A 55,855-nucleotide genomic window follows, 5' to 3' on the forward strand; every position below is an offset into this window, starting at 1 on the left:
ACGCCCATGAGGTAGAGCAGCAGCACCCCGCCGAGGAAGATGGTGAGGATCAACCCCAGTTCGGGGACGATCACGAGTCGACCCCCGAACCGTCCGTCGACGTCGGCTCAGCCCGGAGCAGTCCGACGAGCGTGCGCGCCTCGTAGACGGCCAGCAGGACGAACGCGAGACAGATCCCGAGATACAGCATGCCCGACGTGATCACCTGGACGGAGCCGAACTGGTCGCCCCACGTCCCGCCGGCCATCGTCGCCGTCCCCCGGATGACGATCAGCGCGAACGCGAGAACGATCACCGAGACGACGACGTCCAGCAGGCGCTTGGCGCGCGGGGACCGTTCCGCCAGCCGGTTCGGGAAGTAGTCCATCCTGATGTGCTCGTCGTTGCGCGTGGCGACGGCCGCGCCGACGTACGTCGCGATGACGAGACAGTATCTCGCCAGCGGCTCCGTCCAGTGGAACGGGATTCCGGCCACCTGAACGTCCAGCAGGCGGACGACCACCTGCACCGTGGCGAGAAGGATCGTCAGCGTAAACAGGAGGGTCCCGAGCGCGATCACGCCCCTGTCGAACCACGACTCGACGTGCAGGTCGAGGTTTTGTGTCGTGCTCATGCGTACCTGTGGGCTCTGCCGGCACCCATATGAATCGTGCGGGTGAGTGGCGAGGGGTTCCTGGTCGGGTCCCGGCTCACATCTGCTGGACTTCTTCCCAGGTTCCGGCCCAGGTCGACTCGAACAGCCCGTTGATCGCCGGCGTCGCCGCCGACTTGAACGCCTCGACGTCGACGTCGCGGACGATCGTCATCCCGTTCGATTCGAGCTGGTTGATCGTCTCCTCCTCGGTCTCGATCCCGATCTCGGCGGCCTCCGCGGTCGCCTCGAACCCGAGTTCGATGACGAGCTCCTGGTAGGTCGGGTCGAGCCCCTGGTAGAACTCCTCGTTGATCCAGAGGTTCCGGTTGCCGACCATCTGTTTCGTGAGGTTGAGGTGGGACTGCACCTCGTTGAGCTTCGAGGACTCGACGAGGTTCGCGTCGACGGCCGCGCCGTCCGCGGTCCCCGTCTGCAGTCCGCTGTAGATCTCGTTGCCCGGGATCGAGGTGGGGTTGACGCCGATCTCCTGCCACACCTCGACCCAGGCGTCGATGCCGGGCAGCCGCAGCTTCATCCCCTGCACGTCCTCGGGCGTCCTGACCGCCGAGTTGGCGGTGACGTTCCGCCGGCCGACGTACACGGGCTGGCCCATGACCCGGAGGCCGTTCTCGGCGGCGATCTTGTCGTACACCTCCTCCTGGATCATGTCGCTCTCCATCACCCGCAGGAGGTGGTCGTAGTCTTCCATCACGTAGGGGCTCGACGTGTACCAGTGTTCGGTCGCGTACAGGAAGATCGGGATCGGGCCGACCCCCATCCCCTCCAGGCCGCCCTGGGCGGCCGTCTGGGTCATCTCGACCTCGCCGCCGTACGCGCCGCCGGGGACGTGGTTCACCGAGAACCGGCCGTCGGTCTCGGCTTCGATCTTCTCCTTGAACCGGGCGATGGCGATGTTGTCGATGCTGCCCGACTGGAACGAACTGGCGAACGTCGCCGTCACCTCCGGGAGCGACTCGTAGTCGTTCCCGGACTCGCTCGTGGTCGTGCCGTCCCCGCCGCCGCTTTCGGTGTCGCTCTCGGTCGGTTCCGCGGTGTCCGATCCGCCGCCTGTACATCCAGCCGAGCCGATTACCCCCGCGACGGCTGTCGAACCGAGGACCCGCCGCCGGGTGATTCCGTTGTGCTTTGTCATGGTTGTCTCCGTGCCTGCTCGCGGACCCCGCACACCGTTCGGCGCGTGCGACGTCGTGTGTCGAACGATCCTGGTCCGCGTTACCAACTGTCCTCTCCTGCTCACTGGTGATAAACGTAGTGGAAAATATCTCCGGGGCGACGTTGAATTTTTCGGAAAAGGTGATTAGCGGGCCGCGTGAGACGGGAGACATGGCGGATCACGAGTTCAGACACTGGTACGGCCCGACCGAACTGACGGCCGGTCCCGGGTGCGTCGAAGCCCTCGATCGCGCCGTGCGCGAGGCGGGCGGGTCGAGCGCGCTGGTCGTCGCGGGTCGGTCGGTCAGCCAACAGCCGGCGGTGATGGACCCGATCCTGGCGGGCCTCGGCGACGCGTACGCGGCGACGTTCACCGAGGTGACCGCGGACAAGACGTACGAGTCGGTTCGGGCGGCGGCCGCGCGGGTGCGCGAGGACGGCATCGACGCCGTCGTCGGCGTCGGCGGCGGCGGTTGCATGGACGCCGCGCGGGCCGTCAGTGTCGTCGCAGCCCATCCCGAGGCCGACCCGCAGTCGCTCTTTGCCGACGTCGACGAGCGCGGGGAACTCACGCTCTCCAGGCTCCCGAACGCGCCGCTCCCGGTGGTCGAAGTGCCGACGACGCTCTCGGGCGCGGAGGTGACGTGTGCGGCCGGGATGAACGTCGTGGACCCCGACGGGGGACACGTCGTCCGCACCGCGCCGATCATCCACCCCGACATCTGGCCGGCCGCGATCTTCTACGACCCGGAACTCGCCGTCGAGACCCCCGAGCGGGTGATCACCACCTCGGCCATGAACGGGCTCGACCACGGGATCGAGATGCTCTACTCGCGCAACGCGATCCCGATGACGGACGCGACCGCGGCCCACGGCGTCCGCGTGCTCTCGGATGCGCTCCCGCGGCTCGGCGCGAACCCCGACGACGTCGACGCGATGGGCGACGCGATGGTGGGCGTGGCGCTCTCGACCACCGGGCTCATCGACCCCACCAGCGGGCCCAAGTACTCGATCGTCCACGCGTTCGGTCACCAGCTCGCCCAGCAGTGCGGCGTCCAGCAGGGGCTCGCACACGGGGTGATGGCCCCCGACGTGCTCGCGTACGTGTTCGAGAACGTGGACGGCCGCCGGGACCTGCTGGCGGACGCGCTGGGCGTCGACGCGGGCGGGACGGCCGTGGAGACCGGGGACGCCGTCGTCGAGGCGGTCCGGGACGTCAGGGACGGGCTCGGGCTCCCGTCCCGACTGCGCGACCTGGACGCGGTGGATCGGGCGGAGTTCGACGCGCTCGGCGCGGCGATCGAGGGCGACATCGGCCTGACGTTCGCGCCCGAGGGGCTCGACCCCACCCCCGAGTCGCTGACTCGCGTGCTCGAACGCGCCTGGTGAGGCGGCGATACGTTCGACAGCATCGAACGATTTATCACGGTCGAAGACACATCGTTCCGGTATGACCGAGGGCGACTCACTCACGATCAAATCCGACCGGACGTTACTCTCGATTCTCACGGTGCTCGGCGACAGGGAGCGCGCGGGCGTGACCGAGATCGCCTCGGAGATCGGCCGCGCGAAAAGCACGGTTCACGGCCACCTGCAGTCGCTGCGCGAGGCGGGGCTCGTGGTCAGGGACGGCGACGAGTACCGGCTCAGCCTCGCGTTCCTGAACTTCGGGAAGGGCGTCCAGACCACGCATCCGATCTACGAGGTGGCGGAGCCGAAAGTCGACGAACTCGCGGAGATCTCGAAGGAGAAGGCGTGGTGTTTCGTCGAGCAGCGCGGCTACGCCGTCTACCTCCTGGGCAGCCAGGGCGAGAACGCGACGAAGACCCCGGCGCGCGTCGGCCACCACAGGCACATCCACCAGCTCGCCGGCGGGAAGGCGATCCTCGCGCACCTCCCCGAGGACCGGCTCGCGGAGATCATCGCCGACCACGGCCTGCCGTCGGCGACCTCACACACGATCACCGACGAGTCGGCGCTCCGCTCGGAGCTGGAGGCGATCCGGGAGCGCGGGTTCTCGCTCAACGTGGAGGAGGCCATGACCGGGCTCAACGCCATCTCGGTTCCGGTCCTCGACGTCGAGGGAGGCGTGTACGGCGCGCTCAGCATCGGCGGGCCAGCCCACCGCCTGACGCGCGAGCACATGGAAGAGGAACTCGCACCGATGCTGCTCGGGATCGCGAACGAGGTGGAGATCAACATCAGACACTGGTGAGCCGCAACCGTTCGACGACATCGAACGCCCGTTTGGGCCTTCTATTACAACGCTAATGCTGTAATTCTCTCGAACGATCACCGGGAATCCCGCGAGCGAACCGTCGGGACGCCGTTCGGGGGTCCCCGCGGCACGCGTTCGACAGCGTCGAACGCCCGCGCTCGTGGCCACGGCAGGGCGGGACGGAACCTGTCCGGCGAGCGACCCGTGGCTGAGCGAAGATTTATGGGTACCGGTGCGAGAGAGCGAGCGTGGTTGCTCACAAGAACTACGCGGCGCTGCCACGCCAGAAGCCGTTCAAGGTGAAGGCGACGGCGTCACCGACGGTAGCGGAGGCCGGCGAGACGGCGGACGGCGACCCGCACATGACGATCTACTCGACGGTGCTCACGAACGACTTCATCTCGACGTGGACGACGGGCGAGCCCGGCGCGACCATCCCGTGGCACTCGCACAGTCCGGAGATGTACCAGGTCCTGTTCAACGTCGAGGGGCGGTGCCGCTGGCACTACAAGGACAACGACGGCACCGAGCGGAGCATCGACGGGAACCCCGGCGAGGTCATCTACCTGCCCGCGGGCGCGGAGAACAGGGTCGAGGTGATCGGCGACGAGCAGCACACCCACATCGGGGCGCTGAAGCGACCGCGCGTTCCCCGGCTGGAGCACCTGATGGGTGAGACGGAGGGGCTGTACGACCACACCGAGTTCCCCGCCGCGCTCGTGTACGACGACATGAACGACCGGGTCGTGCGGCAGGTCGACTCCGCGCTCGTCGACTGAGTCTCCCGGGGCGGACGGCGACGAACTGAGGGCGGACGGCGACGGATTGCGACGGACGACGACGAACGAGCGGGGCGCGGCCGACCGGCGTGATCGGTTCCGCGAGTCGCCCGTATGGCGCTTCCGCGCGGACCGGGAACCGCGACGAGCGGTACCTTCTTACCGTCCCTCCCCGAGCATTTCCCATGATGCGGATCGAAGCGCTTCTGGATCGACGCGTGGAGAAGACGCCGGACGGGACCTTCCTCACGTTCCCGGAGTCGAGCGAGACGTACGAATCGGTCGCGAACAGATCCAAGCAGTACGCCAACGCGCTCGCGGAGCGAGGGATCGGGGCGGGCGACGCGGTCGGCCTCTTCCTGCCGAACCGCCCCGAGTTCGTCTACCTCATGTTCGCGACCGCCTACCTCGACGCGGTCACGGCCCCGGCCAACCCCGAGTACAGGGCGGGCGAACTCGAGCACTCGCTCACGCTCTCGGAGCCGGAGGTGCTCGTCACGACGGCCGAACTCGTCGACGTGGCCGTGGAGGCTGCCGCGGGGACCGGCGTCTACGAGATCCTGCTCGTCGACGAGCTGGACGGGTACGAGGAGTTGCCCGCACTCGCCGACGAGCAGCCGACGACGGTCGAGCCGAACGACGGCGACCCGACCGCGGTCGGGCTCCACATGTACACGTCGGGGACGACCGGCCCGCCGAAGGCCGTCGAGTGCCAGCACGAGAACTGGACGATCAGCGCGGTCGACTTCCAGAAGCGGATGGGCTTTACCCACGAGGACACGCTGTTCACGGCGCTCCCGCTGTTCCACGCGAACGCGCAGGTGTACTCGATGCTCGGGGCCGCTGCCGCGGGCGCGGAGGTCATCATCTACGAGCGGTTCTCCTCGTCCAACTGGTGGCAGTGGTGCCGCGAGCACGACGTGACGGAGTTCAACGCGATGGGGAGCATGCTGAAGATGCTCGACAACGTCCCGCCCTCGGCGGTCGACGAGACGAACCCGGTCGAGCAGGTGTTCTCTGCCGGCACGCCCCCCGAGCTGATCGAGCCGTTCGAGGAGCGCTTCGACCTCCGGGTCGTCGAGGGCTACTCGCTGACCGAGGACACGATGTTGATCCTGAATCCCACCTCGGACGAGAAGCGGAGGATCGGGAGCATCGGGCTCCCGCCGGCCGAGAAACGCGTCAAGATCGTCGACGACGAGGGCGAGGAGGTGCCCCGCGGGACGAAAGGCGAGATCCTCCAGCAGGGGCCGACGCTCATGGCCGGCTACCACGGCCAGCCCGAGAAGACGGCCGAGGTCGTCGACGAGGACGGCTGGTTCTCGACCGGCGACTACGGAAAGCTCGACGAGGACGGCTTCCTCTACTTCCTCGACCGGAAGAAGGACATCGTCCGGCGCGGCGGGGAGAACATCTCCTCCTACGAGGTCGAGGGCGTCATCAAGGCGATCGAGGCCGTCGAGGAGGTCGCGGTCATTCCGAGCCCGGACGAGTTCTACACCGAGGTCGTGAAGGCGACCGTGACCGTGAAGGAGGGCCACGACCTCGCGGAGGAAGAGATCGTCGAGCGGTGTCGCGCCGAACTCGCGCCGTTCAAGGTGCCCAGGTACGTCGAGTTCGTCTCGGAGTTCCCGTACACGCCGACGGGGAAGATCCAGAAACAGAAGCTCCGGAGCCGCGAGAAGGAGGAGGACGTCGACCACTGGGAACGGCCCGAGTAGCCGGTCGAACCGATCCATCTGCCCTCCTCGCCGCCCGAATCGCGCTTTTCGTCGTCTCGACCCCCCGACCGAAGGGGGTCCCCGACGGCATCTCAACTTCGAGACGGATCCATCCCGGATACGAACTTCGAAAGGGTCCCGCCCGTGAGATTCTCTCTACTTCGGATACTACGGCTGAAATCTAATATATCGTATACTTATTCGTCGGGCCATCCACGGTGTTTTCTCCGTTCGGGACGGTGAACCGAATCACACAATAATATATTGAACGATACTGACCCATACTCGGCACGTCCGTGTGAAAACCTATCGTATAGCGGGAGTTTCCACATCTGCAACCGTCAGCCGACCCGGATGGATTGTCTCCCACCGTTCTGGTCCACGAGTGCCGTAGAGTGGCTGACGGACGAGAAAATGAGGACACTGGAAGCGGTCGTGGGGAAACTGAATCCGCCGGTTCCGATCGTCCGTACCCGCCACGACTCACGAGGAAACAACGACCGCGTCGATACGATCGGTCCGCAAGAAAACATATAAGAATCGAATGATAGATGGAATAATGTTATAAGTTCTTCCGGGCGGCTCCTCACCCTTCTGGCGGAGTCTCGGAGCGATGTGATACGACTCGAAGAGCACAGCAATGCCGTCTCGCAACTGTTCGCGTGATCGGCCCGACGCGTCCGAACCGATCGGTGGGTCCGGACGACCGTGAGACCGGAAAAGGAACACTCGACCTCGAGAGGTCGCGCGCCGCTCAGACCGAACTGTCGTCGTACCCGCCGTCGACGGTGAGAACTTCGCCGGTCGTGAACGACGCCGCGTCGCTGGCGAGGTAGACGGCGGCACCGCTGATCTCGTCGGGCGTCGCGACGCGCCCCATCGGCGTCCTGTCGTCGACGTGCTCGCGGAACTCCGACCCGTCGTCCAGTTTCGGTCCGGCCATCTCGGTCTTGACGAACCCGGGAGCGATGGCGTTGACCCGGACGTCGGGCGCGAGGTCGGCCGCGGCCGCCCGCGTCAGGCCGTTCACGCCGCTCTTTGCGGCACAGTAACTCGGCCGGGCGGCGCGCGCCTGGTCGGCCGACATTGACGAGATGTTGATGATGCTGCCGTCGGTCATGGCGCCGCCGAAGGTCTTGCAGGCCCGGAACACGCCGGTGAGGTCGACGTCGATGTCGTTTGCCCACTCCGACTCGGTCATCCCATCGATCGGCGTCTGTGCGACGGCGCCGGCGGAGTTGACGAGGACGTCGATCCCTCCGAGCGCGTCCTCCGCGGCGGACCGGAGCCGCTCGATGGAGTCGGGGTCGGTGACGTCACAGGTGACCTCGGTCGTGGTCGCGCCGAGCTCGCGGAGTTCGGCGGCCGCCTCCTCAACGGCAGCTTCGGAGCGGCTCGTCGAGACGACGTCGGCACCGTCGCGTGCGAAGTCGTGGGCGATCGCTCTTCCGATACCTCTCGTGCCGCCGATGATCACGGCGGACTTTCCGTCGACGGTAACCGTCGGCGTGGGAGCAGTCGTCATGCGTGGGTGTGGGAGTTGCAGTCGGGTTCGTGAAGGTGTTTCGATGGATCGGGACCGGCTGGCTGATCTGTCGGGACCTTACGGTTTGGGTGATTCGCGTTCGGCCCGCTCGAACCCGTTGGCGAGCGCTTCTCCGGTCCTGCCGTCGAACACGTGCAGGTCCGCGACATCGAAACCGAGCGTGAACGTCTCGCCCCGTTCGGGCCTGTCGTGTGGCGGCGCGAGCGCCCGGAGATCCTGCTCGTCGGCCGCCGATTTCAGGTGGAGTATGATGTCGTCGCCCATCTGCTCGAAGATGTTGACCCTCGCCTCGATGCTGGGCTCCGTATCGTCGTCGACCGGCTTGAGGTCGCTCGGGCGGATCCCGAGGGTGACCTGGTCGCCGGTGGCCGCCGACGCGATCCGCTCGCGTTGCGCGGACGAGAGGTCGACGTCGGACGACAGCAACGGGGAGGAAACGCCGTCCGGCGTCATCGTCGCCTCGATGGTGTTTATCGTCGGCGATCCCATGAACCGGGCGACGAAGACGTTGTTCGGGTTGTGATAGACGTCGTAGGGGGAGGCCTTCTGCATGATCATCCCGTCGTTCATGATGACGACCTGGTCAGAGAGCGTCATCGCTTCCTCCTGGTCGTGAGTGACGTACAGGGTCGTCGTCTGGAACTCGCGGTGGAGCTCCTTCAGCTCGGCCCGCATCTCGATCTTCAGTTTCGCGTCGAGATCGCTCATCGGTTCGTCGAGCAGGAAAATCGCGGGACTGCGGATGAGCGAGCGGGAGAGCGCCACGCGCTGTTGTTGACCGCCTGAGAGCTGGTTCGGCTTCTTGTCGAGGAGCTCCTCGATGTCGGTGATCCGGGCCATCTCCTCGACCTGTTCGTCCCGCGTCTCCCCGTCGACGTCGGTGTATTTCAGCCCGTACTCGATGTTCTCCCGGACGGTCTTGAACGGGAACAGCGCGATGTCCTGAAACACCATCGAGATGTCCCGATTCTGCGGGCGGAGGTTCGTCACGTCGTCCTCGTCGAAGGTGATCCGGCCCTCAGTCGGCGTTTCGAGGCCGCTGATCATCCGCAGAAGCGTCGTCTTGCCACAGCCACTCGGACCGACGAGCGTGGTGAACTCACCGTCCTCGAGGGTCATGCTGATCGAGTCGACCGCGACCTCGTTCCCCGCCGGGGTCGGGAACACCTTCCGGAGATCCGTGCACGTAACTCTCGCCATGTCACCATAGAACACTCAGGGTATAATAAAAACACTGAATAATTACGGGTTGATTTCGACACAAAATTGGGTGGGTGTCGGGTCCACCGGACCGTCGGTGAGACGGCGAAACGGGGGGATTCAGTCGAACCCGCTGATGCTGAATCCCGCGAGGATGTATCGATTGAGGGTGAACACGAGGATCAGGGGCGGGAGCACGAGCAGCGTCGCTCCCGTCATGATCAGGTCCCAGTACACCTGTGCCCCCTGCGTGTAGATGTCGATGCCGACGGTCAACAGCGTCATGTTGGGATCGTCGACGAGGATCAGGGCGAAGGTGTAGTCCCCCCAGGAGATGCCGAAGGCGAAGATGGCGGACGCGATGATGCCGGGGAGTGCGCCCGGCGTGGCGATCTCGATCATGCTCTTGAAGCGCGAGGCACCGAACACCCACGCGCTCTCCTCCCAGGAGATCGGGACGGTCTGGAAGAACTGCCACATCAGCCAGGTGGTGAACGGGATCGTGACCGCCGCGTGAGCGATGACCAGTCCCAGGTAGGAGTTCAGTAGTCCCAGCCCGTCGAACACCACGTAGTACGGGATTCCCAGCATGAGCGGCGGGAACATGTAGGCGAAGATGAAGCTCATCGCGATGTACTTCTTGTACGGGATGGCGTACCGGGTCAGCCCGTACCCCGCGAGCGTCGAGATGACGACGCTCAGGACCACGTTTCCGATGCTGACGATGAGGCTGTTTCTGAGCCACAGCAGGTACTTCGTGTCCTCGAACAGGCGCTCGTAGTTGGCGAGCGTGACCGTGCTCGGGATGATCTGTGGCGGGTACTGGACGATGTCGGCGGACGGCTTGATGCCGGAGACGAACATCCAGTAGAAGGGGAAGCCGAACACGACGAGTAGCAGGACGACGCCGGCATACTTCGCCGCCCCGAGCCCGAGGTTTTTGACGTGTGCGTCCATCACGTTTCGACCTCCTCGTACGGTTTGAACTGCGTGAAGTACACGATACCCGTCGCGAGCAGCATCAGGAACATCACGACGGTCAGGCTCGCACCCAGTCCGCCGCGGAACTGCTGGAACGCGATCTGGTACGCGTAGACGACCATCGTGAGCGTCTCGTTGAACGGCCCTCCCGAGGTGAGCAGCCAGATCATGTCGAACTTGTTGAACTGCCAGATGCTCCGGAGCAGAACGACCAGAAACAGCACGCCCTTGATGTTGGGGTAGGTGACGTCCAGGAACCGCCTGAGCGGGTTTGCCCCGTTGATCTTGGCGAGCTCGTACATCTCCGGATCGATCGACTGGAGCCGGGCCAGCACGATCAGGACGACGAAGATCGAGAACTTCCAGTTCCCGATCCAGACGACGCTGTGGAGCGCATGGCCCACCGAGAAGAAGTTCACCGGGTCGGCCACCAGCCCCGACTCCAGCAACAGGTAGTTGACCAGTCCGAGCCGGTTGTGGAACAGCCACCTGAATATCATCGCGATGGCGACCGTCGGGATCAGATAGGGGAGCAGGACGATGGACCGAACGACGTTCGAGAACTTGAACGACTGGTTGAGAAACAGCGCGATGGCGACGCCGACGACGACCTGTGTCAGCACGGAGTACATCGCGTACAGCACCCCCCGCTCCATCGAGTTCCAGAACGTCTGGTCGGAGGCGAGCAACTGGTAGTTACTGCTGCCGACGAACTCGAGCCCCGAGATACCGTAGCCGGCGTGGAAGCTGAGGTAGATCCCGAACAGGATCGGAAACAGCGAGACGCCGAAGAACACCAGTATCGCGGGCGCGATGTAGAGGTATCCCTGCAGACGTTCCGGCCGGTGCCGGACCGCGGCCACGTGATCCTTGAGCCGTGAGTGGAGATTCATCGGTGGGTTCGCTTACTCCTGGAACTCCGGGAGCGTGTTTCGAAGCTCCGCTGCGGCGTCGTCGACCGCCTGACCCGGCTCCTTCCGTCCGGTGATCCCCTCGGCGATCATCGTCGGGATGATGTACGTGTACATGGTCAGATCGAAGTAGTACGGGAGCGGCGGATCGGTCCGTTCGATCGGCAACACGCCGTCGTCGGCGTACTCCTTGTAGTACTCGACGACGTCCGGACGCTGGGAGACGATGTCGTTGCTCTGGAACGACTCCTTGTCCATGACGCTCACGTCCGGCGGCACGTTGTGCAGCGGGACGGAGAGAAGGCTCTCCACGTACCAATCAGTCGTCATGTAGTGGCTGACGAAGTCCTTCGCCAGTTCGGTGTTCCCCGACTCGGCGGGACAGAAGAACCCGCCAACGGTCATGACAGTCTGGTAGTCCGCCTCACCCTCCTGGGTGAGCGGCGCCTGCGGATACGGCGCGGGACGCGTGTTCGCGCCGAGGCCGTCGGGCTCCTGTCGCATCGCCTGCGTCAGCGGTCGGCCGGTGTAGTAGGTGGTCGAGACCAGTTCGGACATGTACACTTCGACCATGTCGGTCCACTCGTAGCTGGTGGACTCGGGCGAGAACTGGTACATCCGGTTGAGGTAGTTCAGGACCTCGATCGCCCGCTCCCGATTGGGTTCCTGATCGAGGACGACGTCGACCTCCTCGGCGTCGTCCGAGGGGTCCAGGTAGCTGACCCCGTTCATCATCATCTGTGCGTCGTAGTTGTACTGGGTGACGCCGACGTTGGGGTTGGCGAACGTGAGGACGGGATCCATCTGTTCGCCCTCCAGGTGCGAGGAGAGCGTCTCCATGTTGGACAGCTGCTCGTCCCACGTCGTGGCGGGCTGGATGCCGGCGGCGTCGTACACGTCGCCGCGGTGCCACATCGTCATCACCCCGATGTCGTGCGGCCAGAAGACGCTGCCGTCACCGACCTCGACCTGGTACTGCTCCGGAATCGACTGGTCTTGGAGCCTGTCTGACATGTCTGCTAGACGGCCCTGTTCCCCGAACCGCCACGCCCACTCCGAGTTGAGGAACGCGACCTCCGGGATGTCTCCCGTCTCGAACGACCGCTGGAGCGTCTGGACGACCTCGTCGAAGCCCCGGAAGAGGAACTCCGCCTCGACGTCCTGGTCGACCGTGCTCGCCCAGTCGTCGAACGCGTTGCGCAGGGTCTCCTGGATCTCCGGCGAGGAGTGGTCCGTGATGACCTGGATCGTCTGGGTGCCACCCTCGTCCCCCGAGTTCCCGCCGTCCTGGGAGTCCCCGCCGAGGCCGGTGCAGCCGGCCAGGCCGGAGACGCCCGCCCCGGCGAGCGTCGTGCCAGTCAACTGTACGAACTTCCGCCGATTCGATTGCCGAGTCTCCTCCACTCGGCCGGGCTCACTCTTTGACCGCATACTCGTAGAGCACCCGTGCCATCTATAATAAACGTTTGGGCTCTACGGGCGTCGTCGGCCCCGGCGAACGTATCGGCAGAATTCCCCGCTACTGCAGAAGCTTACTAACTCTGTGCGCTCCGTACGGCCACATGTCCGTGAGTAGCAAGCCTTCTGCGCTTAGCCAGCGGCAATACCACGACTTGCCGATGCGCGTCGGCGTCGGCCAGTTCATGCATCCGACCGAGGAGCGACTCAGATACATCAAACAGCTCGGCGTCGACGATATCCAGTTGAACATGTACGAGACGCCGTTGCTGGCCGATTCGGAGAACCCACTGAGCGGTGCGGAAAAGTGGGAGTACGAGGAACTGCTCCACCTGCGGACGCGTATCAACGACGCGGGACTCCGGTTGAACGCCATCGAGAACGTTCCGCTCTCGTTTTACGACGACGTGATGCTCGGGCGCGAGGGGCGCGAGGAGCAGCTCGAGAACGTAAAGGAGACGATACGAAACGTCGGACGGGTGGGGATTCCGGTGCTCGGCTACCACTGGGCGCCCAACGGCGTCTGGCGCAGCGCGACCAACCGGAAGATCAGGGGCGGCGCGACGACGACCGCCTTCGAACGGTCGGAGATGGGCGACGTCCCGCTCTCGTTCGACCGGGAGTACACGGAGGCCGAACTCTGGGACAACTACGAGTACTTCATCGAGGAGGTCCTCCCGGTCGCGGAGGAGGCGGGCGTCTCCCTGGCGCTCCACCCGAACGATCCGCCGATCGAGAGCATCGGGGGCGTTCCGTTGCTCTTCCGGAACTTCGAGAGCTTCCAGCGCGCCATGGATCTGTACGAGACCGACAATCACGGGCTGAATCTCTGTCTCGGGACCTGGTCGGAGATGCACGAGGACCTCTTCGACGTCATCGAGTACTTCGGTTCCCGCGACGAGATCCTCTACGTTCACTACCGCGACGTCGAGGGCAAGGTCCCCGCGTTCACGGAGACGTTCGTCGACGAGGGCAACTACGACGAGTACGAGGTCCTCGAGGCCCTCCGGAACGTCGGATTCAGTGGCATGATGATCCCGGACCACGTTCCGAAACTCGAAGGCGACGAACCCTGGAAGCACCGGGGCAGAGCGTACACCGTCGGGTATCTCAAGGGGATGCTCAAGAGCCTGGACTGATTCCGGTCGTCCCGACGGAACTCTCCGGAGCGACGAACGTGACGCGTGCGTCAAATTCCACTCTCGGTGGATGGATGACCCGGTCGGGGGAGTGACGGTCGGCCCTCGGAGTTCGATCGACGGGCGGGCGGCCGACGACGACGGACGGGAGGGATCGTCGCGGAGAGAATCCACGCACAGTAGATTTTATCTACGGACGTACGCTACCTGGTAGCATGAACACGGACGCCGCGGACGAGGGGGGAAAGCGGGTCAACGCGGTACAGCGTTCGTTTGCCGTCCTGGACGTCGTTCGGCGGTCCGGCACCGTTCGGATCTCGGACGTCGCCGAGGAGCTCGGTATTCCCACCAGCACGGCACACGTCCACCTGAAGACGCTCGAATCCGTCGGATACGTCGTACAGGATACCGACGGGTACCGCCAGAGCCTCCGATTTCTCAGGGACGGCATCGTGGTTCGTGACCGGTTGAACGTCTACTCCATCTCGAAGCCCGAGTTGGACGAACTGGCGGCCAAGACGGGCGAAGTCGCCAACCTCGGGGTCGAGGAGGACGGCAAGCGGGTCATCCTGTACCAGTCCGAGGGAAGCGAGGCGGTGTACGACAACGCGCCGACTGGGGAGTACACGAACATGCACTGGACGGCGCTCGGGAAGGCCATCCTCGCCGCCCGGTCCGACGACTACGTCACCGAGTACGTCGAGGCGTACGGGCTCCCCGACAAAACGGAGAACACGATCACCGATCGTGACCAGTTCCGTGAGGAACTGGAAACCGCGCAGGAACGGGGGTACACGTTCGAGGACGAGGAGCGGCGCGAGGGGATCCGGTCGATCGCGGTTCCAATCACAGTGGAAGATTCGGCCGTCGGTGCGATCTCCCTCTCGGGACCCAGAGAACGATTCGACGACCGGCGGATTCGGGACGAACTCCTCCCTGAGCTCCGGGACACCTCCAACGTGATCGAAGTCAAGTACGCCTACGAGTGACTGATCGCCCGACGACCACCGGTTCGGTGTTCCGGTACGAACTCGAGTCGAACCTGAAGCGTACCTCCCGGAGACGCGTGGTGGGCAGTGACCGGGGCCGTCTCGGAGCTGTCACGGCTCCACTATCGGTGGAATGGTGTGTGGTATCGAAGGACGTGGGGTTACACACCTATGTTTGTAATCACCGTGAGGAAGGGGTTCGGCTGATGAGACCGATCCAGAGTAATAAAAGAACAGGTAACTACTGATTTCTGATATACATGTTAAACTGGAACGTCGGCATCGTTCGAAAGTGTCAGTTCTCCTGACATGGCCACTGGACGGCCCAGCGTGAACGTCCCTAGTTCCGCCCGTTCGAGACGAGCGCCGGAGATGTTCCACCGAGCGGACGCCGGAACCGAATTGACTGATCTCCTTCACCCGTCGTCCGACGAACCCCGAAACGAACGGGACGGCGTCACGCTTCAGTCTCCGGCGCTCTGAACGCCGATCGTTGTACGCAACGGGGACGGAAAATCTGGACGCCGAACGCGGACCCGGATCGGGATCCTGCTCTCCCGGGTCCGCTACAGTACGGTGGCGACGCCTCGACACGCACCCACCACATATCTGAATACAGGTATCATAAGATTCTATATTTATATCGGCAACAGAAATTATTCGGCATCTTTCTTTTTCGCCCCTCCTCAGCTTCGGAAGGGGTCCCCCGATACCGCGGGACCCGCTATCGAAGGAACCCGAGCAGTTCGTAGTCGTGGTCGGGGGTGTACTTCCGGAACAGCAGGCTGTTGGCCAGCACGGACACCGACGAGAACGCCATTGCGCCCGCAGCGAGCACTGGCTGGAGCAGTCCGAGACTCGCCAGCGGGATCATCGCCGTGTTGTAGCCGAGCGCCCAGAACAGGTTCTGCTTGATCTTCCGGAGCGTCCCGTCGCTGATGCGGATCGCCTTCACGACGTCGACCGGGTCCGAGCGCATGAGCGTTACGTCGGCGGCCTCGATGGCCACGTCCGTCCCGCTCCCGATGGCGGTGCCGACGTACGCCGTCGCGAGCGCCGGCGCGTCGTTGATGCCGTCGCCGACCATCATCGCCATCGTCCCGTCGGCCTGGATCGCCTCGACCGCGTCGGCCTTCTCGTCGGGAAGCACGCCCGCGCGGACGTTCGCCGGATCGATCCCGACGCGTTCCGCGACCGCGTTCGCCGTCCGTTCGTTGTCGCCGGTGATCATGTGGACCGAGACGCCGCGCTCGTGGAGCGCCGTGACGGCCTCCGTGGCCGACTCCTTCGTCTCGTCTGCGACCGCGAGCACGCCGACGAGTCGCCCGTCGAGGCCGACGAGCATCGCCGTCTTCCCCTCGGCCTGGAGCTCCTCGATGGTGTCCCCGGCGGGACCGACGACGACGTCGTCCGCCTCGAGCAGTTCGGGCTTGCCGACGACGACGTCGCCGTGGTCGGTCCGGGCGCGGACGCCCTTCCCGGCGACGCTCTCGAACGCCTCGGGCTGGGGGACGTCGATGCCCCGGTCACGCGCCCCCTCCACCACGGCGCGACCGATGGGGTGCTCGCTCCCGTTCTCCGCGGTCGCGGCCGCGGCGAGCAGGGCCTCCTCCGGGATCGGTTCGGGCGACTCCTCGCTCGGATCGGCTGTCGCCCCGTCGGCCATTCGCCCGATCGGACGGACGTCCGTGAGCGTCATCTCGCCCCTCGTGAGCGTCCCGGTCTTGTCGAAGATCACCGTCTCGACGTCGCGGACGCGCTCGAGGACGTCGCCGCCCTTGAACAGGACGCCGTGCTGGGCGCCGATGGTCGTCCCGACCATCGTCGCGGCCGGGGTTGCGAGACCCAGCGCGCACGGACACGCGATGAGCACCGCGGACGCGAACACGACGACCGCGAACTCGAACACCGAGACCGTCCCGCCGACGACGGCCGGTCCGCCGGCCACGAGCCCCCAGAGCGGGAGCGCCGAGACCACGCCGGCCAGCGCCTCCGGGAAGAAATACCAGACGGTCCCCCACAGCACGGCGTTCAGAATGACCGCGGGGACGAAGTACGCCGAGATCCTGTCGGCGAGGTTCTGGATGTCGGGCTGGCGTGCCTGGGCCTCCTTGACCGTCCGCACGATCTGCTGGATCGCGGTGTCGCCGCCGACCCTGGTCGCCTCAACGACGAGCACGCCGTTCTCGTTGATCGTCGACCCGACGACCTCGTCGCCTGGCTCCTTCGAGACGGGCACGGACTCGCCCGTGACCATCGACTCGTCCACGGCGGACTCGCCCTCGACGACGACGCCGTCGGTCGGGATCTGTTCGCCCGGCCGGACCTTCATGCGGTCGCCGACCGCGACCTCGTCGAGCGGAACCTCGCGTTCGGTCCCGTCCTCGTCGACGAGCGTCGCCTCGTCGGCCTCCATCTCGAGGAGCGAGCGCAACGCCTCGCCGGCCTGGCCCTTCGAGCGTGCCTCCAGGTAGTTCCCGAGCGTGATGAACACGAGGATGAGCGCGGCGGTGTCGAAGTACAGGCTCCCGGCGATCGCCCCGAGCAAGACGGCGACGGAGTAGACGTACGCCGTGGACGAGCCGAGCGCGATGAGGACGTCCATGTTGGCGCGCCCGTTCCGCACGAGCGCCTTGTACGAGTTCTCGTAGAACGGCTTCCCGAGCAGCAGCTGGACGGGCGTCGCGAGCAGGAACTCGACCCACCCGAGTTCGACGCCGAACACGGTCTCCGGGACGAGCGCGCCCCCGAGCAGGAACTTGTCCGCGAGGAAGACCAGCAGCGGTGCCGAGAGCGCCGCCCCGAACAGCGTCAGCCGGCGCTGGCGGGTGATTTCGGCCTCGCGCGCGGCGTCCCGGGCGTCCCGACTCGATTCCCGCGCGTCCCCGCTCGACTCCTCGCCCCCCATGCTCGCCTCACCCTCGCGGACGGGCGTGTAGCCGGCCGCCTCGATGGCGTCGTACAGCTCCCCCCGGGAGACGTCGGCCGGGTTGTACCGCACCTGCGCCTCGTCGGTCGCGTAGTTGACGTCCGCAACGATGACGCCGGGCGTCCCCTCGAGCGCGGACTCGTTCGTCTCGGCGCAGTTCGCACACGTCATGTCCGTGATGCCCACGGTCACGGACTCGGACACCGCGCCGTAGCCGGCGTCCTCGATGGCCTCGTAGAGCTCGCGGAGCGACACCTCCTCGGGATCGTACTCGACGGAGCCCTCGTCGGTGGCGACGTTGACGGTCGCCTCGGCGACGCCGTCGAGCGACTCCAGGGCGTCCTGGATCGTCCCGGCACAGTTGGCACAGGACATCCCCGTGACGTCGAGCCGTGTGGTTCGCGTACTCATCTGTGTCTACTAGTAGGGGCTCCCCACTTACGCGACTTTTCCTTTCGAACCATCGGCCGAGCGCCGGCGAAACTTCGCGTTCGAAACCGCTACGTCGCTCCCTCCTCGAACGTCTCGTACCGCTCCCTGAACCGCGAGTGACACGACGGACAGCAGAAGTGGTAGATGGTCCCGTCGATGCGTTCGGTCTCCCCCTCGTTCGTGACGGTGTTTCCACACTCGACGCAGGTGAGCGCGAACTCCGTGCCCCCGACCGACGGCGACCACTCCACCCGTTCGACGAGGCGCACGTCGTACCCCCGGAGCACGTCGGCGTCGGCGGTGGACTCGATCCACTCCCTGACCTTGCCCCGCTCCAGCCGCGCGTGAGCGAGGACCGTGCCGTCCGCGGTTTCGAACACGTGTTCGACGGCCTCGGCTCCCCTGAGTCGGTCGACCGTCTCGTCGAGTGCGCCCGGCTCGACGGTGAGTTCCACGAGGACGGGAACGCCGGCGCGGAGCTGTCCCCGGTCCACGTCGACGGTGAACTGTCGGATGATGCCGGCCTCCTGGAGCCGCTGCACGCGGTCCGAGACCGCCGGCCCAGACAGGTCGACCGCCTCCCCGATCCGTGCGAACGGTTCGCGGGCGTTCTCTGCGAGCCGTTCGAGGATCCTGACGTCGGTCTCGTCGAGCGAACTCATACGCCCAGTAGACGCTCGAGTAAGTTATACTGTGGCGGTGTTCGATTTGGAATCGAAAGTTAGCGCTCGCAGGACACGAGATATCGCAACCACAACCGGCATACTGAGGGGTCCCGTACGTCCGATCGGGATGAGTCGAACCATCACCGTCGAAGGGATGAGCTGTGGCGGCTGTGAACGGACCGTCGAGGACGCGCTCGCGGACGTCCCGGGCGTCGAAGCCGTGTCCGTCGATCGGACGACCGACAGTGCCGCCGTCGAGGGCGACGCGGACGCCGACTCCCTCGTGAACGCGGTGGAGGACGCCGGGTACGAGGCGCACGCCTGATCGAGTCGGCTTCCGGTTTTCCAGTCGTCGCCCGGTACGACGACGAGGCTGACGCGGCCGATGCCGAGGCCGAGTTGCGCGAGAACGACCTCGACCCGCAGCGCCCCGAGGTCGAGAACCCGTTCTTCGACCCGTCCGCGCGGCCACCGGAAACGCGGGGGTGCTGTGGGGCGGTCTCGTCGGCGGCGTCATCGGTGCAGCGGTCCTTCTGGCGATGGCTCTGGACGTGAATCTGGGTCCCGCGGCTGAGTCCGATCCTGTCGGCCGGCCGCCTCGCGCTCGTCACCTTCGGGTTCGGTATCGGTGCTGCCGTCGGCGGGTTCGTCGGGGGAATCTGGGGGACGCTCGAGGAGGTCCCCGACCCCGAGGAGCCGCGCGTCGCTGTCGAAGTGTCCGATGCTCGTGTGGATGAGGTGAAAGACCGTCTGCGCGAACACGATGCCAGGACAGTTGACGACGCGGTGGCGCGACACGGTGGCCGGTAAAGCAGAACCGACCCGGCTCGTGGGAACGTGAGATGGTCGGAACGTTGCCACGGCATCTCCTCCCGTGCTATCGGTGACGGCCCGCTTGTACGTCGAATGACGTGGTGATCAGCCGTCCGTTGGGCTTCACCAGAAGAAGAGTCGGTATCGACCGGCAGTAGGAAACCCTCCCCATTCGATCGCGACCTCGGACTTGCTCCCCCTTCAGGTCGCAGTGCCACCGACGAGAGGCGTTGAGATCGGCTCGTTTCGGCGCCTTCCCACCGTGAATCGGTAGCCAAAACTCCGTAATACCAGGAACCCCAACCGTGGACGTGGAGAGGACGGAATACACGATCCTCGGGGTCATCGCGCTCGCGACGGTCGCACTCGGCGTCCTCACGACATCGAAGCCCCTCCGGCCGTTCGTTGTCGAGAGCACACGTCAGTTCCTGACGACGACCGCCGCGATGGCGTGGATCACGTGGTGGGCACTCGTCGTCGGGTTCGCCATCGCCGGCGGCGTCGAGGCCTGGACTTCCGACGAGAAAGTCTCGGACCTCCTGGAGGGGCACGGCCCGCGCGAGATCGGCTACGGCTCACTGTTCGGGTTCGTCTCCTCGTCGTGTTCGTACTCGGCGATCGCCACGGCGAAGAACCTCTTCAAGAAGGGTGGATCCGCCGCGGCCACGCTCGGCGCGTTCATGTTCGCGTCGACGAACCTCGTGATCGAAATCGGCATCGTGATCTACATCCTGCTGGGCTGGCAGTTCCTCGTCGCCGACCTCCTCGGCGGGCTCATGCTCATCGGCCTGATGGCGTTCGGGTTCGTCCATCTGACTCCTGACGACGTCATCGAGCAGGCCCGAGAGAACATCCAGGACGAGACCGACTCGACGGTCCAGGACCCGGTCTGTGGGATGGAGGTCGATCCCGATGAGACGGACTACTCGACCGAACACGACGGACGGACCTACTACTTCTGCTCGCAGTCCTGCAAGGAGCGCTTCGACCCCGCGGAAGCGAACACGACCATTCGCGAGCAAGCGACGTCGCTGTCGGGGTGGAAGGCGCTCGCCGACAAGCAGTGGTCGGAGTGGGGGATGCTGTGGGACGAAATCGCCATCGGCTTCATCTTCGCCGGCCTGATCGCGGGGTTCATCCCCGAGAGCGTCTGGACGAGCGTCTTCTCCGGACCGACGTTCGGCCTCCCAGTGTACGTCTTCTGGACCGCAGTACTGGGCGCGGTCATCGGAGTCACGACGTTCGTCTGCTCGGTCGGGAACGTCCCGTTCGGTGCCGTCCTCTACGCGAACGGTCTGCCGTTCGGGTCGGTGCTCTCGTACATCTACGCCGATCTCATCGTGCCGCCGATCATGGACGCGTATCGCGAGTACTACGGCACCACGTTCGCGGCCGTTCTCTCGGGGATGATCTTCCTCTCGGCCGTCCTGACGGGCTTCGTCGTCCACTTCGTCTTCCTCGGTGCAGGCGTCATCCCCGACCCGTCGAGCGTCCGGATCGCGGAGGTTGGCATCGAGATGAACTACAAACTGGTGCTGAACGTGCTCGCGACGATCTTCTTCCTCTTTCTCTACTGGCTCCACCGCACGGAGTCGGTCGGCGATGAGGGCGGCCACGGCGAGCACGTCCAAACCGTGGACTAACCGCTCACCGCCGCTTCCCTGGGCATCGTGCCGGGTCGCCTGGTCGATTCGGCGACCGAGTAGATCGTGCTGGTTCGTCGGGTCGTCCGCCGATGGGAGCCCGTGTCGCCGTTCGTAAGGCACGGCGGGGGAAGGACGGGGCGGGACGCGGTTCCGCAGTCAATCCGCCGAGGGTGACCGATTGGTCGGGGGGGCTGCCGGGAGCGACGGGAGATCGAGGTCGACCCGGCGGAGGAACTGGGCGTTGACCGCGACGATCACCGTCGAGAGTGACATCAGGACCGCACCGATCGCCGGCGAGAGGAGTACCCCGATCGGAGCGAGTACCCCCGCCGCGAGGGGGATGGCGAACACGTTGTAGCCGGCCGCCCAGACGATGTTCTCCTGCATCTTTCGATAGCTCGCCTTGCTCAGTTTCACCAGACGTACGACGTCCATCGGGTTGTTCTGCACGAGGATGACGTCCGCCGACTGGACGGCCACGTCCGTCCCGCTGCCGATCGCGATGCCGACGTCGGCACGCGTGAGTGCCGGCGCGTCGTTCACCCCGTCGCCGACCATCGCGACCAGTTTGCCCTGCTCTTGGAGTTCCGTGACCTTCCCGTCCTTCTCCTCGGGCAGCACTTCGGCGAACACCGTGTCGATGCCGAGTTCGTCGGCGACGGCGTGAGCGACGTCCCGAGAGTCACCGGTTAGCATCGCGACCTCGATGCCCAGGTCGTGGAGCGCGTCGACGACCAGATGGCTCTCCTCGCGGACGACGTCGGCGAGCGCGAACGCGGCGATGGGGGTTTCCTCCCGAAGCAGGTAGACGACCGTCCGTGCGTTCTCTCCCGCACGGTCCGCGAACCTCGTTAGCTCCGAGGGAACGTCCGCTCCGAGGTGCGAGAGGAGGTTGGGTCCCCCGACGTAGATCGCCTCCTCGTCGACCGTCGCGCGGACGCCGCGTCCTTTGAGGGCCTCGAAACCGGACGCCGCCCGTGGCTCCACGCCCCGCTCTTCGGCCGCCTCCCGGACGGCGCGTGCGATCATGTGTTTCGAGTCGCCCTCGACTGCGGCGGCGAGTGCCACCGCTTCCGCCTCGTCGACGCCGTCGACGGTCGCCACGTCGACGACGCCCTGTTCCCCCTCCGTGAGCGTCCCGGTCTTGTCGAAGACGACCGTGTCCACCTCCCGGGCCTGCTCCATCGCGATCCGGTCCCTGATGAGCATCCCGTTCCGCGCCGCCAGCGAGGTGTTGATCGCGACGACCAGCGGAATCGCGAGCCCGAGGGCGTGTGGACAGGCGATGACTAGGACGGTCACGACCCGCTCGATCACCTGCGCCGAAAACGAGACGGCGACGGTCCACGCGACGGCGGTCACGGCTGCCGCGGCCACTGCGACGTAGAACAGCCAGCCGGCGGCGCGGTCCGCGAGCATCTGCGTCCGTGATCTGCTTCCCTGGGCCTCCTCGACGAGGCGCATGATCCCCGCCAGCGTGGTCTCCTCGCCGGTCGCGCTGATCTCGACCCGCAGGCTCCCGTCGCCGTTGATGGTCCCGCCGATGACGTCCGCCCCCGGCTCCTTCGCAACCGGCTTCGACTCGCCGGTGATCATGGATTCGTTCACGTCGGAGTCGCCCTCCCTGACGACTCCGTCGGCGGGAACGCTCGCCCCCGGACGGACGAGGACGAGGTCACCCTCCTCGAGGTCACTCACGGGGACTTCCTCCGTGTCGCCGTCCTCGACGATCCGTTCCGCGGTGTCCGGCATCAGTTTCGCCAGTTCGTCGAGCGCGCTCGAGGCCCGTCGAACCGACCGCATCTCGATCCAGTGGCCCAGCAGCATGACGTCGATGAGCGTCACCAGTTCCCAGAAGAACGCCGCGGTCGTGGGGAAGACGACGCTCGCCAAGCTGTAGCCGAACGCGACGGTGATCGCCATGGAGATGAGCGTCATCATGCCCGGCGAGCGGTCACGGAGTTCCGGGGCGGCCATCCGGAGGAACGGGAGGCCACCGTAGCCGAAGACGATCACCGCGAAGACGGGGTTGATCCACTCGCTCCCCGGGAACGCCGGGACCGAGAAGCCGAGCCACGCCTGGAGCGTCTCGCTGTAGAGGAGGACGGGGATCGAGAGCAGCGTCGAGACGAAGAACCGCCGACGAAACGTCGCCTCGTGTCCCTCGTGCATTCCGTCGTGTCCGTCGTGCTCGTGGTCACTCTCCCCGTGGTCCGCGTGCTGGCCGTGCGTCCCCTCGACCGTCCGTTCGCCGTCGGCGGCGTCTTCGGCCTCATCCTCGAGCATCGACTGCTCCACCCTCCGGTCGTCAGTCCCTTCGACGGGCTCGTCACGTGCCCCATTGTGATGCCCGTGATGGGAGCGGTCGTCGGACGGTCCCGTACCCTCGGACGAGCGATCGTGGTCGTCCATCGGTGTTCAGTGGGCGGGACTACGGGACCCGGGATGATGGATGTATGGCCGGGTATCCGCTTACTGACCTCCCGAGTTGGGCCATCGCCGCTCGTCCGATTCGACGAGGCCCAGGAGCTGTCGACGCCTGTCAGCCACCTCCTCGAGCGAGGCGGCGAACTCCTCGTCCGGGACGGTTGGAACCCCTCCGTCGCGAAGGAGCGCGAGTTCCGGGGCCGGCGGGGACCGCGGCGCCGGATCGACGAACGCGCTCCCGAGCGTGTCGAGGTAGTTCCGGACGCTCGACCGCGCTTGCCGGACGCCGATCTCACTGGGACGATGCTGTGGGGCGACGCCGAACCGGAGGAGCGTGAGCGCCTCGTCCAACACGGTGATGTTCGTCGCCGGCGCTTGAACAGTCTGGGGCGAGTAGAAGTAGTGGAGGATCGGGTACGCCTTGTGATTCGATGTGAGCGTATCGAGCTGGGCGGAGATGGTGTTCAGCGGAACGTCCAGTCCGTCGAACGAATCACCGTTCCAGCTCCGCTGCAGAATCTCGGCACTCCCTGCGCCGAGCCCGTGGATACTGCTCGCGAGCGAGCGTTTCTGTGTGACGGCCCCGAGGACGGAGAGGACGTAGGTGACGCTGAGGGTCACGAAGAGCATCCCGCTGGCGGTCATCAGCGCCGTGGCGATCTGCCAGACCCCGTCCCTGGGAGTGAAATCGCCGTTCCCCATCGTGAACATCGAGTAGCCGACGAAGTAGGCGCGCTCGACCCAGGAGATCGGTCCTGCATCGCGGGTATCGAAGAGCGTGTTCTCCGCGCCGGCGAAGAGGAGCGTCCAGCCGATCCAGAGAAGCGCGATCCACATCGCGAGGCTGGTGACGAGGATCAACGGACCGGACAGGGAGAGAAGTCGCGGACGGTGACCCAGAACCCGCCGAAGCAGGTTCCAGGTCGTCGTCATCAGACGGGTTGTGAGCGGACCGGCCCCACCCTCGACCCAGAGCGTCGTCCAGAGGAGGTCGACGACCGCAACCAGGAGGAAGAACACGCCGAGAACGAGGGGAACCGGACTCATTCTCCTCGTCCGCGGGCGACGCAGTCCGGACGCCGACGGAGGGTGCTGTTTGCCGCACGGTTGCCGGTCGAACGGTGTCGGTCGCGTGGCCCCAGGACCTGATGGCTCACGACTTCGACGTCGCACTCCGTCCGGAAACACTCGCTGCTAGCTGTACTGACAGTTCACGCCGCCGGTACTCACGGGGATACGCGTGATCGATCACTCACCGGTCCGTCCCCTGCAACCGGTCGTCCCAGTCGATCCACTCGTGCTCCCAGCCGGTCTTCGCGAAGTAGCCCTGTCGCGCGAACTCGGCGTCCTCCCGCACGGTCCGGTTCCGCACGGGCGCGCTGGCCTGTTCGCCCTCGACGAGCAGCGGGCGGAGCGTGATGTCCCCGTACTCCTCGACGACGTCCCCGCCGGACCTGGCACCCTGCTCGACCGCGACGAGCGTCTGTGCCGGCCCGGAGCCGAGCGGCATGACGAGCCGTCCGTCGGCCGAGAGCTGATCGAGCAGCGCGCGCGGCGGCTCGACGGCGGCGGCCTCGACGAGGACCCGGTCGAACGGCGCGTACTCGGGGAGCCCGCGCGCGCCGTCGCCGCGGTCGACGAGCACCGCGCCGTAGCCGGCGGCCGCGAGGTTCGCGCGCGCCTCGTACACGACGCCGCGCTCGATGTCGACGGCGTGGACGCGGTCGGCGCCGACCAGTTCCGCGAGCACGGCCGACGTGTAGCCCACGCCGGCCCCGACGACGAGCACGTCGTCGCCGGCGCTCGCCTCCAGCGCGTCGAGCAGGCGCGCGACCGTGACGGGCGCGAGCACGACCGTGCCGCCCTGCTCGCCGGCCCGGTTGGCGTACGGGGCCTCCGCGACGAACTCCTCGCGCGGGACGCCGTTCATCGCCGCGCGAACGGGGTCGCTCGGCGGGCCGCCGAGGGCGTGTTCGAGGCCGTCGAGCATGTCCTCCCGGAGCACCTCCGGGCCGGGACCGTCCATGGGCGACCTGGGTGCTCCGCGTTATTCAACCGCTCGCTTGCGCGCCACCACCGCCCGACGCCCCGTCCCCGGAACGGGGTCGATCCGAACGTCGGCCAGGCCCGCCTCGCGGAGCCACTCGCGGTACTCCGCCGGGTCATGAGCGCCGCCGTGGCCGGACGCGAGCCCGAGCACGTCCGCGGCCACGGCCGCCTCGCTCCCGTCGGCGAGCACGTCGACCAGCACGAGCGTCCCGTCCGCGCCGAGCAGGTCCGCCGCCGCCTCGAAGAGCGCCCGAACCTCCGGCGCGTCCATCCGGCTGGCCAGCCCCGCGGCGAACGCGAGGTCGAACGGTCCCGACCCGTCCGCCCGTTCGACGAGGTCACGCGGCCGGCCGGCGTGGACGGTCACGTCGCCGGAGCGGTAGCGCGGTTCGACCGCCTCGGCGACGGCCGGGGAGTCGACCATCGTGGCGTCGAGTCCGCGCGCGGCGAACTCGGCGGCGTAGACGCCGGAGGCGCCACGGAGATCGACGACGCGTTCGGCGTCCGGCGACGCCCGGACGGCGGCGGTCACGCCGGCCCGGACGACCGCCTCGTCGGTCGCCGCGTGCGCACCCAGGCGGTTTCGAAGCCCGTCCGGGGGCGACTCGGGCGGGACGCCGGTCTCCATCGTCCCCGGCAGCGACGCCAGCGCGTCGACGGTGTCGAGCGCGTCCGGAACCGCTCCGATGGAGGCGACGTCCCGCTTGGCGAGGAGGCCGAGCGCGCGGTTCGTCGGCTCGTACTCGTCGCCGACCCGCTCGATGAAGCCGAGATCGGCGAGGATCGAGACCATGCGCTCGGCCGATCGCTCCGTGACGTCGGTCTCCTCGGCGACCGCCTCGGGCGTCCCGGCCCGGTCCAGCAGCGCGGCGAGGACGCCCGTCTCGCGGGCCGCTCGGAGGGCGAGCAGCGACGCCGTCCCCAGTCCGGACGCCGTTCCGGGCCCGATCCGTTCTCGCGTCGGCATGGTGGATGGTCACGAACGGTCGTGAAAAGTGCGTCCCCGTCGGCCGGCCTCGCCCGGCGTCGAGGCGGCGGCGCTCGTCGGGGGTCTCGCGATGCGAGCTAGCGGACCCGTCTCGCGTCCGCCGTCACTCGACCCCGAGCCGCACCGCGATCCCGTCGGGGTCGCTCGTCTCGATGACGTCGCCGCGCTCCGTGACCGCGACATCGTCCGCCTCGAGCCGGCGACAGGCGGCCGCGAGCGACTCCTCGTCGGGAACGAGGAGTTCGACCCACGCGAGTCCGCGCCCGCCGGCCGCCCGTGTCCTGCGGTTCCACGTGTTCAGTCCGAGGTGGTGATGGTAGCCGCCAGCCGCGACGAACAGCGCCGACCCGAGGTCGGTCTGCACCCCGAGCCCGAGCGTGTCGACGTAGAACCGGCGGGCCGCCTCGATCGACGTCACCTCCAGGTGGACGTGGCCGATCGTCGTGTCGGTCGGTGCCGTGTCGGTCGCCTCGCCCGATGTCGTGCCGGTCGCGTCGGCCGGTGCCGTGTCTCCCCCGGCCGCCGCCGCGAGGGCGTCGAGATCGAGCGGGAGCGTGTCGATCTCGACGGTCCCGTCCTCGCGGCGCGGCCACTCCGCGGACGGTCGGTCCCGGTGCAGTTCGACCCCGTTGCCCTCGGGGTCGGTGAGATACAGCGCCTCGCTCACCAGGTGGTCCGACGCGCCCTCCAGCGACCAGCGGTCGGTGACCCGTTCGAGCGCGGCGCCCAGCGCCGCCCGCGAGGGGAACCTGAACGCGACGTGGAACAGGCCGGCCTGGTCACGATCCCGCGGCGGTGCCTCCTCGTCCACGAGCAGTTCGAGCAGCGGCGTCCCGCCCGCGCCGAGCGTTGCCCCCGTTTCGTCCGCGTCCAGGACCGTCAGTCCGACGACGTCACGGTAGAAGTCGATCTGCGCGTCGAGGTCGTTCACGAACAACGCGGTGCGGCCGACACGCGCGTCGTCCGGAAGGGTCGGCGGTTCCCCGTCGGGCGGCGGTCCAGCGGTCGTCATCGGCTTACTCGTGACGTAGACGGGCGAGACAGGTATAGCTTCGCGGACGTGCGTCCCACCCGGTAGCGTCGCTGTTACCGGTGGGGGACCTGTGACGAGGTCGTTCGGCAATGTCATCGCCGTTCGATCCCCGGCTCACTCGCCGAGCATCGGGACGAACCGGACCGCGCCGTGGCGGTCGCGGCGAAGCCCGTCGTCGGTCTTCTCCAGCGTGAGCAACTCCTGGCGGCGCTCGCCGACCGGCGCGACCACGACGCCGCCCACGGCGACCTGCTCGAGGACGGCGTCCGGAACGGAGGGTGCCGCACAGGTGAGGTAGGCGCCGTCGTAGGGTGCCCGCTCGGGCCAGCCCTCGTGGCCGTCGCCGACCCGGACGTCGACGGCGCCGTAGCCGAGACGGGCCAGCGTCTCGCGCGCGTCCTCGGCCAGCGGCTCGCGGTACTCGACCGACGAGACGCTCCCGCCCCGGAGTAGTTCGGCGGTGATGGCGGCGTGATAGCCACAGCCCGTGCCGATCTCGAGCACCTCGTCGGTGGGGGCCGGCGCGAGGAGGTCACACATCACCGCGACCATGTGCGGGGCGCTGACTGTCTGGTTCCCGCCGATGGGTAACGGTCGGTCCTCGTAGGCCGAGCCCCGGCGCTCCTCCGGGACGAACTCGTGACGCGGCACCGCCCGGAGCGCTTCGGCCGTTTCGTCCCGCTCGATGCGCCCGGCGGCGACGAGCCGGTCCACCATCCGCTCGCGTGCCACCTCGAACTCCATACCCCCGGGTACGTGCTCCGTGCTCGAAAACTCCTCCCCTCCCTGGCCGCCGGGGACGCCGACTCGGTCGGGCCGGGGGACGTCCGACCCTCGCCCGACGTCGATCCTCCGGCGTCGAACCGCCGGCACGTCGGACAGTTCACCACCGCTGTCGGCGACTCGTCGACGGCCTGACCGGGCGGTTCGACCAGGTCGACACCTCGACCGGGTTCCTCACCCCGCCAACCGCGAGCAGTCGGCCCGCCACCACATGCAGGACTCCGTTGGAGCGTGGAGTGGTGGCTGTCCTGTCAGTACTGGTGGGAGACTCACTCCTCCGTACTCGGTGCCCCGCACTCGGGACACTCGTCGTAGTCGGCGTTCGACCGCGTCCCACACGCTCCACACTGGCGAGTTTCCTCCTCATCGGCGGCTTCCCTCGCGGTCCGCTTGAACTGTTCTACCTGTCGTCCCACTTCCTTGAAGAATCCCATCACTGCCCGCAGGTGGCGAAGAGGGATAAGCGTTCGACCGGACGCAGGCCACGGACCGATGGGGATACGTCCCGGTGTCAGGGACGTCCACCTGGCGAGACGGTGGTGTTTGGGTTGCAACCGTCAGCGATGGATGAGTCCGAGTAACCGGCTTCGAACGTCGTTCGCGGAGTCGTACGTCTGGTTCTCGGTCGCTGCGAGCACTTCCTCGAGGGACTCCTCTCCGTCCTGCGTTTCGATCTCGTAATCGCCATGAGCCTCGACCAGTTCATCCGTGGTGGCCGGATAGTCGTGGGTCTGGAGTGCGTCATCGAGGTCCCCAAGCCGGCCACCGGGGTCGTCGCGCATCGGTTCGGCTTCGTCGCCGCGAGTTCGTGCTTCCTCTAGCTCTCGCTCCCGCTGGCGTCGCTCCTCGTCGTCCGCTTGCTCGTCTCGGCCCTGTTTATCATCTGCCATCCGTCCCGCTTGGGGATCGATTCGGATAACGGTGTGGTTGCTCATCGCCGTGACCGCTCGATCCATCCCGACAAACACGCCCCGAGATCGATACCTACACAAACGTACTTCGGAGCTCTTCCAGTTCCCACGCGTGAACGTTCGTGAGCGGTATGGCGGTTCCCGACACGGTTCGAGATAACTACAGAGCGGACGGAAAACAGTAGCTACGGCGTGTACCGGTCCGAAAGAACGACCCCGTTAAAATCCTCGACCAGTGATGGTTCTCGGCGGTCGCGCTGAATACAGCCCGCGTATCACGCACAGCGAGTCGGGGCTGAATACGCCGTATCCGCACCCGGGGAGGAGTCGTTACCGGGGAGTTGTCTTTCGACGATCAAAACGGGGTACAATCGCGAAAACGGGCCGTATCCATGCGATACCGGGCTCTTGAGCCGTTTGTCAGCGGTGTAACGCAAGGTATCGGGTGTCGAGTCGCGTGACGACTCCTAGAGACGTGCCGATCGCGTATAGATCCGGACCTCTTCCGCAGTGAGAACGACCTGGTGGTCCCAGATTCGAGTACTGAGGTAGAGCGGGCCGTCGGAGGACCACTGGAGGTCGTTGAGGACGTCAGTGTTGACCCAATCGGCGAGCCGTGTCGGTTCCTCGAACACGTCGACGTTGGCGGCGTGGAAGGCGTTCACGATCGCCTCACTCATCTCCTCTCCACCGCTGAGCGAATATGAGACCAAGAGACGTGAGTCCCCCTCGTTCAACGGCGATACGTGAGCCATAACGGTGGTTACGGGCTCCACAGGCTTACATTAATTGCTTTTCATTATTCTCTTCTGTTTTGATCAAGCGAGTGAATGGATCAGTGGGTGGCTCGCTAATTAGCTGATCCGTCGCGAACGATCCGCTGACCACAGGCTGCCCCTTCAGCCGACCGCCTCGTTCAGAATTACGGACGTCAGCCCGTTCCGGGTGAAACATCGGGACCCGGCTCCCCGCGGTGAACGACGCACTTGACGACGAGTTCGCGGAACTGCTTCCACCAGACACGTGCCCGGACGACCGTTCCGGGTTTCTGCTTGACCGTTTCGTTCACCGTCTCGTTCACGTTCCGTCCGTCGTAGCGGCCGCTGTCGAGTCGCACATTCCACGCTCTGTGGAGGGGGTGAACTCGCGATGCGTGCCGAGTGGCCGAACGTCGCGGTCACAGGCGACCCGGCGAGGGGGCTGGTCGTCGGATCCGTCCTCATCGGTCACCACTGCGATGGACTCCGCGTCGCGTTTCACCGTCTGCGGTACGATCCGTGTCTCGTGTCGAGTTCGGCAACGAGATCACGGCGTGATCGTCATCTTCCCTTCGAGACGGAGCGAGACAACGTGCTGACGCAGGGTGTGCCGCTTCTTCGAAACTGTCGAGGGAGAGCGGGTGATCGCTCGACTGGCGAGCGCAACCGCCCGTTCGACGAACCTGAGCGGATCAGATCTCGGACGGTCGTCCATCGACCGACGCTTCCCGACCGAACCTGTCACTCTCAGTGGATCTCAACGAGGCCGAAAGAACGAGTCCCCGTCCGCCGCTTCGAACGACGGGCGGGAGCGGTCGTTAGTTGCGGACGAGGTTCGTCGCGCGGGGTCCCTTCGGGGATGATTCGATGTCGAACTCGACTTCCTGACCCTCTTCGAGGTCCGGCCCGCCAACGTCCTCCATGTGGAAGAACACGTCCTCGTCGTCGTCAAGGTCGCCGTCGTCAGTCGAAATGAAACCGTAGCCGCCAGTGTCGTTGAAGAAATCAACCTTACCGTTTGCCATCGTGAACATACGTAGCCCCCGGCGACGGATAACAGTTCCGAGGGTCGCGGTACCACGACCCCGTGTTGTACTCCACACGTGGAGCGTGCGGCCGCACGGACGGTTATCTCGGAGGTCACCGGTAAGTTCGGTTCGGGGGTAGGTATTTCCGGTGTGGTCACGAGACGGTCCGTGCATCGCCATGAAACCGTGCCACAACTGCCAGACGGTCATCGACGAGTATCTCCTCGATAAACAGCTCGAGCCCCTGCGCGAGCTCACGGCCGACGACTTCAACGTCTGTGCGGACTGTGCGACCATCGTCGCGGATGCGTGCGTGAAGTGTGGCGGCGCGGTGTACGTTCCCCGAAACGAACCCGTCACCCCTGACTACTGTCCGGCGTGTCGCTCCGACCTCATGGACCGCACCGGCCACGACCCCGGCTGGACGCGTGGCCACGTGTCCACCTGAACGGCACACGCTCCCGAACGAGATTTTCCTCGAGCACCTTCACGATCGGCGGGACTCGCCGAACGGCCATCTCCACGTAATCGACCGCGTTGTGGAGTGTCGAGGTGACGTGATCGAGTACCGAACCGGAGGGGTCGTGACGTCATCCAGCTTCCTCCACGCTACCCGCTCGTCGTGTTTCCCAGCAGGGGGTTCGAACGGCCTCCCGGCGCATTCATGGCTCAGTCCGTCTCGACGTCGATCCGCTCGTGGATCGGCCCCTCGCGCCGGCTGAGGTGCTCGGGCGTCCGGTCGTGGGCGACCGCGAGCAGCTCCGCGACGATGCTGTGGGCGATCTGGTAGGGCGTGTCGCCGCCGAGGCTCAGCCCGATGGGGGTGTAGACGCGCTCGCGCTCGGCGTCGGTGAGCGTCCGGCCCGCCTCCGCGAACGCCTCGCGCATCTCCCCGAACCGCTCGCCCGGGCCCATCAGCCCGACGTAGGGAACCGGCGTGTCGAGCAGTTCCGCCACCGTGAACCGGTCGTCGACGAAGTTGTGGGTCATCACGACGGCGTACGTGTCCGCGTCCCACCCGCGGAGGTCGCCGACGTCCCGGGGCGAGGCCGACACCACGTCGTCGGCCCTGTCGAACCGCCCGTCGGCCGCGGCCGCGCCGCGGAACGAGACCACCGTCACCCGGAAGTCGACGAGCTTCGCCAGTTCGACGACCGGCGCGACGTCGTGGCCCGAGCCGAAGACGACCAGTTCCGGCGGCGCGCGGACGCCGTCGACGAACGCCTCGGCCGTGCCGTCGTCGGCGTCGACGGTCACCGCGTCGCTCGAACCGTCCGCGAGGAGTCGCTCGACCGCGTCTGCGACGTCGTCGGTCAGCCAGTCGGGAAGGTCGCCGTCCGCGAACCCCGAATCGGGCCGGTAGACGCCCCGCGTGCCGAGCGGCGGGTCGCCCCCGACGACCGTGACGACGCCGACGTCCTCGCCGCTCGCTCGCGCCTCGGCGACGGGCAGGAACGAGTCGTCGAGCGGTTCGAGCAGCACCGTGATGGCGCCGTTGCAGCCGACGCCCATCCCCCAGACGTCGTCCTCGCCGGTGAGATCCCACGTCTCGACGCGCGGCTCGCCGGCCGCGAGGACGTCCTCCGTGAGCGCGCGGACCTCGTCCTCGAGACAGCCGGCGGTGATGCTGCCCGCGCCGCCGCCGCCCGGTTCGAGCAGCATCTTCGCGCCGGGCCGGCGGTAGGCGCTCCCCTCGACGTCGACGACGGTCGCGAGCATCGCGTCCGCGTCCGTCTCCAGGGCCGTGCGAATCCGGTCGAACACGTCCGTCTCCGGGACGCTCCAGTCGTTCGTGCTCATGTCTGTCGTGGTGCCGGCGGGTCGACGCTGGACCCCCGCCGCGGGTCGTACTCGTAGCCGATGCGTCCGCCGGTGCCGTGCCGGCGCACCTGCCGGCCGACCTCCGCGAGGTCGTCCGGGCCGCCGAACGCGAACAGGCCGTCCACGAACGGCAGCGCGGCCGCCATCCCGCGCGCCGTCGGCTCGTAGGCCGGCGAGGCCGCCAGCGGGTTGAGCCAGAGCACGCTCGCCGCGCGCCCCGCGAGCCGGGCCAGTTCGCGTTCGAGTTCGTCCACGTCGCCCATCTCTAGGCCGTCGCTGATGATGAACACGTTGGTGCGGTGGTCGACCGCGTCGGGCATCCCCTCGTGGAGGCTCGCGATGGAGCCGCCGATGCGGGTGCCGCCGCCCCACTCCGCGTCCGCCCGTTCGAGCGCGGCGAGCGCGTCCGCGGACGTGGGCTCCTCGAACGCCGCCGTCACCTCGCGGCAGTCCTCGTCGAAGAGGAACACGCGGGTGTTCCGCCACTCGGCGCTCGCGCGCCGCAGCGTGGCGAGCAGGAACGAGCGGTCGAGCGTGTCGAGCACCGAGCGGCTCACGTCGACCAGCCACAGCGTCCGGACGCCGCTGAGGGTCCGCTCCCGGCCGGGGACGGAGACGACGGTGCCGCCGGTGGAGAAGCTCTCCCGGAGCGCGCGCCGGGCGTCGGCTCGCGGCCCGCCGCCCCCGCGCCAGCGCCGGCCGCGGAGCGTGGCCAGGCCCGCCGCCAGCTCATCGAACGCGTCCCCGAACGCGACGTCGCCGCCGCGGGGTCGGTCCTCGGCGACGGGCGTCGGGTTGCCGGTCCGGCTGTACCACGCGGCCTCGATCTCGGCCGCGTCGTCGGCGTCGTCCCCCGCGATTTCGCCGAACGAGACGCTCGTCTCCCAGCCCGCGCCGTCGGGCTCCTCGGCGTTCGTCCCCGCGGTCGCGTCCGACTCCGCCTCGGAGTCGGCGGGCTCCCCGCCCATCGGGGCGAGCGCCCCCTCGGGACCGTCCTCCCGGCGCGGCGCGGGACCCTCCGGCGAGAGTCCGGCGTCGAGCCGTCGCCAGAACTCCCCGAACAGCCGGTCGAACGTGGCGACGTCGTCGGGGTCGGTGACGAGACAGGCCCGGAGCGCGGCCCGTGCGGTCGCCTCCTCGTCGAAGCCGACCTCGACGAGCGCGCGGGCGGCGGTCGTGCCGGCGTTGGCGGGGGCCGGGACGCCCGCCCGGCGGAGCGCGCGGACGAACCGGACCAGTTCCTCGCGGACGTGGTCGCGGGCGGCGACGAAGTCCGGGACGTCGCCCCCGGCGCCGTCCCACCAGCGACCGTCGACGTCGCCGGGGTCGCCGGGTCCGACGTCGCCGGGGTCGCTGCCCGACCCGTTCCCCGCGCGTCCGTCGCCGTCGGGGAACTCGCTCATTCGGCCTCCACCCGCGCCGCCTCGGCGGCCTCGGCGAGCTCCGCGAGCAGGTCGTCGTCCACGCGGTCGATGTCCTCGACCTCCTTCAGGAGACAGCCGAGCGTGTTCCGGACCTCGGCGGCGGTCACGGGCGCGTCGCCGTCGTCGGCCCGCAGTTCCGCGACGGCGCGCGCCCAGTCGATGGTCTCTGCCGCGCCGGGCGGGTTTCGGAGCGGTTCCTCGCGGAGGCGGCCCGCCATCCCGCACAGTTCGGCGGCGACGGCGCCGTCGAGTTCGGGCACCTTCCGCGCGAGGATCTCGCGCTCCTTCTCGACCGACGGCGGCGAGAGGTGGAGGTAGAGACAGCGGCGCTTCAGCGCGTCGCTCAGCGCGCGCGTCCGGTTCGAGGTGATGACGACGACCGGCGGCGTCTCCGCGCGGACGGTCCCGAGTTCCGGCACCGTCACCTGGAAGTCGCTCAGTACCTCCAGCAGCAGCGCCTCGAACTCCTCGTCCGCGCGGTCGACCTCGTCGATGAGCAGCACGCGGGGGCCGTCGTCGTCCCGGAGCGCCCGCAACAGCGGTCGCTCCAGCAGGTACTCCTCGCCGAAGACGGAGCCGTCGTCCTCGCCCGACTGCACCGCCAGCAGCTGTTTCGTGTAGTTCCACTCGTACAGGGCGTTCTCGGCGGTCAGCCCCTCGTAACACTGGAGGCGGACGAGGTCGGCGTCGAACCCCCCCGCGATCACCTTCGCCAGTTCGGTCTTGCCCGCGCCCGGTTCGCCCTCGATCAGCAGCGGCTTGCCGAGCCGGAGCGCGAGGTGGACCGTCGTCACGAGGTCGTCCTCGGTCACGTAGTCCTGCCCGTCGAACGTCGCCCGCAGGTCCGCGGCCGTCAGGTCGTCGAACGCCGATGCCCGTCCGTTGCTCATTCGTGCATCATCTCTCAGGGGTCGCGGCGGGATAATCTGTCGCCCGGACCGGTCGACTCTCGCACCAAAACGGGGTGGCCCCGCGCCGCGGCGTCAGTCCGCGACGTCAGTCGGCGGCCGCGGGTGTCGCGGCGACGTCGGCCGCGTCGGTCAGCGCCCGCCGCGTGTACACCTCCAGGAGCTGTGCCCGGAAGTCGGCCGACGCCTGCAGGTCCGACAGCATCATCGACGTGTCGAGGCCGTCGGTCGCGTGCTCGGCGGCGGCCGCGGCGGCGTCCTCGTCGAGCGACGTCCCGGCGAGCGCGTCCTCGACGCCCTCGAGCCGGACGCCGTGGTCCATCGCGCCGTTCGCGCCGACGCGGGCCGACTCGACCGTCCCGCCGTCCGTCTCCAGCAGCGCCGCGACGCCGACCATCGCGTAGCCCGAGGACGGCGAGGGCTTCTTCGCGTACGCGCCGACCGCGTCGGTCGCGGACGGGATCTCGACCCGGGTCAGCAGTTCGTCGTGGCCCAGGTCGGTGGCGTACATGCCGAAGAAGTAGTCGTCGACCGGGATCTCGCGCTCGCCGTCGGGCCCCTCCGCGACGATGGTCGCGTCGGAGGCCAGCGCTGCGCCCGGCAGGTCCGAGGCGGGGTCGGCGTGCGCGAGGTTGCCGCCCACGGTGCCGCGGTTGCGCACCTGCCGGTCGCCGATCTGCCGGACTGCGGCCATGAAGGCCGGCGCGTGCTCGTGGGCCGCATCGACGTCGAGCAGGTCGCTGTAGCGCGTCATCGCGCCGACCGAGAGCGTATCGCCCTCGACCGACACGCCGTGCATCGCGTCGATGCCCCCGATGTCGATGAGCACGTCCGGGCTGGAGAGCCCACTCTTCATCGTCGGGAGCAGGCTGTGGCCCCCGGCGAGCAGTTCGGTCTCCCGCCCGGAGTGCTCGTCGAGCAGGTCCAGTGCCTCGGAGACGCTCGTCGCCTCGTAGTAGTCGAACTCGTCGGGGAACATCAGCGCTCACCCCCGTCCTCGCCGCCGCCGTCCGCGGCCGCGTTGTCCTCCACGGCGTTCCAGACGCGCTCGGGCGTCATCGGCATCGGGACGCCGTCGACGCCGAACGGCTCCAGCGCGTCCGAGACGGCGTTGACGACGGCCTGGGGCGCGGCGATGGTGCCGGCCTCGCCGACGCCCTTCACCCCGAGCGGGTTGTGCGGGCTCGGCGTCACCGTCGAGTCGGTGTCCATCTCCGGGATGTGTTCTGCCTTCGGGACGGTGTAGTCCTGCATCGACCCCGTGAGCAGCGTGCCGTTCTCGTCGTACTCCGCGCCCTCGTACAGCGCCTGGCCGACGCCCTGGGCGACCCCGCCGTGGACCTGTCCCTCGACGATCTTGGGGTTGATCTGGTTGCCAACGTCGTCGACGGCGACGTACTGTTCGAACTCGATCTCGCCCGACTCGGGGTCGACCTCCACGACCGCCACGTGGGTCCCGAACGGGAACACGAAGTTGTCCGGGTCGTAGAACGACGTCGCCTCCAGCCCGGGCTCCATCCCCTCGGGCATGTCGTGGGCGAGGTAGGCCGCCTGTGCGACGTTGGCGATGTCGAGCGACTGGTCGGGCGCGCCCGCCACCCGAAACTCGCCGTCCTCGAACTCGACGTCCTCCGGGTCGGCTTCCAGCTGATGGGCCGCGATCTCGGCGGCCTTGTCGACGACCTTCTGTGCGCTCTTGACGAGCGAACTCCCGCCGACGGCGGCCGACCGGGAGCCGTAGGTGCCCATCCCCTGGGGGATCTCGTCGGTGTCGCCCTCGACGATCTCGACGTCGTCGTACGGGATGCCGAGCTCGTTGGCGACGATCTGGGCGTACGTCGTCGCGTGGCCCTGGCCGTGCCCGGACGTCCCGCAGTAGGCGGTGACGGTGCCGGACGGCTGGAACCGGACGAGACTCGACTCCCAGAGCCCGGCCTGTGCGCCGAGCTGTCCGGCGAGTTCGGAGGGCGCGAGCCCGCATGCCTCGATGTAACAGGAGAAGCCGATGCCGAGGTAGCGCCCCTCGTCGCGGGCCGCCTCCTGACGCTCGCGGAACCCCTCGTAGTCGACCATCTCCAGGGCCCTGTCGAACGGCTTCTCGTACTCGCCGCTGTCGTAGACGACCGCGACCTGCGTCTCGTACGGGAACGCGTCGTCCGGGACGAAGTTGTGCCGCCGGAACTCGGCGGGGTCCATGCCCATCTCCTTGGCGCCGAGGTGGACGAGCCGTTCGACGAGGAACGACGCCTCGGGGCGACCGGCGCCGCGGTAGGCGTCGACCGGCGGGACGTTCGTGTACGCGCCGGTGACGTGGCCGTAGATCGCCGGGATGTCGTACTGGCCCGACAGCAGCGTCCCGTACAGGTACGTCGGCACCGCGGGCGCGAACGTCGAGAGGTACGCGCCGAGGTTCGCCTTCGTGTCCACGCGCAGGCCGACGATGGAGCCGTCCTCGTCCATCGCCAGTTCGGCCTCCGTCTCGTGGCCCCGTCCCGGCGCGTCGGTGAGGTACGTCTCCGAGCGCGTTGCGACCCACTTCACGGGGCGTTCGAGGAGCTTGGAACACCAGGCGACGAGCGCCTCGTCGCCGTAGTGGTGGATCTTGCTCCCGAACCCGCCGCCCACGTCGGGCGCGGTGATGGAGAGCTTGTGTTCGGGATGGCCGATGACCCCCGACATCAGTAGGCGGTGCAGGTGGGGGTTCTGGGTCGTCATGGAGACGTCGAGCTCGTCGGTGCCGGCGTTGTACGTGGCGACGGCGGCCCGCGGCTCCATCGCGTTCGGGGTGAGCAGCTGGTTGTCGATGTCGACGCTCGCGGTGTGGGCCGCCGACGCGAACGCCTCCTCCGTCTTGTCCTCGTCGCCGATCTCCCAGTCGAACGCGACGTTGCCGTCCGCGTCCGAGTGGAGCTGTGGCGCGTCGCCCGAGAGCGCCTCGCCCGGGCCGGTGACGGCGTCCAGCCGGTCGTACTCCACCTCGACCGCGCTCGCGGCGTCCCGGGCGACGTAGCGCTCCTCGGCGACGACGACCGCGATGGCGTCGCCCTGGTAGCGAACGCGGCCGTCCGCGAGGATCGGGTGGTCGACGTCGTTCAGGCTCGGCAGGAGCCAGCCGACCGGCAGGAGGAACGGGAGTTCGCCCGGCGTGTCCTCGCGGGCGAGATCGTCGTGCGTGTACGCGCCGATCACGCCGTCCATCGCCTCGGCGGCGCTCGTGTCCACGTCCTCGATCCTCGCGTGCCCGTACTGGCTCCGCACGACGGCCATGTGGGCCATCTCCGGGAGCTGGATGTCGTCGGTGTACTCCGCGTTGCCGGTGATGAGCGCGGGGTCCTCCCGGCGCTCGATGGCCGACCCGAGGATGTCGGCCGCGCTCACGTCGTCCGGGTCGAGCGACTCGATGCTCATTCCGGCTCACCCCCGCCGGACGCCGTCCCGTCGTCGGGTACCTCGCCGCAGTCGGCTGTCTCGCCGCCGTCGGTCACCGGCCGGTCGTCCGGCCGCTCGCCGCCGTCCGCGACCGCGCCGCTCCCCATCGAGTCGGCGGCGTTCTCGACCGCGTTGACGATGTTCTGATAGCCGGTACAGCGACAGAGGTTCCCCTCCAGCCCCTCGCGGATCTCCTCGCGGGACGGGTCGGGGTTCTCCTCCAGCAGGTCCACGGCGGTCAGCATCATGCCGGGCGTGCAGTAGCCGCACTGCAGCCCGTGCTCCTCCTGGAACCCCTCCTGGATCGGGTGGAACTCGCCGCCCTCGGCGAGCCCCTCGACCGTCTCGATCTCCGCGCCGTCGGCCTGCACAGCGAGGGCGGTACAGGACTTCATCGCGTCGCCGTCCATGCGGACGGTACAGGCGCCACACAGGCTGCTCTCACAGCCCACGTTCGCGCCCGTATAGCCGAGTTCGTCCCGGATGGCGTGGACGAGCAGGGTCCGCGCGTCCACCGTCAGCTCGCGCTCCGTTCCGTTCACCGTCAGTGTGATGTCGTGTTCTGTCATTGGATCCGTTCACTTGGACCGGCCGAGCAGCCGGCTGATCAGGCCACGCTTCTCCGAGTCGTCGTCCGATTCGTCCGCCGTGTCGCCGCCGGCACCGTCCGTCCCGTCGGGCGGCACCGCGTCGTCCGTCGCGTCCGTGTCGCCCCCCGCGCCCTCGGTAGCCGCCGCGTCGTCCTGCTCGTCGTCGGCGACCGCCGTGTCCGCGTCGTCCCCGCCCGCTGCCTCCGCCGCGTCCGCCTCCTCGAGCTGGAGCTCCTCCAGCCGCGACTGGATCGAGGAGAAGAACTGCTTCACGAGCCGGTTCGCCACCGGGTTGATGACGCGCTGTCCCATCCCGGCGACCTTGCCGAACACGTCGGCCTGCGTCTCCCAGTCGACCTCCACGCCGTCGTCGGTTTCGGCGAGCTCCATGCCGGAGGACATCTCGAAGGAACTGTCGCCGGAACTCCCCTCGCCGGAGGCGCGCATCCGCGGCCGCTCGCGCTCGTCGATCGTCACGACCGTCTCGAACGTCGGGTTCACCGGGCCGACGCTGATCTGGACCAGCGCGGCGTACCGCTCGCCCTCGCGGAACGCCCGTTCCTCGATCACCGCCGGGTCGCCGGTCGGCTCCCGGTCCTCGCCCTCGGCACGATCGGCGAGCGAGTCGAAGTCCACGTCCTCGCTCTCGACGTGGAGCAGGAACTCACAGCCGGGCAGCGAGTCCGCGATCAACACCGGGTCCGAGAGCGCGAGCCATACCTCCTCGACCGTCGCTTCCTCGAGTTCGAAAGTTCCGTTGAATTCCATCTGTCGGTCCTCACCTCCTGACGGCACGTGCCAGGCGAGTGCATGTCATTCTCTCACTATGTCATCAAAAATCTTTGCAAACTCGGGGTCGGCCCGGGGATGTAACCCTGACAGCTTACTTCCCAGTGGCGGCGAAAGTGGTCTCACGCGACCGGGCCAAGACCTATGTCGCCGCTGGGCCGAGTGCGGGCATGGGCGGCACCGGTCTCGTCACACGATCCGCGGCGGTCGAATCGCTGCTCGACCGCCGGCGGGAACTGCTGGCCGGCCGCGACGCGGAGTCGGTCACGCCCGACGTCGTCGCCGGGCGGACGGCGGCGTCGGCCGTCACCGCTCCCGCTTCCGTCCCGTCCGCCGACTTCGCCACGATGGACGGCTTCGCGTTCGCGTCGGGCGACGAGTATCCCCGCTCCGTCGTCGCCCGCGTCGACCCCGCGGGCGATCCGCCCGCACTCGGCGTCGGCGAGGCGGTTCGGGTCGCCACCGGCGCGCCGCTGCCCGCGCGAGCCGACGCGGTGCTCCCGCGGGAGGACGCCACCGTCTCCGACGCCGGGCTCACCGGCCCGTCGCTCTCGCCGGGAACGAACCTCGTCCGGGCGGGAACGACGGCGACCGAGGGCGAGGCGCTCTTCGAGGCGGGCGACCGGCTGGCCCCCCGACACGCGGCGCTGCTCCGCGACGTCGGCGTCGACGAGGTGGCCGTCCACCGTCGGCTCTCGGTCGGCATCCTCGCGACCGGCACCGAGATCCACGAGGGGACACAGCCCGACCGTGACTCGGACGTGCTGGCGAACCTCGTGCGCGAGTGGGGTCACGCGCCGACGCTGCTCGGCGCGGTGCCGGACGAGGAAGCGGCAGTGTACGGGGCGATCGAGCGCGCGGCTGACGCCCACGACCTCGTCCTGACCTCGGGCGGCACCGGCGGGAGCGAGGGCGACCACGTCGGGACCGCCCTCGCGGATCACGACCGGCTGTTCGCGGGCGTCGCGCTGCGTCCCGGCCGCCCGACGACCGCCGCGACGGTCGGCGGGACGCTCGTCTGCGGGCTCCCCGGCAAGCCGCTGGCGGCCCACACGGCCGCGACGCTGCTCGTCCGGCCGGCGCTCACCGGGGAGACGCGGCTGCCGACGGTCACGGTCCCCGCGACGAGCGACGTCGACCTCCCCTCGCCCGACCGCGAGTACGCGGTTCCGGTCGCGTTCAGCGACGGGCAGGCGGAACCGGTCGGCCACGAGGACTCGGATCGGCCGCTGTACGGCACCCGATTCGCACCCGGCCGCGTCGCCGCGACCACCGCGATCTCGCTCGCGGACGGATTCGTCCTGACGACCGAGCCGTTCGAGTCGGGCGACTCCGTCGAGGTGGTCCCGTACGAGGTGGTCGAGTGAGCGACGACGGGCCGCCGGTCGTCCCGGCGGAGTCGGCCGCGGAACCGCCCGATGACGGCGGTGACTCGTCGGTGTTCGGGGTGATACTCGCGGCGGGGACGAGTTCCCGCTTCGGCGACGAGAACAAACTGCTCGCCGAGATCCGGGGCGAACGGCTGGTCCGCCGGGCGGTCCGAACGATGCTCGGGACGGACCCCGGGACCCTGGCGGGCGTGATCGTGGTGCTGGGTCACGAGGCCGCCACGGTCCGCGAGGCGCTCGCGGGCGTGGACGCGAGTGCGGACGCCGCGGCGAGTGCGAACGCTGACGCGAGTGCGGATGCCGACGCGAGTGCGAACCTCGACGTGACGTTCGTCGAGAATCCGGACCATCGAGCGGGCCAGTCCACGTCGGTCCGCGCGGGGGTCGACGCGGTCGCGGACGCCGGCGGCGACGCTGCGGTGTTCCTCCCCGGCGACATGCCGTTCGTCGCTCCCGAAACCGTCGAGCGCCTCGTGGCCGCCTACCGGGCGGACGCCGGCAGCGCCATCGCCGCGGCCTATCACGGGCGGCGCGGCAACCCGGTGCTGTTCGACGAGCGCCACTTCGACGCGCTACGGGCGGTCGATGGCGACACCGGCGGCCGGGCGGTGCTGCTGGAGAGCGGTGGCGGAATCTTACTCGACGTCGCGGACGCCGGCGTCCGAACCGACGTCGATACCGCGGAGGATCTCGATCGGCACGGGTAGGTCGACGTCGCCGGCACCGTGAAACAGCTCCCGGAGCGACGCCGTCGCTCCCGTGCAGCGTCGGCGGTCGGGCCGAGCGCGAACCGCTCGATTCGCGTCGTTCCTCGTCCGTGATCGCGCCGTTCGTGATCGTGGCGACCGATGGGATCGCTACCGCGGTCCCACGATGAACTCGGGAGCGACGACGATGGTGACCACCAGACACAGCAGCAGGAGGATCGCCGTCACGCGGAGGATGCCGGCCGCTCGGCGTCGATGCTCCGGGAGGGACTCGGCGATGCCCGACAGGGCGGTTCCGCCGATCATGAAGGGGAGCCAGTTCGCCGAGGACGCATCGCCCCGGACCACGTTGTACGCGTAGAGGCTCGAAAAGACGAACGTGCCGGCGAACATGACGATCGCCTGGCGGCGACCGGACGGCTCGCTAAACAGCACCTGGCTGATTCCGGAGGGCATGGGCCGTACTGACCGCCCGCACCCATAAGTAGGTACTCGTCCTCGACCGACTGGTGTCGAACGTAATCGTCCCGACCGAGTGATGTCGAACGTAATCGTCCCAACCGAGTGATTTCGAACCCTTCACGCGGCGATCGCCTTCCGCAGCCGTGCTGAATCGAAGCGCATCCCGGATCCGTGATCGGGGCGACGCGGCGGGGGACGAGACTGCCCGGTGCGGAATGCAGGATCGGCGGACGAGCCACTCGTGGTCCGGTCGGGGGCCTCTCACGCGTTCATTCGGTCGTGGAGCGCCCGTCGGACCTGGTTGCGACCGCGACGTAGTTCGTCCCGAGCGCGACCCGTTCGACGACCGCCGTGTCGTCGAACGACCGTTCCAGCGCCGCGAGAACGTTATGTTCGTCGTTCCAGTTTCCGAACGCCCGATAGAAGCGCCGGATGAGCGGGTTCAGCAGTCGACCCGGGCCGGACGGGACGAGCCGGATCTCGTAGACGGCGAACCGGGCGCCGGGTTCGAGCACGTCGTGGACGTTCTCGACGGTCGCCGGCACGTCCGGCGTGGAACTCACCGCGGTGGTGGCAAGCGCGCCGTCGAACCGCTCGTCGCCGAGCGAGAGCGCCGTCGCGTCGGCTCGAACGGCTTCGACGTTCTCCCAGCCGTGCGTTTCGATCCGTTCGGTCGCGCGCTCGACCATCCCGGGACTGAGATCGACGCCGATCACGCGACCGTCAGCGCCGATCGCCTCCCGGAGCAGTTCGAAGTTCGTCCCCGGTCCACAGCCGACGTCGAGGACGGTATCGCCCGGTTCGAGGTCGAGTCGGGCCACGGCGTCGCCACGAAGCTCCCGCGTGTCCCGCTCGTAGACGCGCCAGAACCGTTCCCGGGCGCTCCAGAAGTCCCACTTGCGCCGATCCTGCTCCAGCTTCGATCGCCGGTCCGAGGTGGCCCGTCCGTCCATACTCCCGCTTCGTCGGCCCCGGGAACAGTGGTTTTCCCGATACCGTTCGCCACTTTATAAGCAAGGAGCTGTGGCGGGCGATCGCGTCACGGTTCGGGCGAGCGGACGGCCGGCGGCTCAGGGGGTCGTTCCGAGCAGCTGACCGACCGCACGTGCCGCTCCCCGACGCAGTAGTTCCGAGGCGGTCGAGACGGCACAGTCGAGTTCCGTCGCCACGGCCTCGATACCGTTGCGGCGCGGCACGTCGAAGTAGCCGAGCTCCCAGGCGACCTGCAGCGCGTCCCGCTGGCGGTCGGACACCGACGTCCCGAACGACACGACGTCGTCCCCGAGCTGCAGTATCTCGATCGAAACCCCGTCGGGAACCGACTCCGAGAGTGCCTTGAGATCCTCGGGATGGCCGACGACGGTCATCCGCATCGTTCGATCGGAGCGGAACTCGATCGGCGGGACGATCACGACCGTGTCCTGCGCGAGCGAGTTCAGCATCGACGTCCCCGCCGGACCGAGTTCCCGACGGAGGTAGACGAAGAACCCGTCCTCGTCGGGCGTGATGTCGTACTCCAGCACCGATTCACGGTCGGCCAGCAGGGGCTCGAACGCGTCCGGATCCCCGTACACGAAGGAGCTGATCGTCTCGACGCCGTCGGCGGACTGTCCGCCCAGTATGATCTCCCGGTCCAGGTCGGGCGAGTCACACAGGCCCCTGTGGAGGGGGACGAGCGCCTCCTCGCCGAACCGAAGCTCCACGCGCATCGATCTCATCGGCCACGACGTGGACGCCCGGCGGCTTAAATGGCCGATACAGTTCGGGGCCACCGAGGACGCTCCCGCGGCTCGGACTACCAGGCCGACCAGGCGGTCGTCGTCTCGTCGCGGGCGTACACCCGCTTCACGTCCTTGGCGAACACCATGTCGCCCTCGTGGTCGAACTTCTCGCGGCGGTAGCCCTCCGCCTCGTCGCGGACCTGCACGCCCTCGATCTCGAACTCGTCGTCGCCGAACCGCTCGACGTCGCCGACGACGAACTCGAAGTCGCCGGGGACGTGGACCTTCAGACTCCGCGTCTCGTCGTGTCTGCCGTCCTTCGGGTGGACGGTCACGTTCACGCCGACGTTGTCGACGACGCGGGTCCAGACCGTCTCGACGTCGCCGAGCTGGGCCTCCTCGACGCGCCGTTCCTCGCCGAGTTCGACCGTCGTCACGCGGACCTGCTGGATGGCGGCCTCGGTGTCGACGACGAACTCGTCGCCGACCTCGACGGTCTCCTCGGGGTTTGCCGCGAGCGAGGTCGGGTACGACTCGCCCTCCTGGGAGACGATCACGTCCACGTCGGTCGTGGCGGGCCGCTCGATCTCGATCTTGTGGGTGTGCCCGCACTCGGTACAGCGGACGGTCGCGTGTCCGCCCGGCTTCAACACCTCGTGGGCCGTCCGCGCGTTGCAGCCGGGACAGTCGGCCGGCACGCGCTCTCCGGCGTCGGAATCGCTCATGGCCCCCCTTCCTGCTCGCGGCGTATAACGCCTCGTTTCTGTCCGCGCCGGTCCGTCCAGCGCTCGTCGCCATCCACGCGCATCCGGTCCGAATGTAGCCCATCGCGGAACCACGGCGACCGTCGAGCCCCACAGTCCGGGAACGGATCGGTCGATCGAGCCGTCCGGTCCCGATCGACCGGTCCGAAGCCCGGAACGACGGCCGCCCCGGGCTCAGGACGAGGGCCGGCCCTGCGGTCAGGACGAAGGCGGGATGCGGACCGGAACGACTTTGTTCATTTAGGCAGGCCTAAAGAACATGAGACGCAGATCGGGACGATCGCGTCCCCCGGTGGGAGTCGACGATTCGATGGACGGGCGGCGCGTGACGGACGCCGGCGGCGAGGTCGTCTGAACGTCCGATGGCACCGAACGAGACTCGCTCCTCCGAGGCGGTCGTCGTCGTGGGCGGCGGCCCGACCGGAGCCACCGCCGGCGTGTTCACGGCCAGGTACGGACTCGACACGGTCGTCTTCGACCGCGGCGTCTCCGCGTTGCAGCGCTGCGCGTTCCTGGAGAACTACCCGGGCTTTCCGGGCGGCATCGACGTCGGGACGTTCTCGGACCTGTTGTGCGCCCAGATCGAGGCCGCGGGCTGTACGCTGATCGAGGACACGGTCACGTCGGTCACCGACGCGCCCGACGGCGAGGGGTTCCTCGTCGAGACCGGGGACGGCCGTCGCCTCGAAACCGACCGCGTGGTCGCGTCGGCGTGGTACGACGGCGACTACCTCCGGCCGCTCGGCGGCGACGCCATGTTCGAGACGCACGACCACGGCGACGGGGAGCACGAGCACTTCGACCCCGACTACGCGGACGACGACGGCCGAACGCCCGTCGAGGGCCTGTACGTCGCCGCCCCGGCCGGCCAGCACAGCGTCCAGGCGGTGGTCGCCGCGGGCCACGGCGCACACGTCGCCAGGTCGCTCCTCGCGGACCGCCGGGCCGACCAGGGGTATCCCGACGGCGTCGCCCCCCGCTACGACTGGATGCGCCGGGACTCCGAGTTCGCCGGCGAGTGGGGCGACCGGGACCGCTGGCGCGAGTGGTACGAGTCCGAAGCGGGGACGGACCACGACCTGGACGAGGAGCGGTTCGTCGAACTGCGCGAACGCTACATCGATCGGGCGTTCGAGACGCGCGTCCCCGACGAGGAGATCGAGGAGCGCTCGCGGGAGGGGCTCCGCAGGCTCGTCGAGACGTTGGGGCCCGAGCGCGTCCTGGACGCGATGGACGAGGAGACGGTTCGTGCCCACGTCGAGTCGGACGAGGGGGACGCCGACAGTTCCGACGGGCGGGACGCCCCGGACACGACCTGAGCGTCGCCCGCCGCCGTCCTCGCTCGTGGCACTGCTGGCCGTGATCGTCGGACGGCGAAAAGTCGAAACCGATTTATGCTTTAGGCCGGCCTAAACATCATGGACGGCAAGTCACGGAACGGGTCGACTCGACGCACGTTTCTCAGAGCAGGCGCGACGATCAGCGTCGGCGGGCTGACGGCCGGCTGTGCCGGCGGGACCGACGCCGGATCGACGCCGACCGACACCGAGGAGGCGAGCACTCCCGAGCCGACCGAGGCGGAGCCGACGGGGACCGGGACGGACACGGCCACCGAGACGGACGGGTCGTACTCGGTCACAATGGAGCCGGTCGGAACGGTCGAGTTCGACGCGGTGCCCGAGTCGTGGTTCCCGTACACGGCCGATTACGCGGACATGGGCGTTGCGCTGGGACGGGCCGACGGGCTCTCGGCGATCGGCGTCGGGGCGCGGTTCGGCTCGCACCTCTACGAGGAACTCCCGGGCGTCTCGGTCGACGATGGCGAACTCACGGAGCTCTGGCAGGACGGCACCGGCAAGGAGATCTTCTACGAACTCGACGCCGACGTCCACGTCATCGACCCGAACTTCATGCTGAACCGGCTCCAGTGGAGCCGGGCGGACGTCGACGAGATCGCCGAGAACGTCGCGCCGTTCTTCGGAAACACGGTGTTCTCGCGGGTGTACGGCTGGCACGACTACGCGGACTACTCGATGTACGAGGCGTTCGAGAAACTCGCTGCGGTGTTCCAGGAACGCGACCGCTACGAGGCGTTCGCCGCCTACCACGACGAAGTGATCGCCGACGTCGGGTCGCGACTCCCCGCCGAAACGCCCGACGTCGCGGTGCTGTACCCCGCGGGCGTTCCCCCCGAGTCGTTCTACCCGTACCGCATCGGCGAGGGGACACAGTCGAAACACTGGACGGACCTGAACGTCGGCGACGCGCTGGCCAAGAACGACGTGACGGACGCCCAGGCGGGCGGCAGCACCCTCGACTACGAGGCGCTGCTGGAGATCGACCCCGACGCGCTGGCGATCCGCCTCCAGGGCGAGATCACCGACGAGTACTTCCAGTCCGAGATCGTCTCGCACCTCGAATCCCACGACGTGGCGAGCGAACTGACCGCCGTCCGGAACGACCGGGTCATCTACGGCGGGCTGACCTACCAGGGACCGATCGTCCACCTCTTCCAGCTCGAATCGGCCGCGCAGGGGCTCTACCCCGACGAGTTCGGCGGCGAGCGGCTGTTCGACCGACGGCGGGTCGCCGACATCGTGAACGGCTCGGTCTGAGCCCGACGACCGCCGGTCACCCGGCCGCAGTACGTACTGTTATGCTCCCGCAGTCACACCTTCACGGCGTGACAGCGGAGCGACGCCTCGCAGTGACGACCCGCGCGGAGACGTTCGACAGGCTCGCGGGCGCGTTCGCCCAGCGGGGCATCGAGGTCGTTCACGTCGACCCGAGCGAGCGCGTCACCTCGCTCGAGGCCCCCGATTTCCCCGACGTCGACGTCGGCTGGGTGTACCCCTCGCGGGCGATGGAGGGCGCGGTGCTGGACGCCCACCTCGACGTCCCGTGGGTGAACGGGCGGGACGCGGTGTTGCGGTCGCGCAACAAGGCCGGCGTCCTCGCCGCGCTCGGCGCGGCGGACCTGCCCGTCCCCGAGACGACGCTCGTCTCCAACCCGGTCGAGGAGGCCGACGTACTCGCGGCCGCCGAGTCCGTCGGCTACCCGCTCGTGGTCAAGCCGAACTCGACGACCCGCGGCGTCGGCGTGACGAAGGTGGCCGACCCCGACTCGCTCTCGGGCGCGACGGACTATCTCGACCTCGTCCACGACTACCGGGCGACCGGCGACCGGTCGTACCTCCTCCAGGAGTTCCTGCCGGACGCGCGCGACTACCGCGTCATGGTCGTCGACGGCGAGTACGCCGGCGCCGTGGAGCGTCGACTCCCGGAAGAGGAGACGGCTGCGGGCAGGTGGAAGCATAACGTCCACCGCGGCGCGGTGGCCGAGGCGACGTCGGTGCCGGCCGACCACCGACGCCTCGCCGAGCGTGCCGCGGCGACGCTGGACGCGCCGCTGCTGGGCGTCGATCTGCTCGAAACGGACGACCGACTGGTCGTCTCCGAGACGAACGCGCGCCCGACGGTGGACGCGGAAGCGAAGTACGAGGCCGGCTTCCTCGACGATCTCGCGGCGCTGGTGAGGCGGACCGCCGCAGGTGAGTGAGTGCCGCAGGTGAGCGCCGGCGTCGACGACCCCGGGTCGAGAACCGAACGGTGGGTCGCCCGCGGTCGGATTACTCCACGTCGATGTCGGCCGACGGCTCCAGCGCGTCGAAGGTGACCTCGAGGACGCCGTTGTTGAACGACGCCGAGGCGGAGTGCTCGTCGACGCGGACCGGGAGGCGCACGCGCTCGTCGTAGCGGCGCGTCTCGCTGTCGGCGGCGATGGTGAGCGTCCGCCCGTCACACTGGAGGTCGACGTCGTCCTTCCCGACGCCCGGGAGGTCCGCGACGAGTCGGACCAGTTCGTCCTCGTGCTGGACCGAGACGTGCGTGTCCGTGCCGAAGCCGGCGTCGCCCGTGCCCGCCACGTCGTTCATCATCCGCTCGATCTCGTCGAAGATGTCGCCGAATGGATCGTCGCGGTCGTCCCGCATGAGCGGCCATAGCCCGGTGGCCCCGATAAGCCTTCTCCCCCCGGCATCGTTCGGGATACTCGTCGCGGCGTCGATCAGGATGCTCGCCGCGGCATCGCTCGGGATGTTCACCCCGGCGTCGTTGCTGGCTCCTACCCCACGACCGTGATCCGGTTTCGCTCACGCACGCCGTCTCCATCCCACGAACGGCAGCACGCGTCCGCCCAACGTCTTTCCGTGTCCGGGCACAAGTTCGGCCGGACCCATGAGCGTCCTGCAGCGGCTCAGAGACGTGCTCGTTCCGGACACCGAGCGAGGAATCGTGTACGAGTGTGCGAACTGCGGTCACGTCGTCGAGGAGCCGCGGGAGCGGTGCCCCGAGTGCGGTTCGACGGAGATCATCGAGCAGGAGGGGTTCGACATGCGACCCGACGGATAGCCGGTGTGGGCGGCGACCCGCCGGCGGATCGTGCGATCGGCGAAGGACGGACGGCGCGACGACTAAACAATTAAGACCCTCGACAGCAGTTATTCGGTTATGAGTAAATCGGATCTCTCCACGGGGGCGGACGTGACCGACCCGGTCCGCGTGGGGCTGAACGGCTTCGGCCGGATCGGCCGCAACGTCTTCCGGGCGGTCATGGACGACCCGCGGATCGAACTCGTCGGCATCAACGACGTGATGTCGGGCGAGGACATGCGCTATCTCGCCGCCTACGACTCGGTGATGGGCCGACTGGACGGCGTGAGCTACGACGACGGGAGCGAGGAACTGGTCGTCGGCGACTCCGCCGTGCCGGTGCTGGACGAGCAGGACCCGGCCGACCTCCCGTGGGACGAGTTCGACGTCGACGTCGCGCTCGAGTGCACGGGCGTGTTCCGCACCCACGAGGACGCCGAGCGCCACGTCGCGGCCGGCGCGGACACCGTCGTCATCTCGGCGCCGCCGAAGGGCGAGCAGCCGGTCAAACAGCTCGTCTACGGCGTGAACCACGACGAGTACGCGGGCGAGTCGGTCGTCTCCAACGCCTCCTGTACGACGAACTCGGTGACGCCCGTGGCGAAGGTGCTCGACGAGGAGTTCGGCATCGAGTACGGGCTGCTCACCACGGTCCACGCCTACACAGGCTCGCAGAACCTGGTGGACGGGCCGAAGGGCAAGACCCGCCGCGGGCGCGCGGCGGCGGAGAACATCGTCCCCACCTCCACCGGCGCGGCGAAGGCCGCGACCGAAATCCTGCCCCAGTTGCAGGGAAAACTCGACGGGATGGCGATGCGCGTCCCGGTGCCGAACGGCTCCATCACCGAACTCGTCGTGGACCTCGAATCGTCGCCGAGCGCCCCCGAGATCAACGACGCGTTCCGCGCGGCCGCAGACGAGGGTCCGCTGGCCGGCGTGCTGGGCTACACCGACGACGAGGTCGTCTCGCGGGACATTTTGGGTCTGCCGTTCTCCTCCTACGCGGACCTCCCCTCGACCAACACCGTCGGGGAGGACGGGCTGGCGAAGATCCTGACGTGGTACGACAACGAGTACGGCTTCTCGAACCGCCTGCTCGACGTGGCGGCCTTCGTGGACGCGAACTGAGGCCGGGCCGGCACCGGCCGTCGATGACCGACCCGCGGTCGCCGACTGACCGGCCGACGGTCGCAGATCCCCGGCGGGAAGTCACGGAGTAGTTTTATTCCCGATATTCACGTACCTCCCAGTCATGCGTGCGCGAATCAAGCGAGCGACGAGTCGTGCGAAGTACGCCGCGATCGGTGCCGCCGTCGGCGCCGCCCTCGGCGGGTTGGTCAGTCGAAACGCCGCGAGCACCGGCGGCGGCCTCGGCGCGCTCGCGGGCGCGGCGGTCGGCGAGCGGCGGAGCGGGATGGAATCGGCGATCGAGGAACTCAAGCAGCGAACCGAGTCCTGACCGTTCCCGGGCGGCCGATCGACCGCCACGAGGTGCCCCCCGAGTGCCCGGACCGGGGGACGGGTGAGCCGCTCGCGGCCGAGGGACAAGACATTACTTGCCACCTGCCGAGGCACGGGTATGACCCTACGGAAGCCGCCACTGCGCGAAGTCCACGCCGAGCGCGGCGCGTCGTTCACCGAGTTCGGCGGCTGGGACATGCCCGTGGAGTTCGACTCCATCCGGGCGGAACACCGGGCGGTCCGCGAGGCGGCCGGCGTGTTCGACGTCTCCCACATGGGCGAGATCGAGGTCGTCGGGCCGGACGCGACGGCGCTGTTGCAGCGGCTCACGACCAACGACGTGACGGAACTGGAGCCGGGCGAGGCCCAGTACGCGGGCATCTGCCGCGAAGACGGCGTGCTGCTCGACGACACGGTCGTCTACCGCCTGCCGGACGAGCGCGCCGGCGACGCCGGGCCGGCGTACCTGTTCATCCCGAACGCCGGCCACGACGAGCAGATGCACGAACGGTGGGTCGACCACCGGAACGACGCCGACCTCGACGCGGAGGTCCGCAACGCCACCGAGGACTGGGCGATGTTCGCGGTCCAGGGCCCCGAGGCACCCGACGTCGTCGCGCGCGAGGCGACCGCGGACGTGCTGCCGCTCTCCAAGTTCGAGGCGACGTTCTCCGAGGTCGCCGGCGTCGAGTGCTGGGTCGCCCGCACGGGCTACACCGGCGAGGACGGCTTCGAACTGCTCTGTCCCTGGGACGAGGCCGAGACGGTCTGGTCGGCGTTCGCCGACGCCTGCGAGCCGTGCGGGCTCGGCGCGCGCGACACCCTCCGCATCGAGCAGGGGTTCCTGCTCTCGGGGCAGGACTTCCACCCGGAGGACGAGCCGCACACCCCCTACGAGGCCGGCATCGGCTTCGTCGTGGACCTCGACACCGAGTTCGTCGGGCGCGACGCGCTGGCCGAACAGGACGAGGTCGGCATCGAGGAGTCGTTCGTCGGCATCGAGCTGCTCGAACGAGGCGTCGCCCGCCACGGCTACGACGTCACCGACGAGGACGGCCACGTCGTCGGCCGCGTCACCAGCGGCACGATGAGCCCCACGCTCGACAAGCCAGTCGCGCTCGGCTACCTCCCCGTCGGACTCACCGACCCCGGCACGACCGTCAACGTCGTCGTCCGGGGCAGCGAAAAGCGCGCGAACGTCGTCACCCCGCCGTTCAACTGAGGCCGCCCCGTTCGAAACGAGGTCTCGTCGAGCACCGTCTCGACGACGGCGAGGACGGCGAACGCCCCGACGAGCAGCGGGCTTCCCACCAACCCGTACTGGAACGGGTGGACCGTCAGCGCGAGCAGCATGATCGCGCCGACGAACGGGATCAGCGCGACGAGGCTCGTTCGCGTGCGACGCTCCATGTTCGACCCAGAGATTCGCGTCACTGAAAGGCTTTGTCCGGCCACGGATCGTCACTCCGCGCCGGTCCGGTCGCTTCGGATCGACCCGGCCGTCCCCGGGTCGGGACCGCGACCTCGTTCGTCGGCCGCCGGAACGGGTGGCTTTTTCCTTCACTCCCGGATAGTACCCCCAACGACGCCACCATGAGCTTCGACGTACCCGACGGAAACCGCTACCGCGAATCGCACGAGTGGATCTCGACCGACGCCCCCCACCGCGTCGGCATCTCGGACTTCGCCCAGGACGAACTCGGCGACGTGGTGTTCGTCGAACTGCCCGAGGTCGGTGAGACGGTCGAGGCCGGCGCGGAGTTCGGGGTCGTCGAGTCCATCAAGGCCGTCTCGGACCTCTACGCGCCGATCTCGGGCGAGGTGACCGCGGTCAACGAGGCGCTGTTCGACGAGCCGGAACTGGTGAACGAGGACCCGTTCGGCGACGGCTGGATGCTCGAGATCGACCCGGCGGACGGGGACGACCTCGACGCGCTGCTCCCGGCCGAGGAGTACCGCGAGCAGATCGAGTAAGCTCGCCCTGCCCTCGCCAACGCTGGCTTACGCTGCTGGGGGTCGACACGCGGTTCCCTTTCTCGTGGATACGGCCCTGACGCCACCTCGACCCGTCACTGGGGACGAGCGAGGACGACGGACGGGACGTGATGGATCGGCCGGATGCGGGGCGAGCGACCCGTGCCGAGGTCCGTTCGGGTCCGCCCACTGGCCGCCGTCCGCGTTCGGCTACCCGGCGCCGTCCGCGCCCGCCTCGACCGGCGGCCGGTGGATCGGCTCGATCGTTCCGGCCGGGTCGGCACGCTCGTCGACGAGCGGCAGCGTCCTGAGCTGCTCGGCGTTCAGGTCGGCGATGACGCCGCCCCGCGCCGAGTGGTCGCGCCCCGCCTCGTACGCCTCCTCGATGTCGGCCTCGGTCGCGGCGGTGCGGCTCCGCACCGTCGTCCCGGTCGCGTCCACGTCGAGGAGGAGGTACGACTGGGGGAACGAGGCGAGCGAGGGGGCGATGAGCCCCCGGACGCCGAGTGGTCGGGTGAGCGAGAGCAGGTGAACGTGCCCCGAGAGGTGGAGGGGAACGTCGTGCTCGGCCAGCACGTTCACCAGCGCCTCCGCGTTCCCGACCGGCGGATGGGGCGCCCAGCCGTCGCCGCCGACGTGGGCTGGGAGCCCGGGGAGGTTGTGGTGGGAGACGACGATCGGCTCGCTCGTCCCCGGCAGCGTCTCGTCGAGCCACGCGAGCTGGTCCGCGGAGACGACGGCCAGTCGGGGGTCGTCGCCGTCGTCGGGCCACATCGCGGTGTTGAGGCCGAGCACGTCGACCCCGTCGAGATCGAGGTGGACGGGGAACCCGTCGTCGGCGAACCGGTCCGCGAACGCCGCGGCCGGGAACTCCTTCACGTCGTGGTTGCCCGGCACCGCGAGCACCGGCACGTCGACCGCCGCGAGCGCCGACTCGATCCAGTCGAGGTCCCCGACCTCGCCGTCCTTCGTGAGGTCGCCCGAGAGCAGGAGGGCGTCGACCCCCTCCGACTCCACCGCGGCGAGCGTGGCACGGAACCGGTCCCGCGTGCGGTGGAAGAGCTTCCACGTCCCGTCGTCGTCGCCGGCCACGTGCGGGTCCGAGACGACGGCCAGTCGGATCGGTGCGTCGCTCCGCGGTCGGTCGAAGCGGGCGACGTGGTCGTCCTCGACCGCGAGGGCTTCGTACGCCGTCTCGTGGGCGGGGGCCGCCCCCGCGTACAGTCGTCGGTCGGCGAGCTCCCGAACTCCCATCTGTACCGTGAACTCCGTGCGAGTCGCCCATAAGGCTACCGCAAGAAATATTGTTTATCTCGATAATCTATATAGAATTCTGCCGGATGCCCCCGCCGGTCCCCACCGACAGTCGCCGACGCCGGCGACCCGAACCGGCACCGCGACCTCGACGGCACGGTTGCTCGAACCGGCACCGCGACCCGGGAACGAACGACTCTTGACGGCCCGGTCGTAGGCACACCCATGGACAGACGTGGATTCGCTCCGGCCCCCGGACTGCACGGACGTGACGAAGGAGGTGCCCCGTCACGATGAGCGGACGGTCGGCGGGCTCGCCGTTCGCCCCGCACACGCTCGAGACGACCGCCGAGATGCTCGCGGCGGTCGGCGCCGACGACGAGGCCGACCTGTTCGACATCCCCGAGTCGGTCGCGTTCGACGGGGAGTTCGGGATCCCGGCACGGAGCGAGCGCGAGGTCGTCGGCGACCTCCGGGACACGTTCGCCCGCAACGACGACCTGACGGAGTTCCTCGGCCGCGGCCATTACGGCCACTACGTCCCCGCGCTCGTGGACGACCTCTCCGCCCGCTCGGAGTTCCTCACGAGCTACACGCAGTACCAGCCCGAGATCACCCAGGGGTTCCTCCAGGCGCTGTTCGAGTACCAGTCGATGCTCGTCGAGTTGACGGGGCTCCCGGTCGCCAACTGCTCGATGTACGACGCGGCGACGGGGCTGGCCGAGGCCGCGCTGCTCGCCGACCGCGTGCGCTCCGCGAGCGGCGACACGGTCCTGGTGCCCGAGGCGCTCCGGGACGGGAAGCGCTCCACGCTCGACAACTACGTCGACGGCTCCGACCTCTCGGTGGAGACGTACCCCTCCGACGACGGGACGGTCGACCTCGAGGCGCTCCGCGAGCGCGTCGGCGGGGACGTCTGTTTCGTCTACGCCGAGAACCCGACCGTCACGGGCGCCATCGAACCGGAACTCGCCGCGGTCGGCGACGTCGCCGACGAGCACGACGCCCTGTTCTGTGTCGGCAGCGACGTCGTCGCGCTCGGCCTGCTACGGGAACCGGCGTCGGTCGGCGCCGACGTCGTCGTCGGCGAGGCCGGCGCGCTCGGACTCCCGACCGCCTACGGGATGGGGCTCGGCCTGTTCGCCTGCCGCGAGGAGTACCTCCGGCAGGTGCCGGGCAGGCTCGTCGGCGCGAGCGAGGACGCCGCGGACCACCGGGCCTACACGCTGACGCTCCAGACGCGCGAGCAGCACATCCGCAAGGAGCGCGCCACCTCGAACATCTGCACGAACCAGGCGTGGGTGGCGCTCCGGGCCGCGATGCACCTCGCGACCCTCGGGGCGTCCGGCCTCGCCGACCTCGCGGAGGACTGCGTCCGAGCGGCCCGCGACCTCGCGGCCGACCTGGACGAGGTCGACGGCGTGACCGCGCCGCTCCACGACCGCCACCACTTCCGCGAGTTCGCCGTCGGCGTCGACGACGCGCACGGCGTCGCCGCGGGCCTCCAGGAACGCGGCTACG

General features: G+C 68.3%; 55 protein-coding genes (2 of these 55 cut by a window edge). 20 read left to right on the forward strand and 35 right to left on the reverse strand.

Features of this window, described 5'->3' with window-relative positions:
* The 3 genes from RJT50_RS12775 to RJT50_RS12785 form a co-directional block, all read right to left on the reverse strand.
* Positions 1-74, reverse strand: partial view of a TRAP transporter large permease gene (locus RJT50_RS12775; protein ID WP_313691813.1) — the 5' end (the start) only. Its footprint begins 1,222 nt before the window's first position; the window shows 74 of its 1,296 coding nt (coding positions 1-74); it begins with the start codon at positions 72-74; the stop codon falls past the left edge of the window.
* Positions 71-613: a TRAP transporter small permease gene (locus RJT50_RS12780; RefSeq protein ID WP_313691814.1), complete on the reverse strand. Its 543-nt coding sequence runs from the start codon at positions 611-613 to the stop codon at positions 71-73. The genes RJT50_RS12775 and RJT50_RS12780 overlap by 4 nt, the downstream gene beginning before the upstream one ends.
* Before the next feature lie 76 nt (positions 614-689).
* Complete coding sequence (locus RJT50_RS12785; protein WP_313691815.1) at positions 690-1,787, reverse strand: TRAP transporter substrate-binding protein; 1,098 nt, start codon at positions 1,785-1,787, stop codon at positions 690-692.
* A 191-nt stretch (positions 1,788-1,978) separates the two neighbouring features.
* On the opposite strand from RJT50_RS12785, the gene RJT50_RS12790 reads away from it, so the two are divergent.
* The 4 genes from RJT50_RS12790 (at position 1,979) to RJT50_RS12805 (ending at position 6,525) form a co-directional block, all read left to right on the forward strand.
* A complete protein-coding gene (locus tag RJT50_RS12790; RefSeq protein WP_313691817.1) occupies positions 1,979-3,196 on the forward strand; it encodes an iron-containing alcohol dehydrogenase in 1,218 nt (405 codons plus the stop codon).
* 61 nt (positions 3,197-3,257) lie between these two features.
* The gene (locus RJT50_RS12795; RefSeq protein ID WP_313691819.1) at positions 3,258-4,022 is read left to right on the forward strand and encodes an IclR family transcriptional regulator; all 765 of its coding nucleotides are present in this window, start codon (positions 3,258-3,260) and stop codon (positions 4,020-4,022) included.
* Positions 4,023-4,273: 251 nt separating this feature from the next.
* Entirely contained in the window at positions 4,274-4,804 is a 531-nt protein-coding gene (locus tag RJT50_RS12800; RefSeq protein WP_313691820.1) for a cupin domain-containing protein, read from the forward strand.
* A gap of 185 nt (positions 4,805-4,989) precedes the next feature.
* Positions 4,990-6,525 carry a class I adenylate-forming enzyme family protein gene (locus tag RJT50_RS12805; protein ID WP_313691821.1) on the forward strand — a complete coding sequence of 512 codons (1,536 nt, stop codon included), beginning with the start codon at positions 4,990-4,992 and terminating at the stop codon, positions 6,523-6,525.
* 754 nt (positions 6,526-7,279) lie between these two features.
* Here RJT50_RS12805 and RJT50_RS12810 read toward each other — a convergent pair.
* The 5 genes from RJT50_RS12810 to RJT50_RS12830 all read right to left on the reverse strand — a co-directional run bounded on the left by RJT50_RS12810 (position 7,280) and on the right by RJT50_RS12830 (position 12,567).
* Positions 7,280-8,050, reverse strand: coding sequence for an SDR family NAD(P)-dependent oxidoreductase (locus RJT50_RS12810; RefSeq protein ID WP_313691822.1), 771 nt, complete (start codon positions 8,048-8,050; stop codon positions 7,280-7,282).
* Positions 8,051-8,128: 78 nt separating this feature from the next.
* Positions 8,129-9,271, reverse strand: coding sequence for an ABC transporter ATP-binding protein (locus RJT50_RS12815; protein ID WP_313691824.1), 1,143 nt, complete (start codon positions 9,269-9,271; stop codon positions 8,129-8,131).
* Positions 9,272-9,391: 120 nt separating this feature from the next.
* Positions 9,392-10,228 (reverse strand): carbohydrate ABC transporter permease, encoded by an 837-nt coding sequence (locus tag RJT50_RS12820; protein ID WP_313691826.1) that lies wholly within the window; start codon positions 10,226-10,228, stop codon positions 9,392-9,394.
* Entirely contained in the window at positions 10,228-11,145 is a 918-nt protein-coding gene (locus RJT50_RS12825) for a carbohydrate ABC transporter permease (protein ID WP_313691827.1), read from the reverse strand. Before RJT50_RS12825 ends, RJT50_RS12820 begins: the two co-directional genes overlap by 1 nt.
* Before the next feature lie 12 nt (positions 11,146-11,157).
* Positions 11,158-12,567 carry an ABC transporter substrate-binding protein gene (locus RJT50_RS12830; protein WP_313691829.1) on the reverse strand — a complete coding sequence of 470 codons (1,410 nt, stop codon included), beginning with the start codon at positions 12,565-12,567 and terminating at the stop codon, positions 11,158-11,160.
* 215 nt (positions 12,568-12,782) lie between these two features.
* Here RJT50_RS12830 and RJT50_RS12835 point away from each other — a divergent pair, with 215 nt between their 5' ends.
* Both RJT50_RS12835 and RJT50_RS12840 read left to right on the forward strand, forming a co-directional pair.
* Positions 12,783-13,760: a mannonate dehydratase gene (locus RJT50_RS12835; protein ID WP_313691830.1), complete on the forward strand. Its 978-nt coding sequence runs from the start codon at positions 12,783-12,785 to the stop codon at positions 13,758-13,760.
* A 215-nt stretch (positions 13,761-13,975) separates the two neighbouring features.
* Positions 13,976-14,749 carry an IclR family transcriptional regulator gene (locus RJT50_RS12840; protein ID WP_313691831.1) on the forward strand — a complete coding sequence of 258 codons (774 nt, stop codon included), beginning with the start codon at positions 13,976-13,978 and terminating at the stop codon, positions 14,747-14,749.
* A gap of 724 nt (positions 14,750-15,473) precedes the next feature.
* Here the strand turns inward: RJT50_RS12840 and RJT50_RS12845 are convergent.
* A complete protein-coding gene (locus RJT50_RS12845) occupies positions 15,474-18,089 on the reverse strand; it encodes a heavy metal translocating P-type ATPase (protein ID WP_313691832.1) in 2,616 nt (871 codons plus the stop codon).
* Between the two features lie 89 nt (positions 18,090-18,178).
* Positions 18,179-18,772, reverse strand: a complete 594-nt coding sequence (locus RJT50_RS12850) for an AsnC family transcriptional regulator (RefSeq protein ID WP_313691833.1) — start codon at positions 18,770-18,772, stop codon at positions 18,179-18,181.
* Between the two features lie 130 nt (positions 18,773-18,902).
* On the opposite strand from RJT50_RS12850, the gene RJT50_RS12855 reads away from it, so the two are divergent.
* Both RJT50_RS12855 and RJT50_RS12860 read left to right on the forward strand, forming a co-directional pair.
* On the forward strand, positions 18,903-19,100 hold the full coding sequence (locus RJT50_RS12855) for a heavy-metal-associated domain-containing protein (protein WP_313691835.1): 198 nt from the start codon (positions 18,903-18,905) through the stop codon (positions 19,098-19,100).
* A 799-nt stretch (positions 19,101-19,899) separates the two neighbouring features.
* Positions 19,900-21,231, forward strand: coding sequence for a permease (locus RJT50_RS12860; RefSeq protein ID WP_313691836.1), 1,332 nt, complete (start codon positions 19,900-19,902; stop codon positions 21,229-21,231).
* 159 nt (positions 21,232-21,390) lie between these two features.
* Here the strand turns inward: RJT50_RS12860 and RJT50_RS12865 are convergent, their stop codons facing one another.
* The 11 genes from RJT50_RS12865 to RJT50_RS12915 all read right to left on the reverse strand — a co-directional run bounded on the left by RJT50_RS12865 (position 21,391) and on the right by RJT50_RS12915 (position 31,208).
* Positions 21,391-23,646 carry a copper-translocating P-type ATPase gene (locus RJT50_RS12865; RefSeq protein WP_425499680.1) on the reverse strand — a complete coding sequence of 752 codons (2,256 nt, stop codon included), beginning with the start codon at positions 23,644-23,646 and terminating at the stop codon, positions 21,391-21,393.
* A gap of 60 nt (positions 23,647-23,706) precedes the next feature.
* Positions 23,707-24,708, reverse strand: coding sequence for an ion channel (locus RJT50_RS12870; protein ID WP_313691838.1), 1,002 nt, complete (start codon positions 24,706-24,708; stop codon positions 23,707-23,709).
* Positions 24,709-24,913: 205 nt separating this feature from the next.
* Positions 24,914-25,687 (reverse strand): protein-L-isoaspartate O-methyltransferase family protein, encoded by a 774-nt coding sequence (locus RJT50_RS12875; protein WP_313691839.1) that lies wholly within the window; start codon positions 25,685-25,687, stop codon positions 24,914-24,916.
* Between the two features lie 21 nt (positions 25,688-25,708).
* On the reverse strand, positions 25,709-26,677 hold the full coding sequence (locus tag RJT50_RS12880) for a methyltransferase domain-containing protein (protein ID WP_313691840.1): 969 nt from the start codon (positions 26,675-26,677) through the stop codon (positions 25,709-25,711).
* Between the two features lie 124 nt (positions 26,678-26,801).
* A complete protein-coding gene (locus tag RJT50_RS12885) occupies positions 26,802-27,710 on the reverse strand; it encodes a VOC family protein (RefSeq protein WP_313691841.1) in 909 nt (302 codons plus the stop codon).
* Between the two features lie 135 nt (positions 27,711-27,845).
* Positions 27,846-28,475, reverse strand: coding sequence for a protein-L-isoaspartate(D-aspartate) O-methyltransferase (locus tag RJT50_RS12890; protein ID WP_313691842.1), 630 nt, complete (start codon positions 28,473-28,475; stop codon positions 27,846-27,848).
* Between the two features lie 308 nt (positions 28,476-28,783).
* Entirely contained in the window at positions 28,784-28,948 is a 165-nt protein-coding gene (locus RJT50_RS12895; RefSeq protein ID WP_313691843.1) for a hypothetical protein, read from the reverse strand.
* A 123-nt stretch (positions 28,949-29,071) separates the two neighbouring features.
* On the reverse strand, positions 29,072-29,404 hold the full coding sequence (locus RJT50_RS12900; RefSeq protein ID WP_313691845.1) for a DUF5789 family protein: 333 nt from the start codon (positions 29,402-29,404) through the stop codon (positions 29,072-29,074).
* A gap of 488 nt (positions 29,405-29,892) precedes the next feature.
* Complete coding sequence (locus RJT50_RS12905) at positions 29,893-30,105, reverse strand: hypothetical protein (protein ID WP_313691846.1); 213 nt, start codon at positions 30,103-30,105, stop codon at positions 29,893-29,895.
* A gap of 251 nt (positions 30,106-30,356) precedes the next feature.
* The gene (locus RJT50_RS18675) at positions 30,357-30,506 is read right to left on the reverse strand and encodes a hypothetical protein (RefSeq protein ID WP_425499681.1); all 150 of its coding nucleotides are present in this window, start codon (positions 30,504-30,506) and stop codon (positions 30,357-30,359) included.
* A 495-nt stretch (positions 30,507-31,001) separates the two neighbouring features.
* Positions 31,002-31,208 carry a cold-shock protein gene (locus RJT50_RS12915; protein ID WP_004595330.1) on the reverse strand — a complete coding sequence of 69 codons (207 nt, stop codon included), beginning with the start codon at positions 31,206-31,208 and terminating at the stop codon, positions 31,002-31,004.
* Positions 31,209-31,389: 181 nt separating this feature from the next.
* Between RJT50_RS12915 and RJT50_RS12920 the strand changes: the two genes are divergently transcribed.
* Entirely contained in the window at positions 31,390-31,659 is a 270-nt protein-coding gene (locus RJT50_RS12920; protein ID WP_313691847.1) for a DUF7571 family protein, read from the forward strand.
* A 221-nt stretch (positions 31,660-31,880) separates the two neighbouring features.
* Here the strand turns inward: RJT50_RS12920 and RJT50_RS12925 are convergent, their stop codons facing one another.
* The 7 genes from RJT50_RS12925 to RJT50_RS12955 all read right to left on the reverse strand — a co-directional run bounded on the left by RJT50_RS12925 (position 31,881) and on the right by RJT50_RS12955 (position 40,151).
* On the reverse strand, positions 31,881-33,011 hold the full coding sequence (locus tag RJT50_RS12925) for an XdhC family protein (protein ID WP_313691849.1): 1,131 nt from the start codon (positions 33,009-33,011) through the stop codon (positions 31,881-31,883).
* Complete coding sequence (locus RJT50_RS12930) at positions 33,008-34,435, reverse strand: VWA domain-containing protein (RefSeq protein WP_313691850.1); 1,428 nt, start codon at positions 34,433-34,435, stop codon at positions 33,008-33,010. The genes RJT50_RS12925 and RJT50_RS12930 overlap by 4 nt, the downstream gene beginning before the upstream one ends.
* Positions 34,432-35,346, reverse strand: coding sequence for an AAA family ATPase (locus RJT50_RS12935; protein WP_313691851.1), 915 nt, complete (start codon positions 35,344-35,346; stop codon positions 34,432-34,434). The genes RJT50_RS12930 and RJT50_RS12935 overlap by 4 nt, the downstream gene beginning before the upstream one ends.
* Positions 35,347-35,452: 106 nt before the next feature.
* Positions 35,453-36,343, reverse strand: coding sequence for an FAD binding domain-containing protein (locus RJT50_RS12940; protein WP_313691852.1), 891 nt, complete (start codon positions 36,341-36,343; stop codon positions 35,453-35,455).
* Complete coding sequence (locus RJT50_RS12945) at positions 36,343-38,772, reverse strand: xanthine dehydrogenase family protein molybdopterin-binding subunit (RefSeq protein ID WP_313691853.1); 2,430 nt, start codon at positions 38,770-38,772, stop codon at positions 36,343-36,345. The genes RJT50_RS12940 and RJT50_RS12945 overlap by 1 nt, the downstream gene beginning before the upstream one ends.
* Positions 38,769-39,362: a (2Fe-2S)-binding protein gene (locus RJT50_RS12950; RefSeq protein ID WP_313691854.1), complete on the reverse strand. Its 594-nt coding sequence runs from the start codon at positions 39,360-39,362 to the stop codon at positions 38,769-38,771. Before RJT50_RS12950 ends, RJT50_RS12945 begins: the two co-directional genes overlap by 4 nt.
* 9 nt (positions 39,363-39,371) lie before the next feature.
* Complete coding sequence (locus RJT50_RS12955) at positions 39,372-40,151, reverse strand: SRPBCC family protein (RefSeq protein WP_313691855.1); 780 nt, start codon at positions 40,149-40,151, stop codon at positions 39,372-39,374.
* Positions 40,152-40,342: 191 nt separating this feature from the next.
* On the opposite strand from RJT50_RS12955, the gene RJT50_RS12960 reads away from it, so the two are divergent.
* Positions 40,343-41,539, forward strand: a complete 1,197-nt coding sequence (locus RJT50_RS12960) for a molybdopterin molybdotransferase MoeA (protein ID WP_313691857.1) — start codon at positions 40,343-40,345, stop codon at positions 41,537-41,539.
* The gene (locus RJT50_RS12965; RefSeq protein WP_313691858.1) at positions 41,536-42,267 is read left to right on the forward strand and encodes a nucleotidyltransferase family protein; all 732 of its coding nucleotides are present in this window, start codon (positions 41,536-41,538) and stop codon (positions 42,265-42,267) included. Before RJT50_RS12960 ends, RJT50_RS12965 begins: the two co-directional genes overlap by 4 nt.
* 150 nt (positions 42,268-42,417) lie before the next feature.
* On the opposite strand, the gene RJT50_RS12970 is transcribed toward RJT50_RS12965, so the two are convergent.
* From RJT50_RS12970 to RJT50_RS12985, 4 genes are all read right to left on the reverse strand, one after another.
* On the reverse strand, positions 42,418-42,723 hold the full coding sequence (locus RJT50_RS12970) for a DUF8011 family protein (RefSeq protein WP_313691859.1): 306 nt from the start codon (positions 42,721-42,723) through the stop codon (positions 42,418-42,420).
* Positions 42,724-42,998: 275 nt separating this feature from the next.
* Complete coding sequence (locus tag RJT50_RS12975) at positions 42,999-43,682, reverse strand: class I SAM-dependent methyltransferase (protein WP_313691860.1); 684 nt, start codon at positions 43,680-43,682, stop codon at positions 42,999-43,001.
* A 117-nt stretch (positions 43,683-43,799) separates the two neighbouring features.
* Positions 43,800-44,447, reverse strand: a complete 648-nt coding sequence (locus RJT50_RS12980) for a helix-turn-helix domain-containing protein (RefSeq protein ID WP_313691862.1) — start codon at positions 44,445-44,447, stop codon at positions 43,800-43,802.
* Between the two features lie 77 nt (positions 44,448-44,524).
* The gene (locus RJT50_RS12985; RefSeq protein WP_313691864.1) at positions 44,525-45,175 is read right to left on the reverse strand and encodes an HVO_0476 family zinc finger protein; all 651 of its coding nucleotides are present in this window, start codon (positions 45,173-45,175) and stop codon (positions 44,525-44,527) included.
* A gap of 401 nt (positions 45,176-45,576) precedes the next feature.
* On the opposite strand from RJT50_RS12985, the gene RJT50_RS12990 reads away from it, so the two are divergent.
* The 3 genes from RJT50_RS12990 to RJT50_RS13000 all read left to right on the forward strand — a co-directional run bounded on the left by RJT50_RS12990 (position 45,577) and on the right by RJT50_RS13000 (position 48,773).
* Entirely contained in the window at positions 45,577-46,533 is a 957-nt protein-coding gene (locus tag RJT50_RS12990; protein WP_313691865.1) for a thioredoxin reductase, read from the forward strand.
* A gap of 99 nt (positions 46,534-46,632) precedes the next feature.
* A complete protein-coding gene (locus tag RJT50_RS12995; protein ID WP_313691866.1) occupies positions 46,633-47,829 on the forward strand; it encodes an ABC transporter substrate-binding protein in 1,197 nt (398 codons plus the stop codon).
* Between the two features lie 68 nt (positions 47,830-47,897).
* Positions 47,898-48,773 (forward strand): ATP-grasp domain-containing protein, encoded by an 876-nt coding sequence (locus RJT50_RS13000; protein ID WP_313691867.1) that lies wholly within the window; start codon positions 47,898-47,900, stop codon positions 48,771-48,773.
* 70 nt (positions 48,774-48,843) lie between these two features.
* On the opposite strand, the gene RJT50_RS13005 is transcribed toward RJT50_RS13000, so the two are convergent.
* Positions 48,844-49,206 (reverse strand): Hsp20/alpha crystallin family protein, encoded by a 363-nt coding sequence (locus tag RJT50_RS13005; RefSeq protein ID WP_313691868.1) that lies wholly within the window; start codon positions 49,204-49,206, stop codon positions 48,844-48,846.
* A 244-nt stretch (positions 49,207-49,450) separates the two neighbouring features.
* On the opposite strand from RJT50_RS13005, the gene RJT50_RS13010 reads away from it, so the two are divergent.
* The 4 genes from RJT50_RS13010 (at position 49,451) to gcvT (ending at position 52,328) form a co-directional block, all read left to right on the forward strand.
* A complete protein-coding gene (locus RJT50_RS13010) occupies positions 49,451-49,624 on the forward strand; it encodes a zinc ribbon domain-containing protein (protein ID WP_313691869.1) in 174 nt (57 codons plus the stop codon).
* Between the two features lie 99 nt (positions 49,625-49,723).
* A complete protein-coding gene (gap, locus tag RJT50_RS13015; protein WP_313691871.1) occupies positions 49,724-50,773 on the forward strand; it encodes a type I glyceraldehyde-3-phosphate dehydrogenase in 1,050 nt (349 codons plus the stop codon).
* Positions 50,774-50,897: 124 nt separating this feature from the next.
* The gene (locus RJT50_RS13020; protein WP_313691873.1) at positions 50,898-51,104 is read left to right on the forward strand and encodes a glycine zipper 2TM domain-containing protein; all 207 of its coding nucleotides are present in this window, start codon (positions 50,898-50,900) and stop codon (positions 51,102-51,104) included.
* 120 nt (positions 51,105-51,224) lie between these two features.
* Positions 51,225-52,328: a glycine cleavage system aminomethyltransferase GcvT gene (gene gcvT / locus RJT50_RS13025; protein WP_313691874.1), complete on the forward strand. Its 1,104-nt coding sequence runs from the start codon at positions 51,225-51,227 to the stop codon at positions 52,326-52,328.
* Here gcvT and RJT50_RS13030 read toward each other — a convergent pair.
* Positions 52,229-52,516 carry a hypothetical protein gene (locus tag RJT50_RS13030; RefSeq protein ID WP_313691875.1) on the reverse strand — a complete coding sequence of 96 codons (288 nt, stop codon included), beginning with the start codon at positions 52,514-52,516 and terminating at the stop codon, positions 52,229-52,231. The two genes, gcvT and RJT50_RS13030, sit on opposite strands and share 100 nt — an antisense overlap.
* A gap of 183 nt (positions 52,517-52,699) precedes the next feature.
* Between RJT50_RS13030 and gcvH the strand changes: the two genes are divergently transcribed.
* Positions 52,700-53,080 (forward strand): glycine cleavage system protein GcvH, encoded by a 381-nt coding sequence (gcvH, locus tag RJT50_RS13035; protein ID WP_313691876.1) that lies wholly within the window; start codon positions 52,700-52,702, stop codon positions 53,078-53,080.
* Between the two features lie 210 nt (positions 53,081-53,290).
* Here gcvH and RJT50_RS13040 read toward each other — a convergent pair whose 3' ends face one another.
* A complete protein-coding gene (locus tag RJT50_RS13040) occupies positions 53,291-54,334 on the reverse strand; it encodes a metallophosphoesterase family protein (protein WP_313691877.1) in 1,044 nt (347 codons plus the stop codon).
* A gap of 293 nt (positions 54,335-54,627) precedes the next feature.
* Here RJT50_RS13040 and gcvPA point away from each other — a divergent pair, with 293 nt between their 5' ends.
* Positions 54,628-55,855, forward strand: the 5' portion of a protein-coding gene (gcvPA, locus tag RJT50_RS13045; RefSeq protein WP_313691879.1) for an aminomethyl-transferring glycine dehydrogenase subunit GcvPA. Its footprint extends 104 nt past the window's final position; only the first 1,228 of its 1,332 coding nucleotides appear in the window; the start codon lies at positions 54,628-54,630; its stop codon lies off the right edge, out of view.

The organism is Halobaculum sp. XH14 (assembly GCF_032116555.1).
Classification (GTDB): Archaea; Halobacteriota; Halobacteria; order Halobacteriales; family Haloferacaceae; genus Halorarum; species Halorarum halobium.

Excerpts from the sequence above, each read along its gene's own strand:
- RJT50_RS12920 (WP_313691847.1), top strand. The coding sequence starts at position 31,390 with ATGAAACCGTGCCACAACTGCCAGACGGTCATCGACGAGTATCTCCTC.
- RJT50_RS12955 (WP_313691855.1), bottom strand. The coding sequence starts at position 40,151 with ATGGAATTCAACGGAACTTTCGAACTCGAGGAAGCGACGGTCGAGGAG.
- RJT50_RS12915 (WP_004595330.1), bottom strand. The coding sequence starts at position 31,208 with ATGGCAAACGGTAAGGTTGATTTCTTCAACGACACTGGCGGCTACGGT.
- RJT50_RS12975 (WP_313691860.1), bottom strand. The coding sequence starts at position 43,682 with ATGGACGGACGGGCCACCTCGGACCGGCGATCGAAGCTGGAGCAGGAT.
- RJT50_RS12825 (WP_313691827.1), bottom strand. The coding sequence starts at position 11,145 with ATGAATCTCCACTCACGGCTCAAGGATCACGTGGCCGCGGTCCGGCAC.
- RJT50_RS12950 (WP_313691854.1), bottom strand. The coding sequence starts at position 39,362 with ATGACAGAACACGACATCACACTGACGGTGAACGGAACGGAGCGCGAG.
- RJT50_RS12885 (WP_313691841.1), bottom strand. The coding sequence starts at position 27,710 with ATGACGACCGCTGGACCGCCGCCCGACGGGGAACCGCCGACCCTTCCG.
- RJT50_RS12925 (WP_313691849.1), bottom strand. The coding sequence starts at position 33,011 with ATGAGCACGAACGACTGGAGCGTCCCGGAGACGGACGTGTTCGACCGG.
- RJT50_RS12815 (WP_313691824.1), bottom strand. The coding sequence starts at position 9,271 with ATGGCGAGAGTTACGTGCACGGATCTCCGGAAGGTGTTCCCGACCCCG.
- RJT50_RS12810 (WP_313691822.1), bottom strand. The coding sequence starts at position 8,050 with ATGACGACTGCTCCCACGCCGACGGTTACCGTCGACGGAAAGTCCGCC.
- RJT50_RS12780 (WP_313691814.1), bottom strand. The coding sequence starts at position 613 with ATGAGCACGACACAAAACCTCGACCTGCACGTCGAGTCGTGGTTCGAC.
- RJT50_RS12945 (WP_313691853.1), bottom strand. The coding sequence starts at position 38,772 with ATGAGCATCGAGTCGCTCGACCCGGACGACGTGAGCGCGGCCGACATC.
- RJT50_RS12820 (WP_313691826.1), bottom strand. The coding sequence starts at position 10,228 with ATGGACGCACACGTCAAAAACCTCGGGCTCGGGGCGGCGAAGTATGCC.
- RJT50_RS12940 (WP_313691852.1), bottom strand. The coding sequence starts at position 36,343 with ATGTTCCCCGACGAGTTCGACTACTACGAGGCGACGAGCGTCTCCGAG.
- RJT50_RS12935 (WP_313691851.1), bottom strand. The coding sequence starts at position 35,346 with ATGAGCAACGGACGGGCATCGGCGTTCGACGACCTGACGGCCGCGGAC.
- RJT50_RS12930 (WP_313691850.1), bottom strand. The coding sequence starts at position 34,435 with ATGAGCGAGTTCCCCGACGGCGACGGACGCGCGGGGAACGGGTCGGGC.
- RJT50_RS12805 (WP_313691821.1), top strand. The coding sequence starts at position 4,990 with ATGATGCGGATCGAAGCGCTTCTGGATCGACGCGTGGAGAAGACGCCG.
- RJT50_RS12905 (WP_313691846.1), bottom strand. The coding sequence starts at position 30,105 with ATGAGTGAGGCGATCGTGAACGCCTTCCACGCCGCCAACGTCGACGTG.
- gap (WP_313691871.1), top strand. The coding sequence starts at position 49,724 with ATGAGTAAATCGGATCTCTCCACGGGGGCGGACGTGACCGACCCGGTC.
- RJT50_RS12785 (WP_313691815.1), bottom strand. The coding sequence starts at position 1,787 with ATGACAAAGCACAACGGAATCACCCGGCGGCGGGTCCTCGGTTCGACA.
- RJT50_RS13020 (WP_313691873.1), top strand. The coding sequence starts at position 50,898 with ATGCGTGCGCGAATCAAGCGAGCGACGAGTCGTGCGAAGTACGCCGCG.
- RJT50_RS12795 (WP_313691819.1), top strand. The coding sequence starts at position 3,258 with ATGACCGAGGGCGACTCACTCACGATCAAATCCGACCGGACGTTACTC.
- RJT50_RS13005 (WP_313691868.1), bottom strand. The coding sequence starts at position 49,206 with ATGCGGGACGACCGCGACGATCCATTCGGCGACATCTTCGACGAGATC.
- RJT50_RS12985 (WP_313691864.1), bottom strand. The coding sequence starts at position 45,175 with ATGAGCGATTCCGACGCCGGAGAGCGCGTGCCGGCCGACTGTCCCGGC.
- RJT50_RS12845 (WP_313691832.1), bottom strand. The coding sequence starts at position 18,089 with ATGAGTACGCGAACCACACGGCTCGACGTCACGGGGATGTCCTGTGCC.
- RJT50_RS13040 (WP_313691877.1), bottom strand. The coding sequence starts at position 54,334 with ATGGGAGTTCGGGAGCTCGCCGACCGACGACTGTACGCGGGGGCGGCC.
- RJT50_RS12970 (WP_313691859.1), bottom strand. The coding sequence starts at position 42,723 with ATGCCCTCCGGAATCAGCCAGGTGCTGTTTAGCGAGCCGTCCGGTCGC.
- RJT50_RS12880 (WP_313691840.1), bottom strand. The coding sequence starts at position 26,677 with ATGCCGACGCGAGAACGGATCGGGCCCGGAACGGCGTCCGGACTGGGG.
- RJT50_RS12870 (WP_313691838.1), bottom strand. The coding sequence starts at position 24,708 with ATGAGTCCGGTTCCCCTCGTTCTCGGCGTGTTCTTCCTCCTGGTTGCG.
- RJT50_RS12995 (WP_313691866.1), top strand. The coding sequence starts at position 46,633 with ATGGACGGCAAGTCACGGAACGGGTCGACTCGACGCACGTTTCTCAGA.
- RJT50_RS12895 (WP_313691843.1), bottom strand. The coding sequence starts at position 28,948 with ATGGGATTCTTCAAGGAAGTGGGACGACAGGTAGAACAGTTCAAGCGG.
- RJT50_RS12990 (WP_313691865.1), top strand. The coding sequence starts at position 45,577 with ATGGCACCGAACGAGACTCGCTCCTCCGAGGCGGTCGTCGTCGTGGGC.
- RJT50_RS12890 (WP_313691842.1), bottom strand. The coding sequence starts at position 28,475 with ATGGAGTTCGAGGTGGCACGCGAGCGGATGGTGGACCGGCTCGTCGCC.
- RJT50_RS12840 (WP_313691831.1), top strand. The coding sequence starts at position 13,976 with ATGAACACGGACGCCGCGGACGAGGGGGGAAAGCGGGTCAACGCGGTA.
- RJT50_RS12960 (WP_313691857.1), top strand. The coding sequence starts at position 40,343 with ATGGGCGGCACCGGTCTCGTCACACGATCCGCGGCGGTCGAATCGCTG.
- RJT50_RS13010 (WP_313691869.1), top strand. The coding sequence starts at position 49,451 with ATGAGCGTCCTGCAGCGGCTCAGAGACGTGCTCGTTCCGGACACCGAG.
- gcvT (WP_313691874.1), top strand. The coding sequence starts at position 51,225 with ATGACCCTACGGAAGCCGCCACTGCGCGAAGTCCACGCCGAGCGCGGC.
- RJT50_RS12980 (WP_313691862.1), bottom strand. The coding sequence starts at position 44,447 with ATGAGATCGATGCGCGTGGAGCTTCGGTTCGGCGAGGAGGCGCTCGTC.
- gcvH (WP_313691876.1), top strand. The coding sequence starts at position 52,700 with ATGAGCTTCGACGTACCCGACGGAAACCGCTACCGCGAATCGCACGAG.
- RJT50_RS12900 (WP_313691845.1), bottom strand. The coding sequence starts at position 29,404 with ATGGCAGATGATAAACAGGGCCGAGACGAGCAAGCGGACGACGAGGAG.
- RJT50_RS12855 (WP_313691835.1), top strand. The coding sequence starts at position 18,903 with ATGAGTCGAACCATCACCGTCGAAGGGATGAGCTGTGGCGGCTGTGAA.
- RJT50_RS12850 (WP_313691833.1), bottom strand. The coding sequence starts at position 18,772 with ATGAGTTCGCTCGACGAGACCGACGTCAGGATCCTCGAACGGCTCGCA.
- RJT50_RS12790 (WP_313691817.1), top strand. The coding sequence starts at position 1,979 with ATGGCGGATCACGAGTTCAGACACTGGTACGGCCCGACCGAACTGACG.
- RJT50_RS12865 (WP_425499680.1), bottom strand. The coding sequence starts at position 23,646 with ATGGACGACCACGATCGCTCGTCCGAGGGTACGGGACCGTCCGACGAC.
- RJT50_RS13030 (WP_313691875.1), bottom strand. The coding sequence starts at position 52,516 with ATGGAGCGTCGCACGCGAACGAGCCTCGTCGCGCTGATCCCGTTCGTC.
- RJT50_RS12835 (WP_313691830.1), top strand. The coding sequence starts at position 12,783 with ATGCGCGTCGGCGTCGGCCAGTTCATGCATCCGACCGAGGAGCGACTC.
- RJT50_RS12875 (WP_313691839.1), bottom strand. The coding sequence starts at position 25,687 with ATGGACGGTCCCGGCCCGGAGGTGCTCCGGGAGGACATGCTCGACGGC.